At 71.6% G+C, this 56,367-nt stretch carries 56 protein-coding genes and 1 pseudogene (1 of these 57 cut by a window edge); 23 read left to right on the forward strand and 34 right to left on the reverse strand.

Features of this window, described 5'->3' with window-relative positions; translation table 11 throughout:
- The 4 genes from L2C96_RS09215 to L2C96_RS09230 form a co-directional block, all read right to left on the reverse strand.
- On the reverse strand, window positions 1-1,452 hold a 1,452-nt coding region (locus L2C96_RS09215), incomplete at its 3' end, for a WXG100-like domain-containing protein (RefSeq protein WP_443631309.1).
- A 2-nt stretch (window positions 1,453-1,454) separates the two neighbouring features.
- Entirely contained in the window at window positions 1,455-1,784 is a 330-nt protein-coding gene (locus L2C96_RS09220) for a WXG100 family type VII secretion target (RefSeq protein WP_237335849.1), read from the reverse strand.
- Window positions 1,781-2,371 (reverse strand): YbaB/EbfC family nucleoid-associated protein, encoded by a 591-nt coding sequence (locus tag L2C96_RS09225; protein ID WP_020416205.1) that lies wholly within the window; start codon window positions 2,369-2,371, stop codon window positions 1,781-1,783. Before L2C96_RS09225 ends, L2C96_RS09220 begins: the two co-directional genes overlap by 4 nt.
- Window positions 2,372-2,426: 55 nt before the next feature.
- A complete protein-coding gene (locus tag L2C96_RS09230) occupies window positions 2,427-3,665 on the reverse strand; it encodes an MFS transporter (RefSeq protein ID WP_039791177.1) in 1,239 nt (412 codons plus the stop codon).
- 232 nt (window positions 3,666-3,897) lie between these two features.
- Here L2C96_RS09230 and L2C96_RS09235 point away from each other — a divergent pair, with 232 nt between their 5' ends.
- The gene (locus tag L2C96_RS09235) at window positions 3,898-4,533 is read left to right on the forward strand and encodes a YqgE/AlgH family protein (protein ID WP_255346830.1); all 636 of its coding nucleotides are present in this window, start codon (window positions 3,898-3,900) and stop codon (window positions 4,531-4,533) included.
- Here L2C96_RS09235 and L2C96_RS09240 read toward each other — a convergent pair.
- The gene (locus L2C96_RS09240) at window positions 4,530-4,934 is read right to left on the reverse strand and encodes an SdpI family protein (protein WP_027935573.1); all 405 of its coding nucleotides are present in this window, start codon (window positions 4,932-4,934) and stop codon (window positions 4,530-4,532) included. The two genes, L2C96_RS09235 and L2C96_RS09240, sit on opposite strands and share 4 nt — an antisense overlap.
- Before the next feature lie 66 nt (window positions 4,935-5,000).
- Here L2C96_RS09240 and L2C96_RS09245 point away from each other — a divergent pair, with 66 nt between their 5' ends.
- Entirely contained in the window at window positions 5,001-6,092 is a 1,092-nt protein-coding gene (locus L2C96_RS09245; RefSeq protein WP_027935572.1) for an esterase-like activity of phytase family protein, read from the forward strand.
- Window positions 6,093-6,126: 34 nt separating this feature from the next.
- Window positions 6,127-8,961 carry a leucine--tRNA ligase gene (gene leuS / locus L2C96_RS09250; protein ID WP_020416201.1) on the forward strand — a complete coding sequence of 945 codons (2,835 nt, stop codon included), beginning with the start codon at window positions 6,127-6,129 and terminating at the stop codon, window positions 8,959-8,961.
- Here leuS and L2C96_RS09255 read toward each other — a convergent pair.
- Window positions 8,958-9,701, reverse strand: coding sequence for a TetR/AcrR family transcriptional regulator (locus L2C96_RS09255; RefSeq protein ID WP_020416200.1), 744 nt, complete (start codon window positions 9,699-9,701; stop codon window positions 8,958-8,960). The two genes, leuS and L2C96_RS09255, sit on opposite strands and share 4 nt — an antisense overlap.
- A 391-nt stretch (window positions 9,702-10,092) precedes the next feature.
- Here L2C96_RS09255 and ptsP point away from each other — a divergent pair, with 391 nt between their 5' ends.
- On the forward strand, window positions 10,093-11,724 hold the full coding sequence (ptsP, locus tag L2C96_RS09260; RefSeq protein WP_237335850.1) for a phosphoenolpyruvate--protein phosphotransferase: 1,632 nt from the start codon (window positions 10,093-10,095) through the stop codon (window positions 11,722-11,724).
- Between the two features lie 492 nt (window positions 11,725-12,216).
- Here the strand turns inward: ptsP and L2C96_RS09265 are convergent, their stop codons facing one another.
- Genes L2C96_RS09265 through L2C96_RS09280 form a run of 4 tightly spaced genes read right to left on the reverse strand, consistent with a single transcriptional unit; the run spans window position 12,217 to window position 15,835 of the window.
- Window positions 12,217-12,834: a DUF1707 SHOCT-like domain-containing protein gene (locus L2C96_RS09265; protein WP_237335851.1), complete on the reverse strand. Its 618-nt coding sequence runs from the start codon at window positions 12,832-12,834 to the stop codon at window positions 12,217-12,219.
- A 48-nt stretch (window positions 12,835-12,882) separates the two neighbouring features.
- Complete coding sequence (locus L2C96_RS09270; RefSeq protein ID WP_037322754.1) at window positions 12,883-13,527, reverse strand: response regulator; 645 nt, start codon at window positions 13,525-13,527, stop codon at window positions 12,883-12,885.
- Window positions 13,524-14,660, reverse strand: a complete 1,137-nt coding sequence (gene macS, locus L2C96_RS09275; protein WP_237335852.1) for a MacS family sensor histidine kinase — start codon at window positions 14,658-14,660, stop codon at window positions 13,524-13,526. The genes L2C96_RS09270 and macS overlap by 4 nt, the downstream gene beginning before the upstream one ends.
- A complete protein-coding gene (locus L2C96_RS09280; protein ID WP_020416195.1) occupies window positions 14,657-15,835 on the reverse strand; it encodes an AI-2E family transporter in 1,179 nt (392 codons plus the stop codon). The genes macS and L2C96_RS09280 overlap by 4 nt, the downstream gene beginning before the upstream one ends.
- Window positions 15,836-16,030: 195 nt before the next feature.
- On the opposite strand from L2C96_RS09280, the gene L2C96_RS09285 reads away from it, so the two are divergent.
- The 5 genes from L2C96_RS09285 (at window position 16,031) to L2C96_RS09305 (ending at window position 21,999) form a co-directional block, all read left to right on the forward strand.
- Window positions 16,031-16,732, forward strand: a complete 702-nt coding sequence (locus L2C96_RS09285; protein ID WP_237335853.1) for a hypothetical protein — start codon at window positions 16,031-16,033, stop codon at window positions 16,730-16,732.
- A 217-nt stretch (window positions 16,733-16,949) separates the two neighbouring features.
- The gene (locus L2C96_RS09290; protein ID WP_237335854.1) at window positions 16,950-17,408 is read left to right on the forward strand and encodes a hypothetical protein; all 459 of its coding nucleotides are present in this window, start codon (window positions 16,950-16,952) and stop codon (window positions 17,406-17,408) included.
- Window positions 17,409-17,448: 40 nt separating this feature from the next.
- On the forward strand, window positions 17,449-17,694 hold the full coding sequence (locus L2C96_RS09295) for a hypothetical protein (protein WP_020416192.1): 246 nt from the start codon (window positions 17,449-17,451) through the stop codon (window positions 17,692-17,694).
- A 286-nt stretch (window positions 17,695-17,980) separates the two neighbouring features.
- Window positions 17,981-18,892, forward strand: coding sequence for a hypothetical protein (locus tag L2C96_RS09300; protein WP_237335855.1), 912 nt, complete (start codon window positions 17,981-17,983; stop codon window positions 18,890-18,892).
- Window positions 18,893-19,089: 197 nt separating this feature from the next.
- Window positions 19,090-21,999: a hypothetical protein gene (locus L2C96_RS09305; RefSeq protein ID WP_237335856.1), complete on the forward strand. Its 2,910-nt coding sequence runs from the start codon at window positions 19,090-19,092 to the stop codon at window positions 21,997-21,999.
- A 56-nt stretch (window positions 22,000-22,055) separates the two neighbouring features.
- Here the strand turns inward: L2C96_RS09305 and L2C96_RS09310 are convergent, their stop codons facing one another.
- Window positions 22,056-22,826: a dioxygenase family protein gene (locus L2C96_RS09310; RefSeq protein WP_027935570.1), complete on the reverse strand. Its 771-nt coding sequence runs from the start codon at window positions 22,824-22,826 to the stop codon at window positions 22,056-22,058.
- A 124-nt stretch (window positions 22,827-22,950) separates the two neighbouring features.
- Between L2C96_RS09310 and L2C96_RS09315 the strand changes: the two genes are divergently transcribed.
- Window positions 22,951-23,322 carry a hypothetical protein gene (locus L2C96_RS09315; RefSeq protein WP_237335857.1) on the forward strand — a complete coding sequence of 124 codons (372 nt, stop codon included), beginning with the start codon at window positions 22,951-22,953 and terminating at the stop codon, window positions 23,320-23,322.
- Here L2C96_RS09315 and L2C96_RS09320 read toward each other — a convergent pair.
- A complete protein-coding gene (locus L2C96_RS09320) occupies window positions 23,308-25,506 on the reverse strand; it encodes an excinuclease ABC subunit UvrA (RefSeq protein ID WP_237335858.1) in 2,199 nt (732 codons plus the stop codon). The two genes, L2C96_RS09315 and L2C96_RS09320, sit on opposite strands and share 15 nt — an antisense overlap.
- Window positions 25,507-25,589: 83 nt before the next feature.
- On the opposite strand from L2C96_RS09320, the pseudogene L2C96_RS09325 reads away from it, so the two are divergent.
- The 4 genes and pseudogenes from L2C96_RS09325 to L2C96_RS09340 all read left to right on the forward strand — a co-directional run.
- Window positions 25,590-25,676, forward strand: a pseudogene (locus tag L2C96_RS09325) (hypothetical protein); the annotation flags it as partial.
- 50 nt (window positions 25,677-25,726) lie between these two features.
- Window positions 25,727-26,521, forward strand: a complete 795-nt coding sequence (locus L2C96_RS09330; RefSeq protein WP_237335859.1) for a helix-turn-helix transcriptional regulator — start codon at window positions 25,727-25,729, stop codon at window positions 26,519-26,521.
- Window positions 26,522-26,525: 4 nt separating this feature from the next.
- Window positions 26,526-27,332: a helix-turn-helix domain-containing protein gene (locus L2C96_RS09335; RefSeq protein ID WP_237335860.1), complete on the forward strand. Its 807-nt coding sequence runs from the start codon at window positions 26,526-26,528 to the stop codon at window positions 27,330-27,332.
- Window positions 27,298-27,714 (forward strand): acyl-CoA thioesterase, encoded by a 417-nt coding sequence (locus L2C96_RS09340; RefSeq protein ID WP_237335861.1) that lies wholly within the window; start codon window positions 27,298-27,300, stop codon window positions 27,712-27,714. Before L2C96_RS09335 ends, L2C96_RS09340 begins: the two co-directional genes overlap by 35 nt.
- Here the strand turns inward: L2C96_RS09340 and L2C96_RS09345 are convergent.
- The 13 genes from L2C96_RS09345 to L2C96_RS09405 form a co-directional block, all read right to left on the reverse strand.
- Window positions 27,709-28,479, reverse strand: coding sequence for an alpha/beta fold hydrolase (locus L2C96_RS09345; RefSeq protein ID WP_237335862.1), 771 nt, complete (start codon window positions 28,477-28,479; stop codon window positions 27,709-27,711). The two genes, L2C96_RS09340 and L2C96_RS09345, sit on opposite strands and share 6 nt — an antisense overlap.
- Complete coding sequence (gene dnaB, locus L2C96_RS09350; protein WP_017985894.1) at window positions 28,476-29,879, reverse strand: replicative DNA helicase; 1,404 nt, start codon at window positions 29,877-29,879, stop codon at window positions 28,476-28,478. Before dnaB ends, L2C96_RS09345 begins: the two co-directional genes overlap by 4 nt.
- Before the next feature lie 443 nt (window positions 29,880-30,322).
- Window positions 30,323-31,111 carry an ESX secretion-associated protein EspG gene (locus tag L2C96_RS09355; protein WP_020416182.1) on the reverse strand — a complete coding sequence of 263 codons (789 nt, stop codon included), beginning with the start codon at window positions 31,109-31,111 and terminating at the stop codon, window positions 30,323-30,325.
- Between the two features lie 11 nt (window positions 31,112-31,122).
- Window positions 31,123-32,409, reverse strand: coding sequence for a glycine zipper domain-containing protein (locus tag L2C96_RS09360; RefSeq protein WP_237335863.1), 1,287 nt, complete (start codon window positions 32,407-32,409; stop codon window positions 31,123-31,125).
- A gap of 30 nt (window positions 32,410-32,439) precedes the next feature.
- Window positions 32,440-33,015 carry a DUF3558 domain-containing protein gene (locus tag L2C96_RS09365; RefSeq protein WP_237335864.1) on the reverse strand — a complete coding sequence of 192 codons (576 nt, stop codon included), beginning with the start codon at window positions 33,013-33,015 and terminating at the stop codon, window positions 32,440-32,442.
- Window positions 33,016-33,017: 2 nt separating this feature from the next.
- Entirely contained in the window at window positions 33,018-33,410 is a 393-nt protein-coding gene (locus L2C96_RS09370; protein ID WP_020423409.1) for a hypothetical protein, read from the reverse strand.
- A 147-nt stretch (window positions 33,411-33,557) separates the two neighbouring features.
- Complete coding sequence (gene rplI / locus L2C96_RS09375) at window positions 33,558-34,016, reverse strand: 50S ribosomal protein L9 (RefSeq protein WP_020423408.1); 459 nt, start codon at window positions 34,014-34,016, stop codon at window positions 33,558-33,560.
- Between the two features lie 14 nt (window positions 34,017-34,030).
- Window positions 34,031-34,279, reverse strand: a complete 249-nt coding sequence (gene rpsR / locus L2C96_RS09380) for a 30S ribosomal protein S18 (RefSeq protein ID WP_020423407.1) — start codon at window positions 34,277-34,279, stop codon at window positions 34,031-34,033.
- Between the two features lie 35 nt (window positions 34,280-34,314).
- Window positions 34,315-34,806 (reverse strand): single-stranded DNA-binding protein, encoded by a 492-nt coding sequence (locus L2C96_RS09385; RefSeq protein WP_017985887.1) that lies wholly within the window; start codon window positions 34,804-34,806, stop codon window positions 34,315-34,317.
- 12 nt (window positions 34,807-34,818) lie between these two features.
- Window positions 34,819-35,142, reverse strand: a complete 324-nt coding sequence (rpsF, locus tag L2C96_RS09390) for a 30S ribosomal protein S6 (RefSeq protein WP_020423406.1) — start codon at window positions 35,140-35,142, stop codon at window positions 34,819-34,821.
- Between the two features lie 81 nt (window positions 35,143-35,223).
- On the reverse strand, window positions 35,224-36,162 hold the full coding sequence (locus L2C96_RS09395; protein WP_237335865.1) for a hypothetical protein: 939 nt from the start codon (window positions 36,160-36,162) through the stop codon (window positions 35,224-35,226).
- Between the two features lie 71 nt (window positions 36,163-36,233).
- Window positions 36,234-37,061: a hypothetical protein gene (locus L2C96_RS09400; protein ID WP_237335866.1), complete on the reverse strand. Its 828-nt coding sequence runs from the start codon at window positions 37,059-37,061 to the stop codon at window positions 36,234-36,236.
- Between the two features lie 109 nt (window positions 37,062-37,170).
- Complete coding sequence (locus tag L2C96_RS09405; RefSeq protein WP_237335867.1) at window positions 37,171-37,989, reverse strand: hypothetical protein; 819 nt, start codon at window positions 37,987-37,989, stop codon at window positions 37,171-37,173.
- A gap of 96 nt (window positions 37,990-38,085) precedes the next feature.
- On the opposite strand from L2C96_RS09405, the gene L2C96_RS09410 reads away from it, so the two are divergent.
- Entirely contained in the window at window positions 38,086-38,859 is a 774-nt protein-coding gene (locus L2C96_RS09410) for a deoxyribonuclease IV (RefSeq protein WP_237335868.1), read from the forward strand.
- A 44-nt stretch (window positions 38,860-38,903) separates the two neighbouring features.
- Window positions 38,904-39,521, forward strand: coding sequence for a hypothetical protein (locus L2C96_RS09415; protein ID WP_084506232.1), 618 nt, complete (start codon window positions 38,904-38,906; stop codon window positions 39,519-39,521).
- A gap of 2 nt (window positions 39,522-39,523) precedes the next feature.
- Here the strand turns inward: L2C96_RS09415 and L2C96_RS09420 are convergent, their stop codons facing one another.
- From L2C96_RS09420 to L2C96_RS09430, 3 genes are all read right to left on the reverse strand, one after another.
- Window positions 39,524-41,071, reverse strand: a complete 1,548-nt coding sequence (locus tag L2C96_RS09420) for a glycosyltransferase family 87 protein (protein WP_237335869.1) — start codon at window positions 41,069-41,071, stop codon at window positions 39,524-39,526.
- A gap of 36 nt (window positions 41,072-41,107) precedes the next feature.
- The gene (locus L2C96_RS09425; protein ID WP_237335870.1) at window positions 41,108-43,732 is read right to left on the reverse strand and encodes a transglycosylase domain-containing protein; all 2,625 of its coding nucleotides are present in this window, start codon (window positions 43,730-43,732) and stop codon (window positions 41,108-41,110) included.
- Between the two features lie 196 nt (window positions 43,733-43,928).
- Window positions 43,929-44,327: a DUF5318 family protein gene (locus L2C96_RS09430; protein WP_020423024.1), complete on the reverse strand. Its 399-nt coding sequence runs from the start codon at window positions 44,325-44,327 to the stop codon at window positions 43,929-43,931.
- Window positions 44,328-44,560: 233 nt separating this feature from the next.
- Here L2C96_RS09430 and L2C96_RS09435 point away from each other — a divergent pair, with 233 nt between their 5' ends.
- Complete coding sequence (locus tag L2C96_RS09435) at window positions 44,561-45,124, forward strand: PadR family transcriptional regulator (RefSeq protein WP_017985876.1); 564 nt, start codon at window positions 44,561-44,563, stop codon at window positions 45,122-45,124.
- Window positions 45,125-45,173: 49 nt separating this feature from the next.
- The gene (locus L2C96_RS09440) at window positions 45,174-46,265 is read left to right on the forward strand and encodes an inositol-3-phosphate synthase (protein ID WP_237335871.1); all 1,092 of its coding nucleotides are present in this window, start codon (window positions 45,174-45,176) and stop codon (window positions 46,263-46,265) included.
- A 37-nt stretch (window positions 46,266-46,302) separates the two neighbouring features.
- Here the strand turns inward: L2C96_RS09440 and L2C96_RS09445 are convergent, their stop codons facing one another.
- Together L2C96_RS09445 and L2C96_RS09450 are read right to left on the reverse strand one after the other, a co-directional pair.
- A complete protein-coding gene (locus L2C96_RS09445; RefSeq protein ID WP_237335872.1) occupies window positions 46,303-46,944 on the reverse strand; it encodes an HAD family hydrolase in 642 nt (213 codons plus the stop codon).
- Window positions 46,945-46,958: 14 nt separating this feature from the next.
- The gene (locus tag L2C96_RS09450) at window positions 46,959-47,273 is read right to left on the reverse strand and encodes an ArsR/SmtB family transcription factor (RefSeq protein WP_237335873.1); all 315 of its coding nucleotides are present in this window, start codon (window positions 47,271-47,273) and stop codon (window positions 46,959-46,961) included.
- A gap of 58 nt (window positions 47,274-47,331) precedes the next feature.
- On the opposite strand from L2C96_RS09450, the gene L2C96_RS09455 reads away from it, so the two are divergent.
- The 4 genes from L2C96_RS09455 (at window position 47,332) to L2C96_RS09470 (ending at window position 52,507) form a co-directional block, all read left to right on the forward strand.
- Window positions 47,332-48,675: a DHA2 family efflux MFS transporter permease subunit gene (locus L2C96_RS09455; RefSeq protein ID WP_237335874.1), complete on the forward strand. Its 1,344-nt coding sequence runs from the start codon at window positions 47,332-47,334 to the stop codon at window positions 48,673-48,675.
- A gap of 33 nt (window positions 48,676-48,708) precedes the next feature.
- On the forward strand, window positions 48,709-49,158 hold the full coding sequence (locus L2C96_RS09460; RefSeq protein WP_237335875.1) for a MarR family winged helix-turn-helix transcriptional regulator: 450 nt from the start codon (window positions 48,709-48,711) through the stop codon (window positions 49,156-49,158).
- Window positions 49,155-50,372 (forward strand): MFS transporter, encoded by a 1,218-nt coding sequence (locus tag L2C96_RS09465; protein WP_237335876.1) that lies wholly within the window; start codon window positions 49,155-49,157, stop codon window positions 50,370-50,372. The genes L2C96_RS09460 and L2C96_RS09465 overlap by 4 nt, the downstream gene beginning before the upstream one ends.
- An 86-nt stretch (window positions 50,373-50,458) precedes the next feature.
- The gene (locus L2C96_RS09470) at window positions 50,459-52,507 is read left to right on the forward strand and encodes a PhoX family protein (protein WP_237335920.1); all 2,049 of its coding nucleotides are present in this window, start codon (window positions 50,459-50,461) and stop codon (window positions 52,505-52,507) included.
- Between the two features lie 52 nt (window positions 52,508-52,559).
- On the opposite strand, the gene L2C96_RS09475 is transcribed toward L2C96_RS09470, so the two are convergent.
- Window positions 52,560-53,894 (reverse strand): MFS transporter, encoded by a 1,335-nt coding sequence (locus L2C96_RS09475; RefSeq protein WP_237335877.1) that lies wholly within the window; start codon window positions 53,892-53,894, stop codon window positions 52,560-52,562.
- A gap of 32 nt (window positions 53,895-53,926) precedes the next feature.
- On the reverse strand, window positions 53,927-54,964 hold the full coding sequence (locus L2C96_RS09480) for a BUD32 family EKC/KEOPS complex subunit (RefSeq protein WP_237335878.1): 1,038 nt from the start codon (window positions 54,962-54,964) through the stop codon (window positions 53,927-53,929).
- 13 nt (window positions 54,965-54,977) lie between these two features.
- Here L2C96_RS09480 and L2C96_RS09485 point away from each other — a divergent pair, with 13 nt between their 5' ends.
- On the forward strand, window positions 54,978-55,661 hold the full coding sequence (locus L2C96_RS09485; protein WP_020423013.1) for an SDR family oxidoreductase: 684 nt from the start codon (window positions 54,978-54,980) through the stop codon (window positions 55,659-55,661).
- Here L2C96_RS09485 and L2C96_RS09490 read toward each other — a convergent pair.
- Together L2C96_RS09490 and L2C96_RS09495 are read right to left on the reverse strand one after the other, a co-directional pair.
- Window positions 55,658-56,080 (reverse strand): hypothetical protein, encoded by a 423-nt coding sequence (locus tag L2C96_RS09490; protein ID WP_020423012.1) that lies wholly within the window; start codon window positions 56,078-56,080, stop codon window positions 55,658-55,660. The two genes, L2C96_RS09485 and L2C96_RS09490, sit on opposite strands and share 4 nt — an antisense overlap.
- Window positions 56,077-56,367 carry the 3' end of a putative T7SS-secreted protein gene (locus L2C96_RS09495; RefSeq protein WP_237335879.1) on the reverse strand. Its footprint extends 966 nt past the window's final position, so 291 of the gene's 1,257 nt are visible here — the last part of the coding sequence; its start codon lies beyond the right edge, outside the window; its stop codon occupies window positions 56,077-56,079. The genes L2C96_RS09490 and L2C96_RS09495 overlap by 4 nt, the downstream gene beginning before the upstream one ends.

Raw genomic sequence — 56,367 nt, forward strand, 5'->3', positions numbered from 1 at the left:
CGAACCGCCGGACGAACCGCCGGACGAACCGCCGGACGAACCGCCGGACGAACCGCCGGACGAACCGCCCGAAGTACCTGCCGTCGAACCCCCGCCGGCCTGGCTGGGGGCGCCGCCCACTGGTGCGCCGCCGACCGGGGCTGCCGGTGCGGCGGTCGACGCCGCCGGGGCCTGGCCGCCCTGGTGGGCGGCACCGCCGTCCGAAGTGGACCGTGGGGGTTCAGCCGTCGTGGCGGGGCGATCCGCCACCACCGCCGACTGGCCGCTCACCCGGTCGTTCGCGATCGCGTTCGACACCGACCCGGACGAGCTGCCCGACGAGGCCATCGCCGGCTCACGCGCGGCCGGCGCAGACGACGAACCGCTCGAATCGGAGCGCGACGAACCACCGGAATCCGAACGGGACGAGCCACCCGAGTCCGAAGACGACGACGAACCACCCGAGTCCGACGAGCCGGAATCCACCGGCGAACCGTCGACCTTGATGTTGCCCGCCCGCACGTCGGCGTTGAAGCTCTTGATCTCGTTGATCTGGTCCTTGGCGCCACCGGTCGCGCGGTCCACGGCCCCCGCGGACGCGCCCATCGCCAGGTCCTGCATCTTCAGGTTGCCGAGGTCGCCGGTCAGCGCGGCCTGCCCGACCGTCGTGGCCACGCCTTCGACGGCCCCGCGCACGCCCTCCCGCACGGCGCGGTCCGCGATCTGCCCGGCGACGCTGTCCTGCAGCCCCTTGGTCGCGCCCTTCGGGATCGCGTGCCCGGCCGCCCCGGCGACACCGCCGGCCACACCGCTGGCCAGCGCACCGGCGGTCTTGTCGAAGTCCCAGCTCTTGCGGTCGCCCTTGGCCATCTGCAGCGCCTGGATGCCGCCGTCCAGCGCCAGGTTCATCGCGACGTTCATCGCGATCTCCTTGGCCAGCCGCTTCAGCAACTGCATCGCGACCTTGCGAAAGCCCTCCTGCAGCATCTTCTGCACGAGCTGCCGGAAGACCATCTGCACGGTCATCCGCGTGGCCATCTGCGCGGGCACGATGCCCGCCGTCGACCCGCCGAACGTCACCACGGCGGCCGCGATCATCGCCGCGATCTGGATCGCCAGGATGATCAGCGACGCGATGATCATGTACTTCGTGTACTCGACGTCGAGCGCCGTCGCGTCCGCCGACTGCGCCAGCGCCTCGCACGCCTTGGTCAGGTTCGTGAAGTAGGCCTCGTCACCGGTGACGAACTTGTCCCACATCTTCTGGAACTCGACCGCGGGCTGACCGGTCCAGGTGCTCAGCACCTCCGACGCGGCCCCGTTCGCCTTGTCGACGATCGGCCCCAGCGCGTCCCGTGCGGCCAGCCACGCGTCCCGGACCTCGCGCAGCTTGTCCTCGTCGCCCTCCGGCCAGTGCTCGCCGACGACGATGGGCAGCAGCCACTTGACGTCCTCGGGGAACTCCATCCCCATGGTCAGACCTGACCTGTGTTCTTGATGACCTTCTCGGCGTCCTTGTGCGTGCCCTCGGTCGCGTCCGCGGCGTCCTTCACGGCCTTCGCCACGTCCTTCAGCGCCTGGTCGAGGCTCCCGAAGGCCTCGGTGCAGTTCTTCGCGGCCGGTTCGTAGTCCTTGGCGAACGCCTGGCCGGACTCGTCGTTGCCCCAGCAGGCGCCCTGCGCCTCGAGCGCGGCCTTGAGCGCCGCGCCGGCGGCCTTCAGGTCGTCACCCGCCGGCCGGAACTTCCCCGCGCCGGACCGGACCGTGTCCGGGTCCATGTCATGGCCGGTACCGGGTCCGGTCATCGGTCACCCCGCGTCATCCAGGTGTCGGGCATTTCGTCGTCGTCGTTGCTCGGACGCGGGCGGCGCGCCGCCGGTTTCGGTGCCGGCGCAGAAATCGGCGCGTCCCGGCGCATGATCGTCTGCGACTCCGGGTCCTCGGCGGGGCGCGGCTCCGGTTCCGGCTCGGGTTCGAGGAAGTCCGGGATGTCCGGCATCAGGCCGGCCAGCGACGGCGCGCCCTCGATGAACTCGGACAGGTCGGGCAGGTCCGCGGTCAGCGGCCGGAACAACTCGGCCTGCTGCTGCTTGACCTGCAGCATCCCGCGGCGCACCAGGTCGCTGATCGTGCGCGCCAGCGCCTCCGGGCGGGTGCGGTCGAACGTCGTCGGAGCGAGCTTGAGGTCGGCCAGCGTGCCCTGCGCGTCGATGGTGACCTTGACCAGGCCGTCCGGCGAGGACAGTTCCGCGGTGAGGGCGGACGCGGCCTCCTGCGCCTCCCTCAGCTGCGCCGTCTGCTGGTGGAACTTGTCCATCAACTGGTCGACGGTCTCACGCATCGCCGCGTTGCGGGCTTCCTTCTGCGCGCGGTCGTCCCCCGGGGTGCTCACGCGGGCCACTCTAGTGGGCCGCGTTCCGCCGGTCGGCGTAATCGGGAAAATTCCGTCACTCGGTGCGGGCGCGCCGCGCGATCACCAGGTACCCGGCCGCGCCGAGCAGGTACAGCGCGGTGGCGACGAGCAGCAGCGACACGGACCGCCCGGTCAACGGCACGACCGTCGCGGCGAGGGAGACCGCGATCACCTGCGTGATGTTGAACAGCGTGTCGTACAGGGAGAACACCCGGCCGCGGGCCTCGTCGCGCACGTCGTGCTGGATCGAGGAGTCCACGCACAGCTTGACGACCTGGCCTGCGGCGGTGATGACGAACGACGCGACCAGCACGGTCGGCAGCTGCATCGGCAGGCCGAGCCCGGCCTGCGCGACCGCGGCGACCACCAGCGCGCCGGGGATCGCGCGGCGGCGGCCGAGCCTGCGCACCAGCCGCGGCGTGAGGAAGCCGGCGAACAGGATCCCGGCGCCCGCCATCGCGGCGAGCTGCCCCAGTCCGGGCAGCCCGGCCTTGAGCAGCCCCTGGTCGGTGAAGCTGAACCGCAGCAGCAGCACCGTGATCAGCAGCGAAATGCCGTAGGACGCCCGGTGCGCGAGCAGCGCGACGAACCCGGCGACGACGCTGGGCGCGCCCAGCGCGGCCTTGGCCCCGTCGACCAAGCCGCGGGCCACGGCAAGGAACGCATCACTGGGCTCGTCGACCGAATCCGGTCCCAGCGCGCCACGGGCGAACCGGCGGGCGATCGCGGCCGAGACCACAGTGCCGAGCATCGCGACGGCCGTCGTCCAGCCGGAACCGGTGTTCCCGGCGCCGATCAACGACCGCAACCCGATGGCGACCCCGCCGCCGAGCACCGCGACCAGCGAGCCGAGCGTGGTCGCCACCGCGTTGGCCGTGACCAGGGTGCCCGCTGGCACGACGTGCGGCAGCGACGCGGACAGACCGGACCCGACGAACCGCGAGATGCCCTCCACGATCAGCGCGAGCACGAACAGTTCCAGCCCGGCGAACCCGAGCCCGACCGAGACCGCGGTCGCGACGATCGCCGTGCCGCGCAGCAGGTTGGCCACGATCAGCACGCGCCGCCGGTCCCAGCGGTCCAGCAGAGCGCCCGCGAACGGCCCGATGAACGAGTACGGCAGCAGCAGGACGGCGAACCCGCCCGCGATGGTCAGCGGGTCGGCGCCGCGCTCGGGGTTGAACAGCACCGCCCCGGCCAGCCCGGCCCGGAACATGCCGTCGGAGAACTGGGCGGCGAAGCGGGTGAACAGAAGCGTGCGGAAGCCCGCCATCGCGAAGAACGCGCGCGGTGACACCTTCTCGACGGGATGTGCACTCGCTGTCACGGCTCACCAGCTTACGGTGCCGGGCGCGCCGGAAGGAGGGGAAGATTTCGAGGGCCGGCGCACTTGGTCGCCTCTCGGCGGCATTGCGCAGTGTGGCTCCTGCCGAACGGTATTCCACAAAGGCTTTTCTTCAGTGAGCCCGGGGGACACGGAGTGCGCCGGCCACCCAGTCCAACGGGTGGGGGCCGCGCCTTGTTCCCGGCCGTGCGGCCCTGTTTTCCGGGAGTGGGATCATGGGTGCGTGCCAGCGGACGCCGAGGTTGAACCGGGATCGCTCCTGGTCGCCGCTCCTACGATGTTCGATCCCAACTTCCGCCGCACGGTGGTGTTCATCATCGACCACCGGGAGGAGGGAACGCTCGGGGTCGTCCTGAACCGCCCGAGCGACGTGCCGGTCGACGACGTGCTGCCCAGCTGGGGACGGCACGTGGTGGAGCCGCAGTCGGTGTTCGTCGGCGGCCCGGTGGAGAAGAAGACCGCGTTGTGCCTGGCCGCGCTGCGTGCCGGGGAGACCGCGTCGGGCGTGCCGGGGCTGATCGGCGTGCGTGGTCCGGTGGCGCTGGTCGACCTGGACGCCGATCCGGACGCGCTGGTGCCGAAGGTGCGTGGCCTGCGCGTGTTCGCGGGTTACGCGGGCTGGGACTCCGGTCAGCTGGACGGCGAGATCGACCGCGGTGACTGGCTCATCGTCCCGGCGCTGCCCAGCGACGTGCTGGCCACGCCGGAGCGGGACCTGTGGGGCCAGGTCCTGCGCCGCCAGGGTGTGCCGACGGCGTTGCTGGCCACCCACCCGGGCGACTTGCAGCGAAACTAGGCGCGCTGCACGGCACACCCGCCGCAAGCGCAACCGGAGCACCCGGCCGGCGCGGCGGGAGCCGGCGGCGGCACGGCGGCCGCGGCCCGGTTGCCCAGCACGCCACCACCGGCGACGAGCGCGAACATGCCGACCAGGCCGATCGCGGTCGCGGTCAGGACACCCGCGGTGCCCGGCATGAGCAGGCCGGCGATCCCGGCCACGATCCCGATCACCCCGGCGACCATGGTGGGCAGCCCGGCGACGCGGTTCGCGACGCGGAACGCCTCGTCGGAGCGCAGGGTGGCGGCCGTGCGCACACCGGCGCCGCGGTCGCGCGGGAGTTTCTCCCGCCAGCCGAGCAGGCCTCCCCAGCCCACGACGACACCCAGCACGAGCGGAACCAGCGCGACTACGAACACGTCAACGAGCATAAGCGTGATGTTGGCGCTACCCGCTGGACACCCACGTGCGCTGTGCTGCACGCCATGCTGAAGCGACTCTCGGCCGGCGTGCTCGCCGGCTCTCTGCTCTTGACCGTCGCTCCCGCCGCACAGGCCGCTCCCGCGCCCGTGCGTTTCCTGGGGGAACAAATTATCTCGCACGCGCTGCCCGTCGGCGACTACACGATCGGGGAGTTGTCGAGCATCGACTACGACCCGCGCACCGGCGAGTACGTCTTCATCGCCGACGACACCTCCGAGGCGCCGGCCCGGTTCTTCACGGCGAAGGTCCCGGTGTCCGCCAAGGGGCTCGGACCGGTCACCTTCACCAGCGCGCAGCTGTTCCGGCAGCCGGACGGCGGCACCTACCCGGAGGACTCGGTCGACCCCGAGGAGATGCGGGTCGACCCGTGGACCGGCTCCTACTACTGGAGCCAGGAGGGCATCCGGTCGGACACCGCGCTGATCGACCCGTCGGTCCAGGTGGCCCGGCGCGACGGCGGCTACGTGCGCACCCTGCCGATTCCGGACAACGAGCGGATGCGCCCGGACTCCGGCCCGCGCCGCAACCTCGTGCTGGAAGGCCTCACCTTCGCCGCCGCGGGCACGCTCGTCGTCAGCTCGGTGGAGGGCCCGCTGCTGCAGGACGGCCCGGTCGCGACGCCCGAGCGGGGCGCGCTGTCCCGGATCACCGTGCAGGCCCGCACCGGTCCGGTCCTCGCGCAGTACGCCTACCCGCAGGAACCGGTCTTCGCCGACTCGAACCCGCCCGGCGGCACCACCGACACCGGCGTCTCGTCGATCCTCGCCGCCGATCCGCTGGACCCGTCGCGCTACCTCGTGATGGAGCGCTCCTACGTGTCCGGCGTCGGCAACAAGGTGCGGATCTACGAGATCGACACGACCGGCGCGACGAACGTCCTGCACACCGCTTCCCTGGACGGCGCGAAGGTGCGGCCGGTGCGGAAGAAGCTGCTGCTCGACCTGGCCGACTACCCGCTGTCCAAGGTCGACAACCTGGAGGGCATGACCTGGGGACCGCGCCTGCCGAGCGGCGAGCGGACCCTGCTGCTGGTCAGCGACGACAACCTGTCGACCCGCCAGATCACGCAGGTCATCGCATTCGCGGTGCGCTGAGAGCCGGGCAGGCCGGGCCGCTTACCATGGTTGGGTGAGTGAAGCAATCGAGGAAACGCCCGGCCACCGGTACAACGCCGAGCTGGCCGGTCGGGTCGAGCTGCGCTGGCAGAACTACTGGGCCGATCACGGCACCTTCCACGCACCGAACCCGGCCGGCTCGCTGGCGACCGACTCCAGCGTTCCCTCGGACAAGCTCTTCGTGCAGGACATGTTCCCCTACCCGTCGGGGGCCGGTCTGCACGTCGGGCACCCGCTGGGCTTCATCGCGACGGACGTCTACGCCCGCTACCACCGGATGATCGGGCGCAACGTCCTGCACACCATGGGCTTCGACGCGTTCGGCCTGCCCGCCGAGCAGTACGCGGTGCAGACGGGGCAGCACCCGCGCACGACGACCGAGCAGAACATGGAGACCTACCTGCGGCAGATCCGCAGGCTGGGGCTTGGCCACGACGAGCGCCGCCGGATCGCGACGATCGATCCGGAGTACTACAAGTGGACCCAGTGGATCTTCCTGAAGATCTACAACTCCTGGTACGACGAGAAGCTGGGCAAGGCCCGCCCCATCGTCGAGCTGGAGGCCGAGTACGCGCAGGACAAGCGCCGCACGCCCGACGGGCGCGGCTGGTGCGAGCTGACCCGCGCCGAGCAGCTGAAGATCCTGGACGAGCACCGGCTGGCCTACATCTCCGAGGCGCCGGTGAACTGGTGCCCCGGCCTGGGCACGGTGCTGTCCAACGAGGAGGTCACGCCGGACGGCCGCAGCGAGCGCGGCAACTTCCCGGTGTTCCGCCGCAACCTTCGCCAGTGGATGATGCGCATCACCGCCTACGCCGACCGCTTGGTCGACGACCTGGACCGGCTGGAGTGGCCGGAGAAGGTCAAGTCGATGCAGCGCAACTGGATCGGCCGATCGCACGGCGCGCGCGTCACCTTCGCCGCCGGTGAGCACAAGATCGAGGTCTTCACCACCCGTCCGGACACGCTGTTCGGCGCCACCTACATGGTGCTGGCGCCCGAGCACCCGCTGGTCGACGAGCTGACCACCGCGCAGTGGCCGTCCGATGTGGACGAGCGGTGGACCGGCGGGGCCGCCACCCCGGCCGAGGCCGTCGCCGCCTACCGCCGCGCCGCGTCCCGGAAGTCCGAACTGGACCGCCAGGAGAGCAAGGACAAGACGGGCGTCTTCGTCGGCTCGTACGCGGTGAACCCGGTCAACGGCAAGGAGATCCCGGTCTTCATCGCCGACTACGTGCTGATGGGCTACGGCACCGGCGCGATCATGGCGGTGCCCGCGCAGGACCAGCGCGACTGGGACTTCGCGGAGAAGTTCGGCCTGGAGATCGTCCGCACGGTCCAGCCGAGCGAGGGCTTCGACGGCAAGGCGTTCACCGGCGACGGGGTCGCGATCAACAGTGGCTTCCTGGACGGGATGAACGTCGACGACGCCAAGAAGACGATCATCCAGTGGCTGGAGGAGAACGGCCACGGCGCCGGCACGGTGCAGTACAAGCTGCGCGACTGGCTGTTCTCGCGGCAGCGGTACTGGGGCGAGCCGTTCCCCATCGTGTACGACGAGGACGGCCAGGCGCACGCGATCCCGGAGCACATGCTGCCGGTCGAGCTGCCCGAGGTGGACGACTACTCGCCGCGCACCTTCGACCCGGAGGACGCCGACAGCGAGCCGTCGCCGCCGCTGTCCCGCGCGAGCGACTGGGTCGAGGTCGAGCTGGACCTCGGCGACGGCAAGAAGACCTACCGCCGCGACACCAACACGATGCCGAACTGGGCCGGTTCCTGCTGGTACCAGCTGCGCTACATCGACCCGGACAACGCCGAGCGGTTCGTCGACGCGGGCAACGAGCAGTACTGGATGGGCCCGCGCCCGGCCGAGCACGGCGTGAACGACCCGGGCGGTGTCGACCTGTACGTCGGCGGCGTCGAGCACGCGGTGCTGCACCTGCTGTACTCGCGGTTCTGGCAGAAGGTGCTGTTCGACCTGGGGTACGTCAGCGCCGAGGAGCCGTACCGGCGGCTGTTCAACCAGGGCTACATCCAGGCCTACGCCTACACCGACGAGCGCGGCTTCTACGTCCCGGCCGAGGAGGTCGAGGAGAAGGACGGCAAGTTCTTCCACCAGGGCAAGGAAGTCAAGCAAGAGTACGGGAAGATGGGCAAGAGCCTGAAGAACGTGGTCACGCCCGACCAGATGGCGGCGGACTACGGGGCCGACACCTTCCGGTTCTACGAGATGTCGATGGGCCCGCTGGCCGACTCCCGGCCGTGGGCGACCAAGGACGTCGTCGGCGCCCACCGGTTCCTGCAGCGGGTGTGGCGGCTGGTGGTCTCCGAGCAGACCGGTGAGCTGCGCGTGTCCGGCGCGGAGGCGACGGACGAGGACCGCCGGATCCTGCACAAGACCATCGCCGGGGTCCGCGACGACTACTCGGGCCTGCGGTTCAACACCGCCGGCGCGAAGCTGATCGAGTACAACAACCACCTCACCAAGGTCTACGGCGCCGCCGAGGCGACGCCGCGCGAGCTGGTCGAGCCGCTGGTGCTGATGCTGGCGCCGCTGTGCCCGCACATCGCCGAGGAGCTGTGGCACCGGCTGGGCCACGAGGACTCGCTGGTGCACGGCCCGTTCCCGGTCGCGGACGAGAAGTTCCTGGTCGAGGACACGGTGGAGTACCCGATCCAGGTCAACGGCAAGGTCCGCGCGCGGATCCAGGTGCCCGCCGACGCGGCGAAGGACGCCGTCGAGGCGGCGGCGCTGGCCGACGAGAAGATCGCGGCGCTGTTGAACGGCGGCACGCCGCGCAAGGTCATCGTCGTGCCGGGCCGCCTGGTGAACGTGGTCCTCTAGGGGGTGTCGAGGCCGATCTCGCGCGCGAGGTCGGCCAGCAGCGCGTCGAACACGGCGTCCGGCTTGGACATCGGGATCGGGTAGTTGCCGAACACCTCCAGCGTCACGTGCCCGTAGAGGCGCGCCCAGAACTGGATCATCACGTACGTGGTGCCCAGGTCGAGCTTGTCCGGCGGGAAGTCGACGCCGGACTCGCGCAGCACCGCCAGCAGGTCGTCCTGGAACGCGGTGAGGTCGTCGTGCAGCTCGACGGGCACCGCTTCGGCCGGCGGGATCTCCAGCTGGAAGTTGGCCAGCAGGTGCCCGGCCGCGGTGAGGAAGATCCGGCCGAACGGCTCGTTGGCCCGGTTCAGGGTCGCCACGCTGCCCGCGGCCGAGCCGACCTCGCCGGTCGGCGACGCGAACACGAGCGTGAACTCCTTGGTGTGGGTGAGCGCCCAGCGGCGGAAGCCGCGGCAGATCGCGAAGAGCTGGACCGCGCCGTCGTCGGGCAGCCCGGAGAGTTCTTCGGTGAGTTCGGCGGCCAGGTCGGCGACGACGTCGAGGCGGAGGTGCTCGACGAGGTCGTCGCGTGAGCCGTAGTACCGGTAGAGGGCGGGTGCGGTGATGCCGAGCTCGCGGGCGATGGCCCGCAGGGTGACGGCTTCCGGTCCGCGCTCGACGAGGAGCTTGCGCGCGGTGCGGCGGATGTCCTGATCGGTCGCCGCGCGCTCGCGACCCCGTCGGGTCGGCTTGTCCATCCCGGCATTCTAGAAGGTGAGCGCGGCATTTCCGACGTAATCGGGCGCCGCCGGTACCGATCGCTCGGGGGGCTACGCGATCGGTACCAGCGACCCGATGCCCGGCTTCCGGTGGCGCAACCGGTGCCGGACGCCAAGTGAGAGCCCGCGTGAACCCTGGCGGGACGGCCCGATGTCGAGATTGCCCCGATCGGGTGACGTCGCGGACGCTCACCCTAGTGTCGCACCATCAGCCGCAGAAGTTACAAGAATCTTCACGTTTGCATAGGGAAGAGTGCCCGGACGGGCTCACCGCGCTCTGGTCGCGTGCGTTCCAGTCCGACGGCTGCGGAAGCCGCGGGTTCGTGGAACGCTGGTCGGGAACGCATCCGGAGAGGGTATGGTCTAGACCATGTCGGAAACGAGGCTGTCCGGGGTGCCGGTGAGCCCGGGGCGCGCGAGCGGTCCGGTCGTCGCCGTGGCCGAACCCGCAGGCGCACCCGAGAGCGGGCCCGCGCCGTCCGATCCGCAGGCCGAGGCTGCGCGGATCGCCCCCGCCGCGCGCGTGGTCGCCGAGCGGCTGGAAGCGCTTGCGGGCCGGGCGTCCGGCGACGCCGCGACGATCCTGCTGACCAGCGCGGCGATGGCGGGTGACCCGGCGCTGATCAGCGAGGCGGAACGGTTGGTGGCCGCGGAAGGCAGGCCCGCCGAGCGGGCGGTGTACGAGGCGGCGAACGGCTTCGCGAAAGCGCTTGCAGCGGCCGGCGGGTACATGGCCGAGCGGGTCCGCGACATCGAGGACATCCGGGACCGCGTGATCGCGGAGTTGCGGGGTGTCGCACCGCCGGGCGTGCCCGACCTGGCCGGCCCGAGCGTGCTCGTCGCGCGGGACCTGGCGCCTGCCGACACGGCGGGCCTCGACCCGGCGCAGGTGCTCGCGCTGGTGACCGAGGAGGGCGGACCGACCAGCCACACCGCGATCCTGGCCCGCTCGCTGGGCATCCCGGCGGTGGTGGCGGTGCGCGGGGTCCTCGCGCTGGAGGCGGACGCGCTGCTGGTGGACGGCGACACCGGCGTGGTGGAGGTCGTCGCGGCGGACGCCCCGGTGGTCGCCGCGGCACGCGAGGGCGCGGCGGAGTGGAACGGCGTCGGCGCGACGGCGGACGACCACCGCGTCAAGGTGCTCGGCAACGTCGGCTCACCCGCGGACGCACGCGCCGCCGCGGACGCGGGCGCGGAGGGCGTCGGCCTGTTCCGCACGGAGTTCTGCTACCTGGACGCACCGGCCGAGCCGCCGGTCGGCGAGCAGCGTGCCGCGTACGCCGCGGTGCTGACGCCGTTCGCGGGGAAACCGGTGGTCGTGCGGACGCTGGACGCGGGCGCCGACAAGCCGCTGGCGTTCCTGTCCCCCGCGGCGGAACCGAACCCGGCGCTCGGCGTGCGGGGCCTGCGCGTGGCGTTCGACCGGCCGGACGTGCTGGACCGGCAACTGGAAGCGATCGCGGGCGCCGCCGCGGATTCGGGCGCCGAGGTGTCGGTGATGGCGCCGATGGTGGCGACGGCCGAGGAGGCGGCGTGGTTCGCCGAGCGCGTGCGGGCGGCGGGGATCGCGCGGGCCGGGGTGATGATCGAGGTGCCGTCGGCCGCGCTGGCGGCGGAGGAGATCCTGGCCGCGGTCGACTTCGTCTCGGTGGGCACGAACGACCTGGCGCAGTACACCTTCGCCGCGGACCGGCAGCTGGGCGCGGTGGCGGGCCTGAACGACCCGTGGCAGCCCGCGCTGCTGCGGCTGATCGCGATGATCGGCGCAGCCGCGAAGGCGAGCGGCAAACCGGCGGGCGTGTGCGGTGAGGCGGCCGCGGATCCCCTGCTGGCCCGCGTGCTCACCGGCCTGGGCATGACGAGCTTGTCGATGAACGCGAGCGCGATCCGCGCCGTGGGCGCCGGCCTGGCCACGGCCACGCTGGCCGACTGCGAAGCGGCTGCACAGGCCGCGCTCAAGGCCACGACGCCGGCCGAGGCCCGCGCCGCCGCAAGGGGCTGACTGCGGGGGAACTGACGACGCGGCGCTGGCCGGGCGGGGCTGGCTGCGCGGGGCTAACCGTGCGGGGGGGTGAGCCTCGGTGGCTGACCGTCTGAGGGTTAGCCCGGTGGGCTGACCGTGCGGGGGTTAGCCCCGGTGGGGCTGATTTGCGCTGGGTGTGGGGGTGGCCGCGCGCGGGGTTGGAGGCGCAGGCGCTTGCGGCGGGCGGCACCGCGAGAGCTCGCGCCCCGCCGCCGGTGGCGCCCCCTTCGGCGCGGTGGCGCCACGGTCTCCGCCGTAGTCGCTGCCCGCCTGCGGCGCGAACGCCCGCGCGCAGGCGGCGCGAACTCCCGCGCGCAACCGGTGCGAACGCCACGACCACTGGCGCCTACCGGGTGCCATCAACCCGCCAAAGCGACCCCGCGCCACTGGTGCCCAGCTTCCCCTCCAGGGCGCCGCGCGCCAGGGGTGCCCGTCGCCCGCCGCGCGAACGCCCCCGGCGCCACCCCGCCGCTACAGGCCGAAAATCCCTCGCCGCGGGTGGCGGATCACCAGCGAGCCCCCGTGCAACCGCCCGGCGAACACCAGCCGCGGGTTGCCCGGCCGGCCGTCCGAACCGGTCTTGTCCTGCAGGGAGCCGTACTTGATCTCGGTGATCGCGTTCAGGTCGACCGCCGCGTGCTCGGGGATGATCACCTCGACCGAACCCCACTTGCAGTCCAGCTCGACGCGCACCACCGGGCTGCTCACCTGCGCGTCGCTGAAGTCGAGCTTCGTCGAGCCGTACCGGTTGCGAACCACGACCTCCGGCGGCACCAGCCAGCGGCCGTTGCGCACCAGCGCCGAGTACTTCGCGTTCAGCTCGAGCCGCTGGTCGGACGAGTACGACGCGGCGGGCGCGGCCGGGTACACGTCGGGGTGCACCAGCCCGGGCAGGTCCGCGAGCACGGCGTTCAGCTCACCCCGCGTCCGCGCCGCCAGCGCCGTGTCGGTGCGCTCGGTGAACTCGTCCAGGTCGATCATGCCGCGGCCGATCGCCTTCTGCAGCACCTCGACGACGTGCTCGCGCTCCGCGTCCGACACCCGCAGGTCGCGCGGGCTCATCGGCTTGGTCCCGGTCTCCTCGCCCATGCCACCACGCTACGGCCGCGGACCCCGGGCCGAGATCCGGGAAAATCCCTAGTCTTTGTCGAGCCCGTGCTCGATCGCGTAGCGCGCGAGCTCCACGCGGTTGTGCAGCTGCAGCTTCCGCAGCGTCGACTGCACGTGGTTCTCCACCGTCCGGTGCGACAACACGAGCCGCTCGGCGATCTGCCGCGCCGTGAGGCCCTTCGCGACCAGCCGCAGGACGTCGGTCTCCCGTTCGGTCAGCCGCGGCGGCGCCACTCCGCCGGCCGGCGCGTCCGCCATCCGCCGGTACTCGCCCAGCACCAGGCCGGCCAGCCCGGGCGTGAACACCGGGTCGCCCTCCGCGGTCCGGCGCACGGCCTCGACCAGTTCCCGCACCGACGCCGACTTCACCAGGTACCCGGACGCCCCGGCCTTGACCGCCTCCAGCACGTCGCTGTGCTCGCCGCTGGCCGACAGCACCAGCACCCGGGTGTCCGGCAGCGACGTGGTGATCTCGCGGGTCGCGTCGACCCCGGACGTGCTGCCCAGGTTCATGTCCATCAGCACCACGTCGGGCCGGACCGCGGCCGCGATGCGCACCGCGGCGGTGGCGTCCGGCGCGGTCGCCCGCACGTCGAAGCCGTTCTCGGTCAGGTCGCGCGCCACGCCGTCCCGCCAGATCGGGTGGTCGTCGACGACCATCACGCTGATCATTTCCTCGGCACCCGGATCTCCCATTCGGTCCCCTGCCCTGGCGCGGTCTCCAGGGAGATCGTGCCACCGAGTTCGGCCACGCGTCCCCGCATCGAGCGAACAACGCCCAACCGGCCCTCACCCTCCGCATCCGCGAGCCGTCCCTCGGGGATGCCCGGACCGTCGTCCCGGACGGTCACCACGACCTCGCCACCGACGTCCTCCAGCAGCACCCACGCCTTGGCCGCCGGGCCGGCGTGCTTGTCGACGTTGGACAGGGCCTCGCGGACGACGGCGACCAGCTCCGCGGTCGTGCGCGACGGCAGGTTCACCTCGCCAGCCGGCGCGGCGACCTGCACCTTCGACGACCCCAGCAGTTGCAGCGCGGCCCGCAGGTCGGTCTCGCCGGTGCTGTGCCCCCTCGGCCCGGTGGTGACCAGCGCCCGCAGCGCGATCTCCTGCTCACCGGCCAGTTCGGCGAGCTCGGCCGCCTCCCCGCCCAGCTCGGCGCCGCGCCGCCGGACGCGCGCCAGCACCTGCAGCACGCTGTCGTGGATGTCCCGCGCCAGCCGTTCCCGCTCGGCGTTCGCGACCTCGGTGCGCAGCGCCTCGGCGAGCACGGCCGCCGACTTGCGGGCGGTGGTCGCGCTCATCCCGATCAGCAGCCCGCTCGCGACCAGCAGCACCCCGTCGCGCGCCACGTCGAGGGTGAACCCCTGCCGCGCGATCCCCGTCGCGGCCGCGATCACCAGCCCGGCGGCGACACCGCCCACCCCGCCGAAGCGCGTGCCCGCGGCGACCGGCGCCCCGGCCACCCACACGGTCGTGATCAGCGGCGCCACGGCCGCGTTCTGCGCGTCGGTCAGGATCCACGGCGAGGTCAGCATCAGGGCGCAGGTGACCAGGACGTCGGCGAGGACGAACCAGCGCCACCGCCACCGCAGCGCCTCCCGCGCGTAGACCAGCGCGGTCGCGACCGTCCACAACGCCATCGCGCCGAGCACGGTCCAGGCGAGCCACGGTCGCTGGTAGCCGTCGCTGTGCACGATCACCGCACCCAGCGCGAACAGCAGAGTCAGCACGCGCAGGCCGATCGTGCCCCACCACAGCGGGGTCGCCGGTTCGCGCGCAGTCGGGCCGAACCGGCGGCTCACGACTTGTCCGGTTCGCCGGGCTCCTTGTCCGCCTCCGCGGGGTCGGCGTTGGGCACGGCTTCGATGTCGTGCAGGACGTCGACCTCGGCCGGGTCCGGGTCGACCTCGTGCAGCAGCGAGCGCACGCCGGCGTTGACGATCGACATCAGCGGCACCGCGAGCAGCGCGCCCGGGATGCCGTAGATGACCAGACCCGCGGCGATGCCGAGCACCACGGCCAGCGGGTGCAGCTTGACCGCCCGGCCGAGCAGCAGCGGCTGCAGGATGTGGCTCTCCAGCTGCATGACCGCGATCAGGATCGCCAGCACGATCAGCGCGGTGACGAAACCCTTGGTGACCAGCGCGACGAGCACGGCGACCGCGCCGGTGATCACCGCGCCGAAGATCGGGATGAACGCGCCGAGGAACACCAGCGTGGACAGCGGGATCGCGAGCGGGACACCGAGGATCGCCAGCCCGATCCCGACGCCGACCGCGTCCACCACGGCGACCGCGGCGGTGGCACGGACGAACGCGACCAGCGAGGCGAACCCGCGCCGGCCCGCGACGTCCACCCGGCGCCGGACCCGCTGCGGGATGCCCAGCGTCACCCAGCTCCAGATCTTGTCGCCGCCGGCGAGGAAGAAGATCAGGACGAACAGCGTCAGCACGAACCCGGTGAGGATCTCGCCGACGGTGGTCGCCGTGGTGAGCGCGCTGTTGGTGAACGCGGCCTGGTTGTCCTGCAGGAACGCGATCGAGTTGTCCAGGAACTGCTGGATCTGCTCCTGCTTGAGGTGCAGGTCGTTGATCAGCCAGTCGCGGATCTGGTCGAGACTGCTGTTGACCTGGCTGGTCAGCGCGGGCAGGCCGTCGGTGACGTTGATGACCACGAACGCGAGCAGCCCGCCGAGCACCGCGAGCCCGCCGATCAGCACGATCGCCGTCGCCAGACCACGGGGCACCCGGATCTGCACCAGCCGCGCCACCGCCGGGGCGAGCAGCGCGGCGAGCAGCAGCGCGATCGCCACCGGGATCACCACGACCGACAGGAAGGCGAGCAGCCGCAGGATGAGGTAGGCGGCCGCGGCCACCACGAGGAACCGCCAGCTGAACGCGGCGCTGACGCGGAGCCCACGCGGGACGACCGAGTCGTCGCTGAGGAATCCGTATTTCGGGGGCTGCGGCTCACTCACGGATCCACCCTATCGAGCCGGACGAATACGGCAGCGCAACTCGCGCAAGCAGCGCCCGGGCCGGCCATCACACGATCAGGCGCAGTGCCGGCAGCGGGCCAGCGCAGGTTCCGGCGGTATGTCAATCTCGATCAAGATCGACACTGCGTGATCGCGTTGAGCACCCAGCGCGATGAGGGGAGTGGAAACTTCTCCATGGCGCGACGGACCACGGCCGGGACCACCCCGGTGCGCGTGCTGCTCGGCATCGCCGGGGCGTTCGCGATCACGCTGGTGTCCTGGCTCCTCGCCTCGTCGGCGTCGGCTGCCGAGGAGCGGCCGGAGCCGCTGGCCCCGTTGATCGACCTCGTCGGCACGACGACCGAGCCGGTGCACGAGGTCGTGCGGCAGGTGACCGAGGTGATCGTGCCACCGCTGCGGACCGACCGGATCGTCGCCGACCTGACCGGCACCGCGCCGGTGTTCCGGGAACCGGCGCGCGCGACCGGCACCGCGAGCACGACCCGGGCGAGCGTCCCGCCACCGGCCGCGCCGGAACGCCGAGCCACGGCGAAGCCGCGGCAACCGGAGCCGCGACCGGTCCCGGCGCGCATCACGCCACCCGCGCCACGCGCGGTCGAGCGCGTCGTCACGCCGGTCCGGCTCCCGGAACCGGCACCAGACGCGGTGCCGGACGGTCCGCGGCCGTCGGAGCCGAGGGAGGAAGCGCCGGAACCGGCGGCTCCGGCACCGCCCGCGAACGGCGTCTGCACGGCTCCGGTGCACCCGACGGACACGGCCGGGGCGTGCCCGCCACGTCCGGCGCCACCGCCGGTGCCCGCCGGAATGGCCGACCGGTTCCGTCCCGTTCTCCCTGAATTCATCCGGGCGGACTGCCCGCAGGTCTCCCCCGACTGATTTCCGGCGGAATTCGCCGAGACGTTTCCAACTGTTCTCCGTTGTGTCCATTTTCAGCCACTCTGACCAGCAGTGGAGCGGCTTTTTGTGCTGCCCAGAAACGCTTTCTTCACACTTCTGGGTAGTCGATCTGGTGAATTCTTCCATTCGACGTTTAACGTCATTTGCGACGGGAGTGCGTGGAACTTCCGGCCGAATGAAGAGGAGTGCACTGACGATGTTCAGCAAATTCCGCAAGACGACGGCGGCGGCGGTGCTGGTGGGGGCCGGCCTGCTCGCGATGGGTGCCGCCGGGGGAACGGCGTCGGCGGCGACCGGTTCGGAACCGTCCGGCGTGACCTGCCCAGCGCAGGTGCCGTCGCAACCGACCGGCGCCGACTACGTCAACGCGTGGAACCAGTCCGGGGCCTGCTTCGGCGCGGGCGCCGCGGGGCTGGTCAGCTCGGCGTGGGCCGGCGCGATCCCGTCGATCGTGCAGGGGGCGGCCGGGGCCGTCGGCGTCCGTGACGACAGCGGGTTGACCGCTCCGGTGGTCGTGCCGTCGCACCCGACGGGTGCGGATTACGTCAACGCTTGGAACGAGTCCGGCGCGCTCGCCGGTGCCGGTGCCGCCGGCCTCGTCAGCTCGGCGTGGGCGGGCGCGATCCCGTCCATCGTCCAGGGCGCCCTCGGATAGCGCTTTCACCCACGAACTCACAAACAAAGGAGTGCACGTCATGCGCAAGACCCTGATCCGCGGCGCCGCCGCTTTCGCCATCGCCCTCGGCGCGTTCGCCTTCGCCGGCACGGCGTCGGCCGACGAGCTGACCGCTCCGGTGGTCGTGCCGTCGCACCCGACGGGTGCGGATTACGTCAACGCTTGGAACGAGTCCGGCGCGCTCGCCGGTGCCGGTGCCGCCGGCCTCGTCAGCTCTGCCTGGGCGGGCGCGATCCCGTCCATCGTGCAGGGCGCGCTGGGCTGATTTCCCTTGGTGCGCCCAGGATCTCTGGCATCCTGGGCGCACCGGCGCCCGGTCACCTCGCGTAAGGCCCGACCACACCCAGTGTTCTTCACACGATCGTGCGATCAAGTCGTGTCGAAGGTGCGAGGGTCGCCCGGGGTTTGGTTATCTCGACAGCGCAAGCGGTTACCGCATCGATGCGAATACGTTTCGGACACGGTCCGGCGGGGAAACCGCGATCAACTTTTTCGACAGGAGAACGGTGTTGCAGGCGAACGCGGCCATGGGACGGGGTACGGCACCCGCCGTGCGCTGGCTCGTCCGCGCCCTGCTCGTGATCGCCGGTGCCGCACTCGGCACAGCGGCCGCCTGGCTGCTCGGCGACGCCACCGCCTCCGCCACCCAGATCGCCCCCGCTCCCGCCGACACGCGCACGAGCGGTGACGAGCCGACCCCGGTCACCGACCGCGTGGTCACCGCGACCGACGACCTCACCTGGGGCGCCTCCGACCTGGTCGGCAACGCCACGGCGACCGTGCTGAAGTACGGCATGGCCGGCGCTCCGGCGGACCCCGCCCGCGGCGAGGAGGCCGCGGCGGACCTGCGCCAGACGGTCCACTCGTTCACGCGCGACGCGGTGCTGCGCCCGGTCGAGCGCACCCTCGGCACGGCCGAGCACATCAGCCGCAAGCCGCAGGACGCGCCGCAGGTCATCGGCCAGGCGCTGACCCCACCGCCCGCGGTCAAGGACTTCGGCGACAAGGTGTGGAACATCCTGCGCCCCGCTGGCGGAAGCCTGATCAAGCTGCCGGGCCTGGACGGCTCCGGCGACGACGGACAGCCTGCCGCGCTCCCCGCGGCCGAGGTCCTGCCCGCTCCGGTCGCCGACGCCGTGATGGGTCCGGTCGCCAACGCGCTTCCGGACAGCACGCACGGCCAGGCGGCCAAGGCCGGTCGCCACGACCGCGCCGCCGACCGTTCCGAGGGCGAGCACCGGGACCAGTTCCCGTACTCGCCGCTGCGCGGGCCGCTCGCGCCCGCGGGTGTTCCGTTCGCCCCCGGTGGCGCTGTCACCGGTGGCCACATCGACGGCCTGCTGTTCGGCGTTCCCGCCGGCGGCCCGGCCGTGCGTGGTGTGGACGACCGCAGTGCCGTCCGCATCGTTTCCCGGCACACGCCGGTTCAGCCGGGCGAGCAGCCCGGTGTCACTCCTGACTGATTTCCGCGCGGGGTAGCTCGAAGCGCCGCCCTGTTCGCCGTGCCCCTTCTTCGGGCCGGTGTCGCGCGCGCAACCAGAGCACCCCGCTTTTTCAGCCCTCGCGGGCGCACTCACCCGTGCCCGCGAACCCCGGTGCTCCGTTAGCGCACCGACCCTCAAGCCCCGCAAGGGAACCCGAAGAAAAGGAGAAACCCTCGATGCAGACCTGGGCAAAGCGCGGAATCCAAACCGCGCTGGTCACGGGTGGCTTGCTGATGCTGGGTACCGGCATCGCATCTGCCGACGAGAACGTGAACCCGGACAGTCCGGCCGGTCCGCTGGACGTCAACCTGAGCGTGCCGGTCGACATCCAGGACAACGCCCTGGGCACCCTGGGCAAGCAGGTCAACCTGCCTGAGGTCCACAAGGAGATCAGCACCAAGCTGATCACCGACGCCGCCAACAAGGCCGCTGCCCCGGTCACCAAGACCGGCGCCCTCAAGCCCGCCGCCCCGGCGATGGGCGCCGCCAACGGCGTGATCGCCAAGGCCACCGACGCCGCCACCGGTGCGGCGCAGCGCGTGGGCCAGGCCACGAACCCGGGTGCCCAGCGCGCCACGGTCGCGCAGGACGCCGCTCCGTCCGTTCAGGACAACGGTGACCCGTTCCACGGCAACAAGGTCTCGCTGAACGCCGCGCTGCCGATCCTGATCAGCGGCAACGCGCTCGGTGTGCTGGGTGACGCGTCCGTCGAGTCGGACGCCACGCAGACCTACGAGCACAACTCGGACATCAACACCGACGGTTCGCACGGCGGTCTCGCCGGCAACGTCGTCGCGCTGGACTGGGCCCTGCCCGTCCAGATCTCGGGCAACGCGCTCGGCCTGGTCGGCAGCGGCCACACCTCGGGCAGCGCGACCCAGGAGGCGTCGACCACCGGTGACATCGTCACCGACGGCACCAACGGCGGCCTGTCCGGCAACGTCATCGCCCCGCAGGGCGCGACCCCGCTGCAGGTGTCGGGCAACGCGCTGGGCTGGTTCCTCGGCCACGCCGAGACCGACTTCGAAGGCTCCAGCGAGGCGGAGTCCGGCGGCTCGATCGAGACGCACGGCTCGAAGGGCGCCGGCACCGGCAACGTCGCGGGCGTCCCCGTGGCCCTGCCCGCCAAGGTGTCGGGCAACGCCATCTCCTGGGGTGGCGACGCCGACGTCCCGGCCGGCTCGTACGACGCCGAGGCCGAGGCCGGCGACACCGCCGACGGCCCGCGTGGCCCGAGCTACATCCAGACCGACGGTGACGACTCGTTCCTGGCGGGCAACGTCGCGCAGCCGCAGCCCGCGGTGCCGGCGACCGTCGCGGGCAACGCCGCGGCCTGGATCGGCAACTCGCTCGTCGGCGGCGGCGCGGACCGCCAGTCCGGTGGCGTGGACCTCGGCAGCGAGGCCACCTCGGGTGGCACCACCAGCACCAGCGGTGAGAACGCGGCCGGTTCCGGCAACATCGCGGACGCGCCCGTCGCCCTGCCCGTCGAGGCGTTCTGCGTCGGCGGCACCTGGATCGGCAACGCGCACGCCAACGGCTGCGACAACGAGACCGAGGCGCAGGCCGGTTCGGACACCTTCACCTCCGGCAACGGCAGCTTCCTCGGCGGCAACAGCGTGTCGGCCCCACCGGCGGGCACCGTCGAGGTCTTCGGTGTCGGCGGCTCGTGGATCGGCAACGCCTCGGGCAGCGCGACCGAGACGAAGGACGTCAAGGCCGGTGGCTACACCGGGACGCTGGGCAACGACTCGGCCGGCTCCGGCAACGCCGTGCAGGTCCCGGTTGCCGTGCCCGCCGAGGTGTTCGGCGTCGGCGGCTCGTGGATCGGTCAGGGGGCCGGGGAGGCTTCCGAGACCAAGACCGTGACCTCCGGTGGCGACGGCAACACCCAGGACGACAACGCCGCGGCCTCCGCGAACCTGGTCCAGGTTCCGGTGTCGGCCCCGGTCCAGGTGTTCGGCATCGGCGGCGCGTGGATCGGCCAGGGCGCCGGCGCGGCCACGACCGACACCACCTCGACCGCGGGTGGCGACGGCAAGGCGACGGGCAAGGGCGGCTTCGCGGCAGGCAACCTCGCCGCGGTGCCGGTTTCGCTCCCGGCGCAGGTGCACGGCCTCGGCGCCGCGTGGATCGGCAACGGCTTCGGCGAGTCGGAGAACGTGACCGACTCGACCGCGGGCGGCGACCTGAACACCACCGGCGAGGGCGGCTCCGTCGCGGGCAACATCGTCGAGGCGCCGGTCGGCGCCGTGGCCACCGTCTTCGGTGACGCCGCGGTGTGGGGCGGCGTGGTCAAGGGCGACGCGTCCAACGACGTCGTCTCGACCGCGGGTGGCGACGCCGAGACCAACGGCGAGGGTGGCTCGATCGCGGGCAACGTGCTCGCGGCGCAGGCGCTGCCGGTGGCCCAGGTGTTCGGCAACGCCGCGAGCCTGGTCGGTGTCGCGCACGCGACCGGCGTCAACGACACCGAGGCCAACTCGGGTGGCGACATCACCACTTCGGGCGAGGGTGGCGCGCTGTCCGGCGACATCTTCGACGTCCCGGCCGCGGCTGTGGCGCAGGTGTTCGGCAACGCCCTGTCCGTGGGCGGGGTCGCGCACGCGGTGGCCGACAACACCACCACCGGGACCGTGGGCGGTACGGACACCACGTCCGGCCCGGCCAAGGCGCTGTCCGGGATCAGCAAGCAGGTGCCGGTCGGCGTCGTCGCGCAGGTCTACGACATCCCGCTGGGCCTGATCGCGGTCACCAGCACGACGGTCAGCAACGCGACGGACATCTCGGTCGCCGGCAAGGAGCCGCAGATCGAGCTGCCGATCACGATGCCGGAGATGGGCGCCACCGCCCTGCCGAAGCTGCCGGCGCTGCCGGCCCGCTCGGAGCGCTCCGCGCTGCCGCAGGTCAACACGCTGCCGGTCGAGCTGCCGGGTGCGGACCTGGCGGACCTGCCCGCGAGCGTCGAGGGTGTCCTGCCCGCCGGTGACCTCCCGGCCATCGCGCAGCTGGACTCCCAGCCGACCGCCGTCTTCCAGCAGGTCAACGACCTGGTCGGCGGCAAGGGAATCAACATCAAGGGCTGACGCCCTGACGAAGTGAAAACGGGCCCGGTGGTGCTTCCGGGCCCGTTTTCCTTTTCTCAACCGATCTGCACGGACCGTTTCGCGAGGCCGTACCAGTAGCCGTCGATGACCGTTTCCGGCCTGGCGTCCTCGGAGCCGGCGCCGAGGCTGACGAACAACGGCGCGAAATGCTCGATGCGCGGGTGCGCGAGCGTCGCGGCAGGCGCCTTGTGGCGGAAGTCGAGCAGCGCGTCGATGTCGTTGGCGCGCAACGTTTCCGCGCCCCACTGGTCGAACTCGGTGGACCACTGCGGCGGGTTGCCGTCAACGCCGACGCCCATCGCGGAGAGGTTGTGCGTGAAGAACCCGCTGCCGATGATCAGCACGCCTTCGTCCCGCAGCGGCTTCAGCTTGCGGCCCAGCTCGAACAGCTTGTGCGGGTCCAGGGTCGGCATGGACATCTGCAGCACCGGCACGTCCGCGTCCGGGTACATCTCGACGAGCGGCACGTAGGCGCCGTGGTCGAGGCCGCGGTCGGGGGCCTCGTGCACCTCGGTGCCGGGGCCGGACAGCAGTTTCCGCACCTTCGCGGCCAGCTCGGGCGCGCCGGGAGCCGGGTATTTCACGGTGTAGTAGTGCTCGGGGAAGCCCCAGAAGTCGTAGACCAGCGGAACCGTCGTGGTCGCGCCGACGGTGACCGGCGCCTCCTCCCAGTGCGCCGAGACGACGAGGATCGCCTTGGGCTTGGGCAGGTTCGCCGACCAGTCGGCCAGCTGACGGGTCCACCGGGCGTCATCGGCGAGCGGCGGCGCGCCATGGCTCAGGTAGAGCACGGGAGTCGCACTCATCGCAGCCTCCATGTTTGAAAGTTCAACTACTAAGCTACCCGACGCGCTGGGGGCGCGCAGTATTCCCGGAGGCGGAACCGGTACAGAGTGGCCCTACCCGGACGGCGCGCGCCTATCCTGAGCCATGGCGGTGAACGTGGCGATCTACCTGGTCGTATGTGCCACGCCGCCGTTGCTGTTCTGGCTCGCGAGCAAGGCGCCCGCGGTGGCCGCCGCCCTCCGTCGCCGCCGCGAACCGGCGCCGACCGGCCTGCCCATCGAACGCCTCGCGGCGGACCTGCGCCGCGTGCACCGCTGCCTCGAAGACCTCGCCCCGGACGCGCCGATGCTGCGCCGCCGCGCGACGCACCAGGCCTACGACGCGCTGCTGGTCCAGGCCTGCACGGCACTCGGCCTGCAGCACTGGCTGGACTCGCTGCCCGAGGGCGTGGAGCGCGACATCGAGCGGCTGCGGGTGGAAGAGGCGCTGCGCCGCGCCGGGTTAGTCGTTCCCTGACAGCCGGGCCAGGTGCCGCCCGGTCTTCGACCCCGGCTGACGGGCCAGCTCCGCGGGTGGTCCCTGGAACAGCACCCGCCCGCCGTGCCTGCCCGCTCCGGGACCCAGGTCGACCACCCAGTCCGCCCTGGCGATCACGTCGAGGTTGTGCTCGATGACCACGACGGTCGAGCCGGCCGCCACCAGCCGCTCGAACAGCTCGACCAGGCCGGCGACGTCGGAGGGGTGCAGCCCGGTGGTGGGTTCGTCGAAAACGTAGGTCCGGCCGGGACGGGAAAGTTCGACGGCGAGCTTCAGGCGCTGGCGTTCCCCGCCGGACAGCGTGTTCAGGGGCTGCCCGAGCGACAGGTACCCGAGGCCGACGTCGACGAGCCGGTCCAGCACCGGCTCGTCGGGGAACACGCTCCGCGCGTCCCGCGCGGACAGGTCGAGCACCTCGCTGATCGTGTGACCGCGGTAGGTGTGGCGCAGGACGTCCTCGACGAACCGGCGTCCCTGGCATTCCTCGCACGTCGTGACCATCGGGTCGAGGAAGGCCAGGTCGGTGTAGATCACGCCGAGGCCGTTGCAGCGCGGGCAGGCCCCCTCCGAGTTGGCGCTGAACAGCGAGGCGCTGACCCCGTTCGCGGCGGCGAACCGCTGCCGGATGCCGTCGAGCATCCCGGTGAAGGTCGCCGGGCTCGACCGGCGCGATCCGCGGATCGGGCTCTGGTCGACCGACACCGCGTCCGGGACGAACCCGTGCACCAGCGTGCTCTTGCCGGACCCGGCCACGCCGGTGACGACCGTCAGCACACCCAGTGGGATGTCCGCGTCGACCCCACGCAGGTTGTGCCGCGTGGCGCCGCGGATCTCCAGGAACCGCTCAGCCGGTCGCGGGTTCTCCTTGATCCGCGGGCGGTGCCGCAGGTGGTGGCCGGTCGGCGTGTCCGCCAGCCCGGCGACCCCGCCCTGGTAGACCACCCGGCCACCGTCCTGCCCGGCGCCGGGTCCGAGGTCGATGACGTGGTCGGCCGCGGCGATCACGTCCGGGTCGTGCTCGACCACCAGGACGGTGTTCCCCTTGTCCCGCAGGCTCTTCAGCAGCGCGACCAGCTGGGTCACGTCGTCCGGGTGCAGCCCGACGCTCGGCTCGTCGAACACGTAGAGCATGCCGGTGAGGCTGCTGCCCAGGTGGCGCACCATCTTCACACGCTGCGACTCGCCGCCGGACAGGGTCGAGGTCGGGCGGTCCATCGTGAGGTAGCCGAGGCCGATCGACACGAGCCGCCGCAACTGCGCGACCAGCGCGGCGACCACCGGCTCCGGTTCGGTCAGCGTCCGCGCGAAGGCCAGCAGGTCCTCGGCCTCCATCGCGGCGCACTCGGCGATCGACCGTCCGTCCACTTTGGACGCCAGCGCCTCCGGCGACAGCCGCGCGCCGTGGCACTTCGGGCACGTCTCCTGGATGACGACCCGCTCGAAGGCCTCACGGGTGCGACCCTTCAGCGAGTCGGCGTCCTTCGGCAGCCAGATGCGTTCGAACCGCGGCAGCAGCCCTTCGTAGTTCGCGGACGGTGCGTCCGGCACGCCGTGCAGGAACGCGTCCCACTCCGCGGGCGTGTACTCGGCGAGCGGTTTGTCCAGGTCGAACAGGCCGGAGTCGGCGAAGGTGCGCCACATCCAACCGCCGGGCTGGAACGTGGGGAACCGGATCGCGCCCTCGTTGAGCGAGCGGCCGCGGTCGATGAGTTCGTCGACGACGATCGTCCGCGCGGTGCCCAGCCCGGTGCAGTGCGGGCACATCCCCTGGGGGTCGTTGAAGGAGAACGCGTTCGAGTACCCGGCGAACGGCCGGCCGGCGCGCGACCAGAGCAACCGCATCAGCGAATAGATGTCGGTGACCGTGCCGACCGTCGAACGTGGCCCGCCACCGAGGCGTTTCTGGTCCACCACGATCGCGGCGGGCAGGTTCTCGATCGCGTCCACGTCGGGCTGGCCGTAGCGGGGCAGCCGGTTGCGCACGAAGGTGGTGAACGTTTCGTTGAGCTGCCGCTGGGACTCGGCCGCGATCGTGTCGAAGACCAGCGACGACTTGCCCGACCCGGACACCCCGGTGACCACGGTGAACGCGTCCTTCGGCAGCGCGACGGTGAGGTCCCGGAGGTTGTGCTCGCGGGCGCCAACGACCCGGAGTTCAGTCATGCCGTCGACGCTAGGAACGATCGCGGCCACACCCTGGCCGCGATTCCTGCGACCATCGATCCGTGCACGGACCGAGCGCGCGGATGCTGGAGCTGCTGTCGTTGCTGCAGACCGGCCGCACCTGGAGTGGCGCTGATCTGACCGAGCGGCTGGGTGTCTCGCCGCGCACCCTGCGCCGGGACGTCGAACGGCTGCGCGAGCTGGGCTTCCCGGTGTCGTCGTGTCCGGGCCCGGCGGCCGCTACCAGCTCGCCGCCGGCCGCGCGATGCCCCCGCTGCTGCTCACCGACGAGGAGGCCGTGGCCACGGTCGTCGGGCTGCGGTTCGCGGCGCTGGCGCAGGTGGACGGCGCCACGGGCGCTGCCGACGGTGCGCTGCGGAAGCTGGAGCAGGTGCTGCCGTCGCGGTTGCGGTACCGGGTCGCGGCGGTGCTGGCTTCGACCGAGGCGGTCTCCCGGGCGGTGGGCCTGCTCGACCTGCGCGTGCTCCAGCTGCTGGCCACCGCCGCGCACGCCCACCAGGACGTGCGGTTCGGGTACACGACGCGCGCCGGGGAACGGAGCGAACGCCGGGCCGAGCCGTACCGCCAGGTGCTGCTGGGCAAGCGGTGGTACCTGCTGGCCTGGGACATCGACCGCCGCGACTGGCGGACCTTCCGGATCGACCGGATCACCGACGTGACCGTGTCCGGCACGACGTTCACCCCGCGCCCGCTGCCGCCGGACCCGGTGAGCTTCGTGCAGTCCAGCGCGAACTTCCCGCTCAGCAGGCACCGCGGGGTCGTCCGGTTCGACGCGCCGGTCTCCGTCGTGTCGGAGCGGCTGATGGCCGAAGCCGGCACGCTCGAGGCGCTCGACGAGCACAGCTGCCGGTTCGTCACACCCGTGGACTCGTGGGAGTGGCTGGCGGTGACCTTGCCGATGGTCGGCGTGCCGTACACCATCGAAGGTCCGCCGGAACTCGTCAAGCGGTCCCGCGAACTCGCCGACCGCATCCGTGCCGCGACGGGAGGGTGAGGCCGTGAGCGTTCCACTGCACCACCGCGCGGGTCCCTCGGTGTACCGCTCTCGCGCACCACACCCGGGCCTGCGGCCGGTGGTCGCCGCCGCTTGGGCGGGGAGGCCGGGCTGGGTCCGGGACATCCGCGTGTTGCCCGACGGGTGCGTCGATCTGGTGTGGGACGGGCGCGAGCTCTCGGCGGTCGTGACGCGGGACGTTGCCCTGCGTGTTCCGCTGCGCTCGTCGTGGTCGGCCGGTCTGCGGTTGCGCTGCGGTGTGGCCGGATCGCTGCTCGGGACCTCGATCGCGGACCTGCCCCCGGGCGCGACGCCGCTGCGGGAGCTGTGGCCGGAGGCCAGCGAGGACCGGTTCGCCGGCTGCACCACCCCGGCGCAAGCGCTTGCGGTGTTGGAAGACCTGGTCGGCGGGCGTGCGGCGGAGCCGGATCCGGTGGTGTCCGCGGCGGTCTCCCTGCTGTCCGGGGCCCGGGTGCCCGCGTTGGCGACCAGCACCGGGACGAGTGAGCGCGTGCTGCGCCGCCGGTTCACCCACGAGGTCGGCATGTCGCCGAAACGACTCCAGCGCGTGTTGCGGTTGCAGGCCTTCCTGGCCGGGTTGACGCCGGCGACCGCACTGGCCGCGGCCGCCGCCGAGCACGGTTACGCCGACCAGTCCCACCTCGGCCGGGAGACCCGACGGCTCACCGGCTCCTCGCCCGCCGAGCTGGTGCGCGGCCGGCGGCTGGCCGAAACGTTCCAGACTTCGGGGTCCGCCCGGCCGCAGGATCGTGGCCATGAGCTTCCGGCTGACGATCGCGGTGCGCACTGACGACCTCGACCTCAACGGGCACGTCCGCGGCCCGGCCTACCTCGCCTACGCCGACCACGCCCGGTGGGAGTGCCTGTGGGCGGCCGGGATCGACCCGGACCGGCTGCGGGAGAAGGACCTCGGGCCGGTCAACCTGGAGACCACGATCCGGTTCCGCCGCGAGCTGCGGGCCCGCGCGACGATCACGGTGACCACGGACTTCGCCTGGGGCCCCGGCAAGATCTCGCGGGTGGCGCAGGAGTTCCACGACCCGGACGGCGTGCTGGTGGCCGAGGTGACGAGCGTGTCCGGACTGCTCGACCTGACCCGGCGGCGACTGGTCGAGCAGCCCGGCGACTACTGGCGCGCGCTCGCGGCCCGGCCCGAGCTGCTCGGCCTATGAGGTGAGGAACTCGCCGATCGCGTGGCCGAGTTCGGGTTGCGCGACCGCGCTGAGGTGGTTGCCCGGCACGCTCACGTACCGCCCGTGCGGCAGGGCTGCCGCGAGGTCCGGCGCGGTCTTGTTGTGCGGGTCCTCGGTGCCGGCGACGACCAGCGTCGGCGTGTCGAGGCGTGCCAGGTCCGCGCGGGGCGTGTCGACCGAGGTGTCCAGGACGTGCAGCAGCGCGTCGCGGTCGCCGCCGATCTGCTTGAAGAACGCCTCCGCCCGCCACTCCGCAGTGCCGCGCTCGAAGGTGCCCAGGCCGGTGAGGACCTTGCGGAAGTGCGCGTTGCCGCCGCTGGTGTGCTCGATGCCGTGCAGCCCCATCCCGGCGACGACCGCCCGGCGCGGGCGGGCTCCGCGCACCAGCATGCGGATGGTCGTCCGGCCGCCCAGCGAGTAGCCGCCCAGGTCGTAGTCGGTCAGCCCGAGGTGCTCGACCAGGTCGAACGCGTCGTCGGCGAGCACGTCCGGCGGGTAGGCGCCCGGGTCGTGCGGCTTCGCGCTTTCGCCGTGGCCACGCAGGTCCGGGGTGATCACCCGGAACCCGAGCCCGGCGAGGTGCGCGGCGTGGCCGTAGCTGATCCAGTTGACCTGCGACGTGGAGAAGTAGCCGTGGATCAGCACCAACGGGCGCCCCGAACCGGTCTCCCGGTAGGCCAGCTCGGCTCCGTCGCGCGCGGTGAAGCGCCGGAGCGTGGTGCTGGCCGACTCCGGGCCGGTCAACTCTGGGCCAGGTCGGCGAACCGGCTGTAGTGCAGCTGGTGCGCGACGACGATCGTGCTGGTCGGGCCGGCGCGGTGCTTCGCCAGGATCAGGTCGGCCTCGCCCGCGCGCGGGTCGTCCCGCTCCCACGCGTCCGGCCGGTTGATCAGGATGACCATGTCGGCGTCCTGCTCCAGCGAGCCGGACTCACGCAGGTCGGACAGCATCGGGCGCTTGTCGGTGCGTTGTTCCGGACCGCGGTTCAGCTGGCTGATCGCGATCACCGGCACCTCGAGCTCCTTGGCCAGCAGCTTGAGCTGACGGGAGAACTCCGAGACCTCCTGCTGCCGCGACTCGACGCGCTTGCCCGACGTCATCAGCTGCATGTAGTCCAGGACCACGAGCTTGAGGTCGTTGCGCTGCTTGAGCCGCCGCGCCTTGGCGCGGATCTCCATCATCGTCATGTTCGGCGAGTCGTCGATGAACAGCGGCGCCTCGCTGATCTCGCTCATCCGCCGCGCCAGCCGGGTCCAGTCGTCGTCGGACATGCGGCCGCTGCGCATGTCGGCGAGCCGGATCCGGGCCTCCGCGGAGAGCATGCGCATGACGATCTCGATGCGGCTCATCTCCAGGGAGAAGATGACGCTGGTCATGCCGTGCTTGATGGAGCACGACCGCGCGAAGTCCAGGCCCAGTGTCGACTTGCCGACACCGGGACGCGCGGCGACGATGACCATCTGGCCGGGGTGCAGGCCGTTGGTCACCTCGTCGAGGTCGGCGAAGCCGGTCGGCACACCCTGCGACACCCCGCCGCGGGAGGCGATCGCGTCGATCTCGTCCATGGTCGGCTGGAGCAGTTCCTCCAGCGCCACGTAGTCCTCGCTGGTGCGCCGCTCGGTGACGTCGTAGATCGCGGCCTGCGCGCGGTCCACGACCTCGTCGATGTCGCCGCCGTCGTTCGCCGCGCCGTAGCCGTACTGCACGATCCGCGTGCCCGCCTCGACCAGGCGGCGCAGCACGGCCTTCTCCGCGACGATCTGCGCGTAGTAGCCGGCGTTGGCGGCGGTCGGCACGGTCGCGATCAGGGTGTGCAGGTAGGGCGCGCCGCCGACGCGGGCCAGTTCCCCACGGCGTTCCAGCTCGGCGGACACGGTGATCGGGTCGGCGGGCTCGCCGCGCGCGTAGAGGTCGAGGACGCAGTCGTAGACCGCCTGGTGCTTGGGCAGGTAGAAGTCGTTGGGCGAGAGCACCTCGACGACGTCGGCGATGGCGTCCTTGGACAGCAGCATGCCGCCGAGCACGGACTGCTCGGCCGGGATGTCCTGCGGCGGCTGACGGTCGAACTCGCCGTACCGCGGCCCAGGGTCCTCGGGCCCGGGATCGGACGGATAGGCCGGACCACGGTCGTCAGTCAGCGCCACCGCGCGGATACCTCCCAGACAGCGAACACCAGTTCGATTATGCCGGATCCCCGGCCGGAGTGTGGGACCGGCGCACCCGCGGGAACCGTGTCCCGCGGGCACCCAGTGCTACTACTCCGGCGGGCACCGTAGATCGCTCGGACGGACCAGTGCAAACCTGCTTGGGGACCGCTCTGTGGACAGCCTGTGGAGGAGCGGGGTCAACCAGTCACAGGCACGCCGCACCCTGTGGACAAGCTGGGGGCAACTCCGGGGACCGTCAGGAAAACCGCAGGTCAAACCCTGTGGGTAACCTGTGGAGAACTCTGGTGAAAAAACTTCGGCGTGTCGCCGGGAAGCCGATCTTCGGCGTGTCGCGGCCGAGTGCAGGCCTCGACCTGTGGATGAGCCTACGCACAGTAGAAGACCCCCCACTCGTCCGAGTGGGGGGTCCGGCGGGCCGATCAGCCCAGAGATCGAATCGCGTTGTGTAGTCGTTCACCGATCGCTTGCGGGGTGCCGGGAGTCAGCACGATCAACGACTCGCCGGTGCCCGGCCGCTCCTCCATCAGCCAGCGGCCCTCGGCCGTGTCGATGAAGTTCAGCGCGCGGTCGCACCGCTTGCGCGTGCCGGCCCGGGTGCGGGCGGCGGCGTACAGACTGCCGGCCGCGACCCGCGGCGCCTCGAGGATGCGCTTGATCTCCTTGCCAGGGTCGGCCACCGTCCGGCCGCCGCCGCGCATGATCGACACGTCCTCCCCGGACGAGCGGCGGCCACCGCCGTAGACCTCGCTCTTCGGCGCCACGATCGGGCTGCTGCCACCCGGCGGCACCCGGGGGATCTGGTCCAGGAACGCCGGGAGCAGCTGGTCCGGACGCTGCGGCCGCATCACCACGACGTCTTCCTTGATGTGCCGGGCGAGGACGAACCCGCCACCGGGGCCGCTGCCCGCGAGCACCGCGAAGTTCTGCGGCGCGTCGTCCGGGAACGAGCCCTCGAACCAGCCGTAGAACTCCACACCGGGTCGCGCGATCGACTCGATCATCGCGGCGAACTCGCGGTCCATGCCCCGCGGCCCCATCAGGCCGTGGTGTGTCAGCACAGCGTTGACCTGCTGATCGACGATCCGCTGGGCGGTCTCGTCGTACCAGGTCGGGGTGGGCGACAGCGTGTTGTGCGGTTCCGCACCCCGGCGCTGCAGCAGGTTGAGCAGCGTCGGGGTGGTGATCGTCAGCGGCCGGTTCACCGGCATGGTCCCGGGCCTCATTCGCCGATGACGGGCGGAGCCGTCAGCTCGTCGGTACCGAACAGCTCGTTCGGATCGTCACCCACCATGTACTTGTTCTCGTGCTCTTCGTCTTCCTCGCCGTTGCCGTGACCGCCGCGTCCGCCCATGCCCGGCGCCCCGGCCATGCCCGCGCGGCCCGCGCCACGGCCGGATCGCCCGCCCGCGCCACCGGCGCCCGCGCCGCCGGGCCCGGCACCCGTGCCCGCGGTCGCGCCCGTGCCGATCCCGGCTCCCGGCCCGAACCCGGCGCCGAACCCGGAGGCGCCGACGCCACCGCCACCCGCACCAGCGCCACCGCCGAGGCCGGCTCCGGCGCCGCCACCGGGACCGAACCCGCTGGTGGAGGACGGCGTGTAGCCCGCCGCCGTGGTCCCGTCGAAGGCCGGGTTGTACCCACCCGAACCGGTGCCCGGCGTGAAGCCGGCGGGGGTCGGGGTCTTCGGCACGGTGGCCGACGGGTTGGTCGAGTTGAACTGCGGAAGGTCACCGGTGCTGGCCGGCTTGAAGTCGCCGGGCATGCCCGACGCGCTGGGCATGTTGCCGGCGCCGCCGACCCCGCCGGGCACCCCGCCCGGGACGCCGCCGCCGGAGAAGACGTTGCCCTGCCACGCCGTGTACTGCGGCATCCCGCCCGCGTTGTTCATGCTGGCCTGGTAGTAGGCGTTGAACGCGTCGACGTTCGCCTTGCCGCGCTGGTTGTACTGCTCGATCTGCTCGTCGACGTCCGACATCGGGTTGATGCCGTCCAGGAAGTTGCCGTCCGGCGGCTGCGCCGGCACCTCCTGCACCTTGGACTTCACGGTGTCGAAGGCCGCGGCCTGGTCGTTGAGGTAGGTGTGGCTCTTGCCGAGGTTCGTGGCCGAGTCCTGCAGCCAGATGCCCAGCGGGTGCGCGCCGGCCTGCGCCTGACCGGAGGCCATGCCCTTCCAGGCGTTGTCCATCAGGTCGTTGATCTGCTGGATGAGCCGCCCGCGCTCCTCGTGCACGCTCTTCAGGCTGTTCGCCGCGTTGGCGCCCGTGACCAGCGAGGTCGCGTTGCCAGGGCTGATCTGCTCCCAGATCTGCCGCGCGTCGATGGTGCGGCCCGCGATGTTGGCCTCGTGGTGCTCCGCCTCGGGCGTGCTCATCAGGCCGACGAGACCGCCGACGACCGCGCCGACCCCGGCGCCGACCGCCGTGCCGACACCCGGGACGACCGATCCGACCGCCGCGCCGACGGCCGCGCCCGTGGCGACGCGCCCGACCGTGTAGTCGTCAACCATGGCTCCACCCCTCCTGCTGCCGAATCTGCATCACGCGTCCCCCTTCAGGTGCTGAACCATCGCGACGGCGACCTCTTCGACGATGGGACAAGGATTCGTGGCGTTGGGCCCGACGAGGATGCTCGACGTGACCCCGACCGCCAGCTGGTCGGTGACCCCGACCCACAGCGCGCACGAGCCGTTCGGCCGGAGGTCGGCGTTGTCCGCGTACACGGCCGGGTAGCCGGCGATGGTCGTCGGCTCGAAGTACTTCGACGCTCCCCTGGTGGCGTACACCCCGGTCAGGCCGTTCTCCTGCACCGCGAGCGGCGAAATGAAGATCTTGTTGGCGTCGTGCGCGGCCGACTGCCACTGGCACCGCGAACCGGTCTGGCCCGGGATGACCTCGCCCGGGGTGGCGAGCCCGATGGCGCTCGCCTGACCGTCCGACAGGCCCGCGCACGGGTTGCCGGTCAGCGCGTCGGCGGCCAGCGGGGCCGGCACCCGCAGCGACGGGTCGATCGACGGGGCCGTGCTCGGTGCGGCGGCGGTGCCACCGCTCGACGAGCAGGCGGTGAGGAGTGCGGCGGCAGCCACGGTGGCGCCCGCCAGGCACGTGCGGATCATGCTCAGACTTCCCGGTACCGGCCCACCGACTGGTGCGTCTCGGCCTCTTGCTCTTCGACGATGCCCGCGGCCTTCTCCAGCGCCGCGATGTAGTTCTGGACGTAGTCGACCATCCGCTGGTGCTGGAGCAGGAGGGTCTCGCCGGAGGCCTTGGCCGCCTTGTTGATGAAGTCGCCGCTGGCGAACTCCTTGCCGGGGGGCGCGACGCGCGCGACCGCCTGCGCGTTCGCCAGGTCCGTCTGGAGGTCGTCGCGCAGCTCTTTCCACTTGCTGATCACGCCGCGCACCTCGTCCGGGGAGAACTGGTACCCGCCAGGACTGCCGTTGCCGCCCACCTGGATCGGTGCCGGCGGCGGCACCTCCGTGAGCCGGTCGGTCGGCTTCTCACCGGTCATCGCCAGGAACCCCCTACGTTCTCGCCGGTCCGCGTTGATCGCCCGGATTGGATGCTAGCGCAGGCCACCCGGTTCCGGGCCCGAACAGGAAAAACCGGGCAGGTCCCGCGAGCTGCGGAAACCTGCCCGGTTCTCCGGTTCGACGACCTACTGGCCTGCCTTCACCTCGAGGCGGACCGAGGCCTGCACGTCGGGGTGCAGGCGCGCGTTCACCGAGTGCTTGCCGACGGTCTTGATGTGCCCGTCGGTCTCCAGGACGCGCTTGTCGAGCAGCGGGCCGCCCGCAGCCTTGATCGCGTTCGCGATGTCGGCGGTGGTGACCGAGCCGAACAGCTTCTTCGAGCCGGCGGCGGCCTTCGCGGTCAGCTCGACGGTGCCGAGACCCTCCAGCGCGGCCTTGACCTCACGAGCGTGGTCGAGGTCGCGGATGCGGCGGGACTCCTGCGCGCGGCGGATGGTCTGCACGTTCTTCTCGGCGCCCTTGGTGGCCTGGATGGCGTAGCCGCGGGGCAGCAGGAAGTTGCGCGCGTAGCCGTCCTTGACCTCGACGATGTCGCCGGGGCCGCCGAGGTTCGCCACGTCAGTGGTGAGGATGATCTTCGCCATGATGTGGTCCCTCCTCAGCGCGCGGTCGAGGTGTAGGGCAGCAGCGCCATCTCGCGGGAGTTCTTGACCGCGGTGGCGATGTCGCGCTGGTGCTGGCTGCAGTTGCCGGTCACCCGGCGGGCACGGATCTTGCCGCGGTCGGAGATGTACTTCCGCAGCAGGTTGGTGTCCTTGTAGTCGATGAGTTCCGGGTGGCCCTTCTGCTCGGCCTTGCAGAACACGCAGACCTTCTTCTTGGGCTTGCGGATGGGTGGCTTGGCCACGGTGATGCTCCTGGGAATTCAGTACGAGTGGTTGGTCAGAAGGGGGGCTCGTCGGCGAAACCGCCGCTGTCGCCCGCGGGCGGGGCGGAACCCCACGGGTCGTCGGCGGGGGCACCACCGCCGGTGTTCCCGCCGTAGCCGCCGCCACCGCCGCCGCTGCCGCGGCTGACCTTGTTCACCTTGGCGGTGGCGTAGCGCAGCGACGGACCGATCTCGTCGACCTCGAGCTCGACGACGGTCCGCTTCTCGCCTTCCTTGGTTTCGAACGACCGCTGCTTGAGGCGGCCCTGCACGACGACGCGGGCACCGCGCGTCAGGCTCTCCGCGACGTTCTCCGCCGCCTGCCGCCAGATGTTGCAGCGCAGGAACAGCGCCTCGCCGTCCTTCCACTCGCCGGACTGGCGGTCGAAGGTGCGCGGGGTGGACGCGACGGTGAAGTTCGCGACCGCGGCGCCGGACGGGGTGAACCGCAGCTCGGGGTCGGACGTCAGGTTGCCGACCACGGTGATGACGGTGTCTCCAGCCATGGGCTATCCGCCTCAGGCCTTCGCCGCGGCCTTGGCGGCCTTGCGCGGAACCGGCTTGCGGACGACCTTGGTGCGGAGCACGGTCTCCTGCAGCGACAGCTGCCGGTCGAGCTCCTTCACCGCGTCGGGCTCGCTGTTGAGGTCCAGCACGGCGTAGATGCCCTCGGCGTGCTTCTTGATCTCGTACGAGAGCCGGCGACGGCCCCACACGTCGACCTTCTCCACGCTTCCGCCGGACGTGCGGATCACGTTGAGGAACGTGTCCAGAGTCGGGGCGACCTTACGCTCGTCGAGCGTGGGGTCGAGGATGACCATCACCTCGTAATGGCGCGACACAACCACTCACCTCCTGTGGGCTTCACGGCCACGGGCTTTCCGTGGCAGGAGGGTTTGCCGGTTGTCGAGTGTACGTGGCGGCTACGACAGTTTGCGCAGCACCCAGGTCCGCACCAGCGCGGCGCTCACCCCGGCCAGCGCCACGACCGCCAGGAGCATCGGCAGCTGGACGTTGCCCGCGGCCGGCTCGCCGCCGATCGCGCTGGCGTTGCCCGCGTTGCGCACGTCCGCCTGGTCGCCGGCCGAGGTGGACTGGCCGCCCAGCACGCCGACCTGCGGCAGCGCCTGGTCGGGCAGCGTGGCCGAGGACGGGTAGAGCGCGCTCGGCGGCACCGCGACGCCGGCCACCCCGGGCACGGCGGCCGGGATGTTGCCGTAGTTGCGCGGCGGGGCGGTGGCCGATCCGGTGCCCGAGATGCCCGGGACGGTCGTGGCCGCCGGGGTGCCGGGCGCGGGTGCGGTCGTGCCGGGCTGCGAGGAGGGGAGGCCGGGCTGGGAGGAGGGGAGGCCGGGCTGGGAGTAGTTGTTCGCGTAGGTGGTCAGCCCGCAGTTGCCCGTGACCTTGTTCGTGATCGCGTCGAGGGTCTTCTTCTGCTGGTCGGCGCCGATGCCGAGGCCGACGGCGTACGGGTCGCCCGCGTTCTTCAGCGTGGTCGCGACGGCGGTGGCGATCGCGTCGCCCGCGATGGTGCCGGTGGCCGCGTTCGCCGGGATCTGGCCGACGGTGATCGCGCCCGCCTTGCTGACCGTGTCCGCGACCTTCTGCGGGTCCACGCCGTTGAGGTGCAGGAACCACTCCTGCTCCTGCGCGCCTGCCTTGACCACGCCCGCGAGGTCCTTGCCCTGCACGGCGACGCTGTCGCTGAGGGCGCCGATCACGGTGCCGGTGCACGCCTGCGACAGCACGGTGCTCGCCGACGCGGTGCCCGCGGACAGGAGCGAACCGCCGGCGATGGCCGCGGCGACGGCGGTGACGGTGAGCGCTCTACGGGTGGTCTTCATCAGGCCGGTGTTGCGCACGAGCGCGGACCTCCAGTGATCGCAGGCGTGTGCCCCCGGAAGGGATTAACGACGAGCGGACCCAAAGGATACTAAGCGGTAGCTCCGCGTAAGACCCACGAGCGTACGAGAGCGGCACTGACACCCGATAGAGCGACAACGGCGATGAGCATTGGTAGCGCGACGTTGCCGCCGCGGTCCGAACCGCCCGGCAACGCCTCGGCCTGGCCCGCGTTCTGCACCGCCTGGCCGGACTGCGCGGGCTGGCCGAGCGCGCCGTACTGCGGCGCGTAACCCGGGATCTGGCTGCCGTAGCGCAGGCCCGGCGAGGGCGCCCACAACGCGGACACCGCGAACGGCAGGCCCGCGTAGTTGCGCATCGGCGCGTACGCGCTGCCCGAGCCGAACGGCAGGAGGCTGAAGGCCGACGGATCGCCGGCCAGCACCGGGCTGGTCGACCCGGGGATCGCGGCCGGCGCGGCGCCCTCGGTGCGGCCGGGCGTGCCTCCCGGCGGGGTCTGCTGGTTGCCGCCGCCGCCCGGTGGGGTCTGCGGCTGCGGCTGGCTCGCACCGCCCCCGGTGAGGGCCTTGCCCGTCTGGTCCACCGTGCTGGTCAGACCGTTGGTGGTGCCCGCGACCGCGCCGTTGACCGCGCTCGCCGCCGGCGCGCCGACGACCGGCAGCGGTTCGACGACCGTGTCCACGACCTTGACGGTGATCTGGCAGAGCCCGCCGAGCAGGCCGCCGACGATCGAGGTCAGCCCGTCGGTGACGGTCTTCAGGCCGAGCGGGGTCTTGATGACGTCGCCGGGCTTGGCCGTCACGGTGTCGCCGCACTGTGCGCTGATCGTCTCCGCGCTCGCGGTCGCGGGCAGGGCGAGCGAGACCGATCCGGCCAGTGCGAAAGCGGCGGCGCCCACCGCGGCGGTCCTGCGTGTCCGACCCTGCATCTTCGTCCTCCAGCGCGTCGCTACTGGTTCCAACGAAGCTAGGGCAGGTGCGTGACGCCCGCACGCCGGAACGTGACCGTCAGGCGCGGCGCATCCAGGCGCGGGTCAGCGCGGCGGCCACGACCGCGAGCGCGAACACCGCGATGATCAGCGGCAACCGGGCCGGCGTCGTCGCCGACGGCATCGCCTCGGCGGTCCCGGAGTTCTGCGTGACCACCGGCGGCTCCGTCCCAGCCGGTGGGACGAGCCCGGGCGCGGCGGGCGCGACGACGCCGGGCCGGATCAGCGCCGACAGCGACGGCGTCAGCGGGACGATCCCGGACCCGGCCACCAGGCCGCCGGTGACGAACGACGCGGGCACGATCCCGCCGTCCGGGGTCGGGCCGCTGGGCGCGGGGGTCACGTCCTGGCCGGGCTGAGGCGCGCCGGGCGCGGGCTCGCCGGGTTCACCGGGCGCGGGTCGGCCGGGGGCGGGGTCGGACGGCGGGTCGAGCGGCTCGCCGGAGACGACGCTCTGCGTGGCCGCGGACAGGGTGTTCACCGTGCCCTGCACGCCGGGGCACAGCTGCTCGGCGGCCAGGTCGCCGACGACGGGCGCGTCCCCGACACCCAGCGCCTTCGTCAGGTCCGCGACCGGCAGCGCCAGCAGCGGGTCGCGCTGGTCCGGGCCGGTCGGGGCGGACTCGCTGCCGGTGCCGACGGTGAGCACACCGGGCTGGTCGAGCGGGGCGCCGACGTCGAGGGTGAGGGCATCGCCCGGCTCGTCCCGCAGCGTCGCCGCGCAGCTGCCGGCCAGCGCGGGATCGGCCTCCTCGGCGAACGCGCCCGGCGCGGCGAGCGTGGCCGACAGCGCCAGCACGAACCCGGCCACTCCGGCACGGCGCGCGGTCTTCCCCATGAGTCCCCCTCAGGTGTCACGGACCGCGCTCACGGTACTTCATAGCGTCCGCGAGGTTGGCGAGAACCGAGCCGATTCCGCCGGTAGCGTGGCCACATGCAGATCGGTGCGCACGTCCGTGACGACGACCCGCTGACCGCCGCGAAGGAACGCTCGGCCGACGTGGTGCAGTTCTTCCTGGCCGACCCGCAGGGCTGGAAGAAGCCCGTCGCGCAGCCGCCGCGGGCGGACATCGAGACGGCCGGGGTGGAGGTGTTCATCCACTCCCCCTACATCGTCAACGTGGCCTCCCTGAACAACCGGATCCGCATCCCGTCGCGCAAGCTGGCCGCCCAGCACGCGGCCGCCGCGGCGGAGATCGGCGCGAAGGGCCTGATCGTGCACGGCGGTCACGTCGGCCGCGGCGAGGACGTGGCCGAGGGCCTGGCGAACTGGCGCAAGCTGTTCGAACGGCAGGCGGCCGACGGCGGTTTCGCGGTGCCGATCCTGATCGAGAACACGGCGGGCGGCGACGGCGCGATGGCGCGGGAGATGGACGTGCTGGCGCGGCTGTGGGACGAGGTGGCCGAGTTCGGCGCCGGGTTCTGCCTGGACACCTGCCACGCGTTCGCCGCGGGCTGGGAGCTGGACGACGTGGTCGACAAGGTGCGGGCGATCACCGGCCGCATCGACCTGGTGCACCTGAACAACTCGCGCGACGAGTTCGCCTCCGGCCGGGACCGCCACGCGAACGTGGTGCACGGCGGCGGCACGATCGACCCGGAGGCGCTGGTGGCCGTCGCGGCGGCCGCGGGAGCGCCCGTGGTGGTCGAAACCCCGGCCGACGGCCAGGCCGACGACATCGCCTACCTGCGGGAGAAGCTCGGCTGACCCCTGCCATGATCGCGACCGCTGTCGTGATCGAGGGGGGAGAAGTGAAGAAGTTTCCGATCGTGCTGGCCGTCGGTGTGTGCCTGGTGGCTTCCGCGTGTTCGTCCAAGGGCCGGACGCCGCTGGACGACGCACCCAGCCCCGCGGCCGCCTTGCAGCAGCTGGACACGCTGGTCGTGGCGCCCGAGGACGTCGAGCTGCGGTACTACAGCTCCGACTGGGCGCAGTTCAAGGCCGCGCCGGACATGAAGCAGGGTTGCAGCGTCCGGGACCGGGTCCTGCGGCGGCAGGGCAGCGGGACGAAGGTCAAGGGGAGCTGCCGGATCACCGGCAAGTGGACCTCGCCCTACGACGGGCAGACCGTCAAGGTCGAATCGGGCATGGAGGTCGACCACGTGGTGGGCACCGCCGAGGCCAACCGGTCCGGCGTGCGCACCTGGTCGAAGGCCGACAAGGAGCGGTTCGGCAACGACGAGCGGTTCCTCGTCGCGGTGAGCAAGGGCAGCTACCAGCAGCGGAACGGCCAGGACCCGGCGCACTGGCTGCCCCGGGGCCACCGCTGCGAATACGCCGCGCTGTACGTGCAGGCCAAGGCCGCTTACCGGCTCACCGTCGACCAGGCCGAGAAGTCCGCATTGGCCGGCGTGCTGCGGGGCTGCTGATCTCAGACCGCGTGCCGGGCCCGGCGTCGCTGCAGCACCACCACGTCGCGGGCCCGGTCCAGCACCCCGCCCGCCGGGTCGTCGTCGCCCGCGGCGCGCACCAGGTCCTCGGCCGGGCGGTAGATCTCCCGCAGCACCAGCACGCACAGCCCGATCACGGCCAGGTCCCGCAGCGCGACGAACCCGAGGAACCAGTCCGGCGGCAGTCCCTTGTGGTTGGTGCCGAGGTAGTAGAACATCCGCGGCACCCACACCAGCGCGTCCAGCAGCATCCACCCGAGCAGCAGCCGCCACCGCGGGATCGCCAGCACCGCGAACGGCACGAGCCACAGCGAGTACTGCGGGCTCCACACCTTGTTGGTCAGCAGGAACGCGGCCACCACCAGGAAGCACAGCTGCGCCAGCCGCGGCCGCACCGGCGCGGACAGCCCGACGTAGGCGATCCCGGCGCAACAGGCCAGGAACAGCGTGCCGCTGACGATGTTCAGCCAGGTCGGCGTCTGCCCGGCCGCGAGCGGGCCGTCGAAGCCGGCCCAGCCGGTGAAGTAGGAGATCACGTTGTAGATCGAGTCCGGGTCCATCCCGCGTTGCGCGTTGAGCCGGAAGAACTCCTGCCAGCCCGCGTTCAGCGTGAGCGCGATCGGCAGGTTCACGGCCAGCCAGGTGCCGACGGCGGTGCCCGCGGTGACCGCCCACGGGCGCAGCTTCCCGGCGCGGATGCACAGGATGAGCAGCGGTCCGAGCAGGAACAACGGGTACAGCTTCGCGGCCGCGCCGAGCCCGATCAGCACCCCGGCGACCGCCGGTTTGCGCCGCGCCCACGCCAGCAGCCCGGTCGCGGCGAACGCGGTGGCCAGCGTGTCGAAGTTGGTGAACGCGTGCACCAGCACCAGCGGTGAGATCGCCGCCAGGCACGCGTCCCACGGTCTGCGGTTCGCGGTGCGGCCCACCGCCCACACCGTGACCAGCCAGGCCAGCGCGAGCCAGAACGCGGTGATGTTGAAGTAGATCGCCACCGGCAGCGCCCCGGGCAGCCACCCGGTGTCGGAGATCGCCTTCCAAGCCTGCGTGATCTTCGCGTTCGCCCACTGGAACAGCCCGGTCAGCACCGGGTACTCCATGTACCGCACGTGCGCGTTGGGCGTGCCGGCGTCGTCGATCCAGCTCGTCCGGTACGGGAACGTGCCGGGCTGGTCCAGCCGCTCGGCGCTGAACAGCGGCACGACGTCGCTGTAGCACATCGCGACGTACGGGCGGCCGGACCGCCAGTCCAGCTGGGTCTGCCCGTTGTCGTCGACGTACTGCTGGATGCAGCTGGCCTTGCCGAACCAGCACAGCATCAGCGCCAGCGTGGCCAGCGCCAGCCCGACCCGCTGCGGCGTCCAGAACCAGTGCCGCCCGACGGCCGCGTGCTCGCCGAGCGGTCCGCCGATCGGTCTGCTCGCGGCCGCGACCAGCGGATCGGTCCGGGACGGCGCGACCCGCTGACCGGCGTCGAGTGACGCCGGCGCGGGTTCGGCCGAGGTGGTCTCGTCGGTCGGGCTGGACACCCGCGCGATGTTACGGCCTCCGGCGTGAGCCGGGGATCAGCCGTTGTCGCGGGTGTTCGTCGGCCCGAAGTCGTCGCCGCCGGGGAACGTGAAGGTCGGCGTGTTCCGGCTCCGGCTCGTCGACGGCTCCGTGGACTCCGAGGTCGGCGGCGTCGACGGCGGGGGCGACGACGGCGTGCTGGAGTTCGTCGTGCTCGGCCTGCTGGACGACGGCTTCGTCGAGGACGACGCGTCGTCGCCGGCGGTCGCGCTCTTGCCGATCGGCGACACCGTCGGGAACTTCTCGCTGGGCTTGCCCCTGAGGTAGTCGTTCAGGAACTGCTGCCACATCTTGGCCGGCAGCCCGGTCGACGAAACCGCGTTGCCGTTCTTGTCCCGCAGCGGCGTGTTCTTGTCACTGCCGACCCAGGACGCGACCGAGACCGACGGCGTGTAGCCGACCATCCACACCTGCGAGTTGTCCTTTTCCGACCCGGAGCCGTTGCCGGCGCTGGCGTCGTACTGCTGGGTACCGGTCTTGCCGGCGCACTCGTGGCCGCTCGGGCAGCTCAGCTTCGAGAACTCGATGACCGGCTTGAGCGCGTTGGTCACGTTGCCCGCGATCTGCTTGCTCTTGTTGGCGTCACCCTCGGCGAACGCCGGCTTCGGGTTGCTCGACGGCTGGTACACGATGTCGCCGCCCGGCGTGGTCACCTTCTGCACGAAGTGCCGGTCCAGGTAGGTGCCGTTGTCGGCGATCGTCGCGTAGCCGGACGCCATGTCCAGCGGCGACGCGGCGGTCGAACCACCGCCGAGCGCGATGTTGTTGTCGACGGCCTTCAGCGAGGTGACCCCGGCCTCCTTCGCCGCTTCGGCGACGGCCTGCGGACCGGTCACGTTGGCGACCATGTCGAAGAACACGGTGTTGGTCGAGCGCATCGTCGCCTCGGCGACCGTGCACTCCTTCGAGCAGCTGTTGGACGCACCCGCGTTGTTGATGTAGCGCGGGTTGCCGTTGGGCAGCACGCCGAACTGGCGGTGGGTGGTGCCGTCGAACGTCTCGCCGAGGCCCTTCCCCATCTTCAGGAACGCGACCAGGTCGAACGTCTTGAACGACGACCCCGGGTTGCGTGCCGTGTTGGCCCAGTCGATGTAGTCGGTCTTGTCGTTCGGGCCGCCGTAGTAGGCGATGACGCCGCGGGTCTTCGGGTCGACCGCGACCAGCGCCTTCTTCAGCTCCGCGGGCTGCCCCTGCATCACGTCGTTGACGGCCTTCTCGGCCAGCCGCTGCGCGTTGGGGTCGATCGTCGTGTAGACGTTGTAGCCGTTGGCCTGGATCTTCTCCTTGGAGTAGCCCGCGGCCTCCAGTTCGGCCTCCACCTGCGCCTGGATGAAGGCGTTGTTGCCGGTGATGGCCTGCGGCTTGGTCTGGTCCTTCGGCAGCGGCGTCGGGTACTGGGCGGACTGGCGGTCGGCCTGCGTGATCCAGTTGTACTTGAGCATCTGGTCCATCACGTAGTTCCAGCGCCACGTGGTGTACTCGGCGTTCTCCGACTTGCCGGGGCCCTGGATCATGCCGGCCAGCAGCGCCGCCTCGGACTGGGTCAGCTCGGCCGAGGTCTTGTTGAAGTACGCGTGCGCCGCCGCCTCGATGCCGTACGCGCCACGTCCGAAGTAGACGATGTTCAAGTAGGCCGTGATGATGTCCTCTTTGGACTGCGTCTGGTTCATCTTGAACGACTTGACCAGCTCGGTCGCCTTGCGGGTGAGCGTGGGCGCCTCGTTCTCGGTGGCCTTCTTGATGTACTGCTGCGAGATGGTCGAACCACCGCCGGAGCCGCCGGTCAGGTTGTTGTAGACCGCGCCGAGGATGCCCATCACGTCGAAGCCGTTGTTGGTCTCGAACGTCGCGTCCTCGGCCGCGTACACGGCGTGCTTGACGGTGTCCGGGATCTGGCCTGGCTTGAGGATCTGGCGGTTGCCGCTGTCCGGGATCTCCTTGCCCATGACGGAGCCGTCGCTGTAGTAGTAGGTCACCACCTGGTCCTGCTGGGCCAGGACCTCCTCCGGCGTCGGCACGTCGACCAGGAAGTAGGCGATCGTGAACGCGATCGCGGGCAGCACCACGAACACGCCGAAGAAGGCGTACAGGGTGCGCCGGATGATCTTCCAGCGCCGCTTCTTGCGCTGCTTCGGCGTCAGGGCCGCCTTGCCCTTCTTCCCCTTCCCGGTCTCCTCGGGCGCGTCGTCCTCGGGACCGGAGTCGTTCAGGGGCTCGTCGACGTAGTCGTCGTAGTCGTCGTGGTACCCGCCGGCGTGCAGCTCGGCGTGGGTGAGCAGGCCGGGCTCGGAGTCGCCCATGCCGGGACGGCGGCCGGCCGCGCCCGCGGCGGCACCGGCGCCGGCAGCCGCGGCGGCCGGGCCCGCGGGCGGGCGGTAGCGGCCACGCATCGGCCGGTCGGCCGGGTTCTGGGGACCACCGTTCTGGGGTCCACCGTTCGGGGGCGGCGGACCGGGACGGCGCGGCGGCGGTGGCGGAGGCATCCGGTTGCCCGCGGGCGGGACGCGGCGGGCGCCACGCGGGACGTCCGGGTCCTGGCCGCCCGGCCAGCCGGGGCCACCGCCCTCGCCGGGCCACTGCGGGCCCTGCGGGCCACGGGCCTGCGGGCGCTGGGGAGGCACGGGCCGCCGCGGTGGTTCGTCACCGCTCGGCCAGGCCGGGCCGCCGCCCTCGCGCGGCCACTGGGCACGACGGGGTTCATCAGGCTCCTGACCAGGCCAGGAGCGATTGCGGTGGTCGTTCACGAGTGAGCCTCCCAGACCGGCGGTACACCGGGCGCCGTTCTGTGATCGAGTGCCAGCGCTGCGCTACGTCCCCTCACTGCCCGGCCGTCCTCCGGGACGGGCCGTGCGGGGTTCCGTTGCCCGAGACGTACGAACGCACCAGGTGGTTCCAGCGGCACGTCCGGCACACCTCCACCACATGGACGTTGAACTCCCCGACCAGGTTGGCCAGGCGGGCCAGTTCCGTCGGTGTCCTCGCCGAGCCGGAGACGTGCTTGAGCTGTTCCCCGAACACCCAGGACACGTTCGTCAGGCCGTCCTTCCCGCACAGCGGGCAGGGGGCGTCGCTCGGTTCGCCGTGGAACCGGGCAGCTCTGAGCAGGTACGGATCGGCGTCGCAGACGTCGCGCGTGCCGACACGACCGGAGCGGACGCCGGCCAGCAGCGCACGGCGCTGCAGGGCGTAGTCCACCACCTGTCGCTGGTTCTGCACGGTGACAGAGTACGTGGCCGTCGTGTGTCCGCCATGAGCTGTGCGGACTAACGGTCTGGACCGCGTGTGCGACACGCCGACCTTTCGATAACGCTCTGGTGAACATCACGGGTGTGGTTCAGGGCGCATTGGGTGATCGTTGGTGTTGGCTACACCACTTCGATGTATCGGCCCGATATAATTCGGCGTTAGGTTGCCGGAGTGTCGTGGAAGTCCTCGAAAGGGGGTGCACCGTGCTGGAGTTCGCCATCCTGGGGCTGCTGCACGAGGCACCGATGCACGGCTACGTGCTGCGCAAACGGCTGCACGACACGCTCGGCATGTTCCGCACCTTCTCGTACGGCTCGCTGTACCCGACCTTGCGCCGGTTGCAGCGGGCGGGGTTCATCGAAGAGGCCGACAGTGACGTCGGGGGAGCCGGAGAGCCCGTCAAGGGCTGGGGCCGGCGGGCTCGGACGGTGTACAAGCTCACAGCGGAGGGTAAGGAGCACTTCGCGAAGCTGCTCGTCGACGCCGGGCCGCAGACCTGGGAGGACGAAGGGTTCGGGGTCCACCTGGCCTTCTTCTCCCGGACACCGGCCGATGTCAGGATGCGGATCCTGGAGGGCAGGCGCCGCCGGGTCGAGGAACGCCGTGAAGGACTCCGGGCGGCGCTCGCCCGGGCCGAGGAGAAGATCGACCGGTACACGCGTGAGCTGCACCGCCTGGGGCTGGAGAGCAGCGAGCGCGAGGTGCGCTGGCTGAACGAACTGATCGCGCACGAGCAGGACGAGCAGAACCGCGGGCTTCAGAGCTGAGACCGCATCCGAAATCGGCAAGACATCACTGAACGAAGGAGAAACCGGCATGGGCGACAACAGCGGCCGCGTACGGGTGGCCATCGTTGGCGTCGGAAACTGTGCGGCGTCGCTGGTGCAGGGGGTGCACTACTACCGCGACGCCGACCCGGCCTCGCGGGTGCCCGGCCTGATGCACGTGCGGTTCGGCCAGTACCACGTCGGTGACGTGGAGTTCGTGGCCGCGTTCGACGTCGACGCCAAGAAGGTCGGCCAGGACCTGTCGTCCGCGATCCTCGCCAGCGAGAACAACACGATCAAGATCACCGACGTGCCGCCGCTCGGTGTGCCGGTCCTGCGCGGCCCCACGATGGACGGTCTCGGCCGCTTCTACCAGGAGACCATCGAGGAGTCCGACGAGGAGCCGGTCGACGTCGTCGCCGCGCTGCGCGAGGCCCAGGTCGACGTGATGGTTTCGTACCTGCCGGTCGGGTCCGAGCAGGCCCAGAAGTTCTACGCCCAGTGCGCCATCGACGCCGGTGTGGCCTTCGTCAACGCGATCCCGGTCTTCATCGCCTCGAACCCGGAGTGGGCGCAGAAGTTCACCGACGCGGGTGTCCCGATCGTCGGTGACGACATCAAGTCCCAGGTCGGCGCCACCATCACGCACCGCGTGCTGGCGAAGCTGTTCGAGGACCGCGGGGTCCAGCTCGACCGCACCATGCAGCTGAACGTGGGCGGCAACATGGACTTCAAGAACATGAAGGAACTGGAGCGCCTGGAGTCCAAGAAGGTCTCCAAGACCCAGGCCGTCACCTCGCAGATCGACCGCGACCTCGGCAAGGCCAACGTCCACGTCGGCCCGTCGGACTACGTGCAGTGGCTGGAAGACCGCAAGTGGGCCTACGTCCGGCTGGAGGGCCGCGCCTTCGGTGACGTGCCGCTGAACCTGGAGTACAAGCTCGAGGTGTGGGACTCGCCGAACTCGGCGGGCATCATCATCGACGCGGTGCGCGCCGCGAAGATCGCCCTCGACCGCGGCATCGGCGGCCCGCTGCTGTCCGCGTCGTCCTACTTCATGAAGTCGCCGCCGGAGCAGTACGACGACTCGACCGCGCGGGACGCGGTGGAGAAGTTCATCACCGGCGACATCGAGCGCTGAGTGCCGAGGGGCCCGGTCCTGGACCGGGCCCCTTTTTTCAGTCCCGGAGCGCGGCGGGCAGGTCCGCGACGGTGTCCAGCACGCGGTGGGCCTGCGCCAGCACGGCCGGATCCGGCGGGAAGTGCGGGTTCGGCACGGCGTAGACGGTCATGCCCGCGGCCAGCGCGGCCTTGAGCCCGTTGGTGGTGTCCTCGACGGCGGCGCACCGCGCGGGGTCCTTGCCCAGCCTGCGGGCGGCTTCGAGGTAGACGTCCGGCGCCGGCTTGCCCGCGGCGACCTGCTCGCTGGACAGCGCCACCTCGACGAGGCCGGTCAGGCCGGTGGCCTCGAGGAACGCCTGGATCAGCACCGGCGGTGACGAGCTGGCGATCGCCACCGGGTACCGCTCGCCGACCGCGCGCACGGCCGCCGCGGCGCCGGGCAGCACGGGCGGCCCGCCCGCGTAGCGCTTGGCCATCTGGTCGATCACGACCTTGGCGATCCGGTCCGGCGTGAGCCGCGCGCCCAGGTGCTCGACCAGGTAGCGCGCCCATTCCGGGGTGCTCATCCCCTGCATCGCCCTGGTCGCCGTGGCCGTCCAGCTGCCGCCGTGGTCGGCGACCACCGCCCGGCGGACCTCGTCCCAGGTCTGCTCGGAGTCCACGAGCACGCCGTCGAGGTCGAAAACCACCGCGTCCATGCCCGTGACCGTACCTACTCGCCCGCCGCCAGGCGCAGGATCGGGTCGAGCAGGCCGGGGAAGCGTTCGCCCAGGTCGTCGCCGCGGACCTGGATCCGCCGGTGCCTGCCGTCGACGGTCATGGTGATCACACCGGCCTCCCGCAGGATCCGCCAGTGGTTGGTCAGGGTCGACATCGGCACGTCCAGACCCTCGGCCAGCACGGCGCAGGTCGACCCGGGGTTGCCGGAGGCGCGCCGCACCAGTTCCAGCCGCACCGGATCGCCGAGCGCGTGCAGCACCGGCGCGAGTGCCAGCGACTCGCGAGCGGGGTGGGGTAGCGATCGCATTGGTCGAGCGTAGCAAACAGTTCGACAGTTCGGGATTATCGAACTATGGTCCGGTCCCATGACGGAGATCGGAACGCGCCCCGTGAGCCGGCCGGTGCTGCTCACGCTGACCTGCCTCGGCCAGTTCATGGTGCTGCTCGACAGCACCATCGTCGGCGCGGCGCTGCCCGACATGCAGGAGCGGCTGCACGTCGGGCTCAGCGGCCTGCAGTGGATCGTGGACGCCTATGTGCTGCTGGTCGCCATGCTGTTGCTGTCCGGCGGGGTGTTCGCCGACCGGTTCGGTCGCAAGCGCGTGTTCCTCGCCGGGGTCGCGGTGTTCACGGCGGCGTCCGTGGTGTGCGCCGTCGCGCCGTCGATCGGCTGGCTGATCGCCGGACGGGTGCTGCAGGGCATCGGGGCCGCGGCGCTCAGCCCCGCGTCGCTGGCCCTGCTCAGCGCCGCGCACCCGGTACCGGCCGAGCGCGTCCGGGCGATCGGGCTGTGGGCCGGGTTCAGCGGGATCGGCCTGGCCGCCGGACCGCTGGCAGGCGGCCTCCTGGTCGAGGCCTTCTCCTGGCCTGCCATCTTCCTGGTGAACGTGCCCGTCGGCGCGGTCCTGCTGGTGGCCGGCCTCCGCGTCCTGGGCGAGTCCCGCAACTCGGAGGCGCCGTCGATCGACGTGCCGGGCACGGTCCTGTCGGTCGTGGGCGTCGGGGCGCTGACCTACGGCCTGATCGAGGGCGGATCGCGCGGCTGGACTTCGCCGCTGATCCTGGGCAGCTTCGCGGTCGCGGTGGTGGTGCTCGCCGGGTTCGTCGCCGTGGAGGCCCGCCGGACGGCGCCGATGCTGCCGTTGCGGCTGTTCCGGGAGCGGCTGTTCACGGTGTCGAACACGGCGATGGTCGTGGTGGGTTTCGCGTTGATGGGCTCGTCGTTCTTCTTCTCGCAGTTCTTCGTGCACGTCCAGGGCAGTTCGGTCCTGGTTGCCGGGTTGCGGACGCTGCCCGCGTCGCTCGGCATGGTGGTGGTGAGCCCGTTCGCGGGCAGGTTCGCGGCGCGGCACGGCTTCCGGGTCGTGGTCACCAGCGGCCTGGTGCTGGCCGGGCTGGGCCTGCTGGTGCTGGGGTTCGTGGACGCGAGCACGGGCTACGGGAACGTGTGGTGGCGTCTTGCGCTCACCGGGATCGGGTTCGCGCTGGCCATGTCGCCGTTGACCGGAGCCGCGATCCAGGCGGTGAGCCCGCGGGAGGGCGGGCTGGCGTCCGGGATCAGCAGCACGACCAGGCAGATCGGGGCCGTGCTCGGCGTGGCGGTGCTGGGCGCGGTCGTGCAGACCGGTGCGGGCCTGGGCAGCGCCTTCGTCGTAGCCGGCGCCGTCACCCTCGGCGGCGCGGTGCTGGTTGTGAGCCGATTAACTTAGACAACCTAAGCAATAAAAGCTTAGTATAGCTAAGTGAATCCAGGAGTAGCAGAGCTCGCGCACGAGCTGCGCCCGCTGGTCTTCCGCCTCTACTACGTGGTCCGGCGGCTGACCCCGCAGCACCAGCTCACCCTGACCCAGGGATCGGTGCTCAGCGAGCTGGTCCACGGCGGCCCGCGACGCATGAGCGTCCTCGCCGAGCTGGAGGGCGTGCGGCAGCCGTCGATGACGGATCTGGTCCGCAGGCTGGAGCGGCTCGGCCTGGTGAGCAGGCGCCCCGATCCGGACGACCGGCGCGCGGTGCTCATCGAGGCCACCGAGTCGGGCACGCGGTACGTGACCGACCTGATCACGGCCCGCGAGGAGTTCCTGCGCGAGCGCCTTGCCGCCCTGGATCCGGCCGACCGCGACGCGATCGACGCCGCGCTGCCGGCCTTGCGGAGGCTCATCGATCCGGTCAAGAAGGAGGAGCTGCTCGCATGAGCAGTCACAGTCACGGGAGCCTGCTGGACGCGCTGAAGAACCAGCCCAAGCAGGTGTGGATCACGGCGTTCGCCGCGGTCATCGCGTTCATGGGGATCGGACTGGTGGACCCGATCCTGCTGTCCATCGCCGAGGGGCTGCACGCCACGCCGTCCCAGGTGACGCTGCTGTTCTCGTCCTACCTGGGCGTCCAGGTGATCGCGATGCTGGTCACCGGCGCGGCGAGCGCGAAGTTCGGTCCGAAGCGGACGGTCCTCACCGGGCTGGCGCTGATCGTGGTCGCGACCGCGCTGTGCGCCGCGGCCGGGTCGATCGAACAGCTCGTCGCCCTGCGCGCCGTGTGGGGCCTTGGCAACGCGTTCTTCATCGCCACCGCGCTGTCAGTGATCGTCGGCGCCGCGACCGGCGGGCAGGCCGGCGCGATCCTGCTCTACGAGGCCGCGCTTGGCGTCGGCCTGGCGGTCGGGCCGCTGCTCGGCGCCCTGCTCGGCAGCATCTCCTGGCGCGGCCCGTTCGTCGGCACCGCCGTGCTGATGGCAGCCGCCCTGGTGCTGTGCTCGATCTTCCTGGCCGGGGACAAGCACGAGAAGCGCGACCCGATCCGGCTGCTCGACCCGCTGCGCGCGCTGAAGCACGCCGGCCTGCTGCGCACCTCGATCGGCTCGGCGTTCTACACCGCCGCGTTCTTCACCGTCCTGGCGTGGACGCCGTTCGTGCTGGACTGGAGCGCCGTCGCGGTCGGGCTGATCTTCTGCGGCTGGGGCCTGTGCGTCGCGGTCGCCGGGGTGGTGCTCGCGCCGAAACTGGCCGCCCGGCTCGGCGAGCGGCACGCGACCGTGGTGTCCGTGCTCGGCTACGCGGTACTGATGGTGGTGCTCGTGGTGCCGAGCAAGCCGGTGATCGTGGTCGGCGTGATCGTGTCCGGGCTGGTCTCCGGTTTGCTGAACACGCTGTTCACCGGCACCGCGATGTCGATCAGCGGCGCGCCCCGTCCGGTGGCCAGCGCGGGCTACAACTTCTGCCGCTGGCTCGGCGGCGCCGTGGCCGCCACCCTCGTCGGGCACGTCGCCGAATGGCTCGGGTCGGAGCACGCCCCGTTCGTCATCGCCGCGGTCCTGTGCGTGCTGGCCGGGGGTCTCCTCGCGGTCCGGACGAACAGCGCGGATCCGCACCGCGTGCCGCGTGAGGCAGCTCTCGTCGGGGAAGAGCTTTGACTGCCGTTCACCTGTAGTTTGAGGACACCTGGCCTCTGTCGCTTAACGTCACCAGCGTTTCCCCTGACTGAGTGACTGGAGACCAGGTGTCCTTCACCCCCGGGCGGCTGCTGCCCCTCCTTACCCACACGAGCGGCCGGGCCGCCACCACGTGCATCTACCGCTGCGGCAACCAGTGCGCTCACGAAGCGCCCAACGAGTCTTCGAACGAGTACTTCGGTGACGTCGTCAAGGGCATGTCGCGCCGCGGCGCGTTCAAGGCCGGCGCGGTCATGGCCGCCGCGGCCGGCGGGTTCGCCGCGCTGAACGCCGGCGCCACCGCCTCCGCCGCGGTCCCGCCCGCGCTGGCAGGCAAGCGCCCCGGCCGCCCCGTGCCCGGCACGGACTTCACCCCGGTCGCGCCGAACAAGGCCGACGCGGTCGTCATCCCCGACGGCTGGGAGCAGAACGTCGTGATCCGCTGGGGCGACCCGGTCGTCACCGGCGCGCCGAAGTTCGACATCACCAAGCAGACCGCGGCCGCGCAGGCGAAGCAGTTCGGCTACAACAACGACTTCGTCGGGCTCATCCCGCAGGACCGCCAGGGCAAGCGCTTCCTGATGGTCGTGAACCACGAGTACACGACCGAGACGCAGATGTTCCCGGCGGGCCAGTACGACTCGGCGAACCCGACCGAGGAGCAGGTGAAGATCGGCTGGGCGGCGCACGGCCTGTCGGTCGTGCTCGTGGAGAAGCAGCGCGACGGCGGCCTCCAGGTCGTGCCGAGCCGCTACGGGCGCCGCATCACCCTGGACACCACCTTCGAGGTGCGCGGCCCGGCCGCGGGCTCGAAGTACCTGAAGACCTCCGCCGACCCGACCGGCACCAAGGTGCGCGGCACCCAGAACAACTGCGCCGGCGGCGTGACGCCGTGGGGCACGGTGCTGTCCGGCGAGGAGAACTTCCACCAGTACTTCGCCAACTCGGACAAGATCACCGACCCGGTCGAGCAGGCGCGGCTGACCCGCTACGGCATCGGCAAGGGCACCTCGACCCGCAAGTGGGAGCGCTTCGACAAGCGCTGGGACGTGCCGCAGGAGCCCAACGAGGTCAACCGGTTCGGCTGGGTCGTCGAGATCGACCCCAACGACCCGAACTCGACGCCGATCAAGCACACCGCGCTGGGCCGCTTCAAGCACGAGGCCGCCAACGTCAAGATCACCAAGGACGGCCGGGTCGCCGTCTACTCCGGCGACGACGAGCGCTTCGAGTACATCTACAAGTTCGTGTCGAAGGGCAAGTACAAGCCGGGCACCAGCGCCCACGCCCGCCGCCACAACTCGGCGCTGCTCGACGAGGGCACGCTGTACGTCGGCAAGTTCACCGGCGACAGCCCGGCGAGCCAGATCGACGGCACCGGCAAGCTCCCGTCCGACGGCGAGTTCGACGGCCGCGGCGAGTGGATCCCGCTGGCCAGCGGCGACAAGTCCTTCGTGGACGGATTCACCGCCGAGGAGGTCTACGTCTTCACGCGCCAGGCCGCGGACAAGGCGGGCGCGACCAAGATGGACCGTCCCGAGGACATCGAGCCGAACCCGGTCAACGGCCGCATCTACGCCGCGCTGACCAACAACAGCGACCGCGGCGCGGCGGGTAAGGCCGGCGTCGACGAGGCGAACCCGCGCATCGGCAACAAGAACGGCCACGTGCTGGAGTGGGAGGAGGACCGCGGCGACGCGGCCTCGACGAAGTTCTCCTGGCGCCTGCTGCTGGTCTGCGGTGACCCGGCCACGGCCGACACCTACTTCGGCGGTTTCCCGAAGGACCAGGTCAGCCCGATCTCCTGCCCGGACAACGTGGCGTTCGACCCGTACGGCAACCTGTGGATCTCCACCGACGGCAACGCGCTGGGCATGAACGACGGCCTGTTCGCGGTGCCGGTCGACGGCCCGAACCGCGGCCAGGTCAAGCAGTTCCTCACGGTGCCGATCGGCGCGGAGACCTGCGGCCCCAACGTGACGAGCGACTTCGTCACGGTCGCGGTGCAGCACCCCGGTGAGGGCGGCACCGTGCAGAACCCGCAGTCGCACTGGCCGGACGGCGGCGACAACCTGCCCCGCCCGGCGGTGGTTTCGGTGTGGCGCAAGCGCCGCTGACGGCACGACGGAGCCCGGGGACCAAGCTCCCCGGGCTCCGCGAGTTCCACGTTCAGGGCCGTGAGTCGACCGTTCGAGCGAAATCCGACCGCGGCCGCGCGCCCAGCACCAGCGCGACGAGCGCCCCGGCGAGCATGCAGGCGCCGACGACCCACAGGCCGGTCCGCTGCGACCCGGTCAGGTCCCGCAGCCAGCCCGTCACGTACGGCGCGGCGAAGCCGGAGATGTTGCCCAGCGAGTTGATCAGCGCGATGCCGCCCGCGGCCGCCGCGCCGGAGAGGAACGTCGAGGGCAGCGCCCAGAACGTCGGCAGCGCCGCGCACACCCCCACGGCGCAGATCGTCACCGCGACCATCGCCGCGTACGGGTTGCCCAGGTACAGCGCGACCGGGATGGCCACGCCGCCGACGATCATCGGCAGCGCGACGTGCCACTTCCGCTCCCGCGTGCGGTCGCCGTGCCGCGCCCAGAAGACCATCACCACCGCGGCGATGACGTACGGGATCGCGGTGACCAGCCCGGCCTGCACGGTGGACAGCTTCGTGCCGAACTCCTGGCCGAACCCGGCGATGATCGTCGGCAGGAAGAAGCCCAGCGCGTACAGGCCGTAGGCGATCGCGAAGTACACGAATGCCAGGCCGAGGATGCGCGGGTGGGTCAGCGCCTTGCGCAGCGGCCAGTGGTGCTCGGCCTCGGTCGCCTTGCGCTCGTTGTCCAGTTCGGTCGTCAGCCAGCGGCGCTCGTCCTCGGTGAGCCACTTCGCCTGCTCCGGGCGGTCGGTCAGGTAGAACCAGGTCGCGAACGCGAGCAGGATCGCCGGGATGCCCTCGACGAGGAACATGAACCGCCACCCGGACAGCCCGAACACGCCGTGCCCGTGCGCGATCAGCAGGCTGGACACGGTCGCCCCGATCGCCGACGACACCGGCACGGCGGCCATGAACAGGGCGACGGCCTTGGCCCGCTGAGCCGCCGGGAACCAGTACGTCAGGTACAGGATGATGCCGGGGAAGAAGCCCGCCTCGGCGACGCCGAGCAGGAACCGCATGATCACCAGCGTCGTGGGGTTGGGCACGAACGCCAGCGCCGTCGCGACGATCCCCCAGGTGATCATGATCCGGGCCAGCCACCGGCGCGCGCCGAACCGGTGCAGCGCCAGGTTGCTGGGCACCTCGAGCGTCAGGTAGCCGAGGAAGAAGATCCCGGAGGCGAACCCGAACGCGGTCGCGGTCAGGCCGAGCTCGGTGTTCATCCCGTTCGGCCCCGCGAAGCCGATGTTGACGCGGTCCAGGTAGTTCACGAAGTACAGCAGGGCAAGGAAGGGCATGATCCGCAGCGCGACCTTGCCCAGCACGCGGTCACCCTCGGCGATGGTCCTCGTCGACATCCCCGCATTGCATGCCACGTTCGAGTGGTTCGTCAAGATCTGCCCAGAACACGTTCGATCTCGTGGCGCGGGTACGGCGTCATCCGGCTCTCGGTGTGCAGGCGGAAGTAGAAGTCGTTGACGAGCGCGGCGACCGGCGCGTGCCGTCGCACGACGTCCGCCGCCGCGGGTGGCAGCGCGGGGAGGTCGCCGGTGCGGATGGCCGTGTTGCGCAGCGGGACGTCGGCGATGCCGCCGAGTGCGCGCACGATCCAGTTCACCAGGTGGGTGAGCACGTAGCTCCGGTCGTGGGTCGCGTGGTCGGCGAGGAACCGGCGCTCGGCGGTGGTGAGGTCGAACCGGGACGCGGCCGCCAGCCCGAAGTCGGTGAGGTAGAGCCGTTCGCCGTCGGTGAGGGTGTTGCCGAAGTGCGCGTCGAAGTGCCACAACCCGAGCCGGCTCAGCGACCGCGTGATGCCGGTCAGGTCCCGTTCGGCCATCCCGCACGCGCCCTCGTGCATCCAGCCGTGCAGGTCGTGCGGCACGTGTTCGAGGAACAGCACCAGGTCGGCCGGCGCCGCGGCGAGCGCCTCCAGCCGCCGCCGCACGCCCGGGTGGCCGTGCCAGAACGCGACCCGCTCCGCCCGCTCGGCCGCGGTCGGCACCGGCCGCGGCCCGGCGTCGAGGACGCGCCAGTGGTGCAGCAGCAGGAAGTTCTCGCTGCCGCCGGCGAGCACGTCGTCGCTGGTCAGCACGTGCGCGGCCAGTTCGCGCCAGGCCCCGCCGCCTGCCGAGCCGACCCCGTAGTGCGACCACACCGGCAGCCCGTAGTGGTCGGCGGTCGAACCCGGGCGCGCCAGCTCGACCTCGGTGACCGGCACCCGCTTCACGAAGACCGGCACCCCGCCGACGTCGGCGAGCCAGGTGGTGCCGCCGATGCCCGCGCCGAGCGGCCGGGCGGACTCCAGCGACGCGGTCAGCCGCGGGTCGCTGAGCTGCGCCAACGCGGCGGAGACCCGGGCGTGGCGCGCCCGCCGGGCGCGGAGGGACTGCGACAACGGGATCTCCTCCAGCGGTCCGGGATCAACCACCTAACGTAGGGGCATGCCGGAAAGTCCCCTCGCCATCGTGACCGGTGCCTCCCGCGGGATCGGCGCCGCCGTCGCCCGCGCCCTCGCGCCTGCGTACCGCGTGCTGCTCGGCGGCCGCGACGTCGACGCGCTCGCCGAACAGGCCGCCGAGTCGGCGAACGCCGAGCCGTGGCCGGTGGACCTGAGCGACCTCGACGGCGTGCGCGCGGCGGTCGCCGGCATCGACCGCCTGGACGTGCTCGTCCACTCGGCGGGCACGGCTGAGCTGGGCACCGTCGAGCAGGCCGCGCCCTCGGCGTGGCGGAAGAACTTCGAGGTCAACGTCGTCGCCGTGGCGGAGCTGACCCGGCTGCTGCTGCCCGCGCTGCGGGCCGCGCACGGGCACGTGGTGATCATCAACTCCGGCCAGGGCCTGTCCGCCCGCGCCGGCTGGGGCCCGTACGCGGCGAGCAAGCACGCGGTCCGCGCGTTCGCCGACGCGTTGCGCGCCGAGGAGCCCGGCATCCGCGTCACCTCGGTCTACCCCGGCCGGACCGACACCGAGATGCAGCAGGCGATCATCGCGGGCGAGGGCAAGGAGTACGCCCCGGACCAGTACCTCCGGCCGGATTCGGTCGCCGCGGCGGTGCTGTCCGCGGTCACCGCCGGCCCGGACGCGCACATCTCCGACGTGACCATCCGGCCCCGCCCGCACTAGACGTCGGGGCCGAGTGAGCCGACGAACTCGCGGAAGTCGCCGGCCAGCGCGTCGAACTCCGCGCGCGTGCAGGTCAGCACGGCGCGGACGACGGCGCGCTGTCCCGCCCCCTCGCCCATCGCGAGGTGGACCTCGCTGCGCACGAACGTTTCGTCGCCGACCGTGAACCGCAGTTCCTGCACGAAACCGCCGTCGCCGATCTCCTCACCGCTGAGCACGGTCACCTCGTCGGCCGTTTCGCGCAGTTCCTCCGCGGATTCGGCGGCGACCTCGCGCAACGGCGTGGCGACCGGCCACATCCCGCCGGTCAACATGATCCCGGCGGTGGCCGACCGCACCGCGGCGAAGGCGGCGTCCCGCGACGGCACCGGTTCCCAGCCGTCGGGCAGTCCGAAGTGGACCGGAACGGGCAGTGTCATCCGAACAACCCCTTGAGGGACTTGCCGACGTCGGCGACGTCCTCGCCGAAGTCCTTGATGCCTTCGCCTGCGGCCTCGATGCCGTCGCCGACCGCGTTCGCGGCCGACTTCGCGGTCTCCGCGACCTTGTGCCCGTCGACCTGCAGGTCGAACCCGACCTCGCCGCCGATCCCGAGCGCCGCCCCGGCGTTGCCCTTGATGTGGAACTTGCCGTCCTCGCCCTTGCCGACGGTGAACCCGGCCTCGGCGCCGAGACCGGCCCAGCCCTCCGCTGTCGCGCCCGCCCC

The organism is Amycolatopsis tucumanensis (assembly GCF_021654135.1).
GTDB classification, from domain to species: domain Bacteria; phylum Actinomycetota; class Actinomycetes; order Mycobacteriales; family Pseudonocardiaceae; genus Amycolatopsis_E; species Amycolatopsis_E tucumanensis.

Coding starts and splice junctions, on each gene's coding strand:
- L2C96_RS09220 (WP_237335849.1), bottom strand. CDS start 1,784: ATGACCGGACCCGGTACCGGCCATGACATGGACCCGGACACGGTCCGG.
- L2C96_RS09230 (WP_039791177.1), bottom strand. CDS start 3,665: ATGGCGGGCTTCCGCACGCTTCTGTTCACCCGCTTCGCCGCCCAGTTC.
- L2C96_RS09245 (WP_027935572.1), top strand. CDS start 5,001: ATGCTGAAGCGACTCTCGGCCGGCGTGCTCGCCGGCTCTCTGCTCTTG.
- L2C96_RS09255 (WP_020416200.1), bottom strand. CDS start 9,701: ATGGACAAGCCGACCCGACGGGGTCGCGAGCGCGCGGCGACCGATCAG.
- ptsP (WP_237335850.1), top strand. CDS start 10,093: ATGTCGGAAACGAGGCTGTCCGGGGTGCCGGTGAGCCCGGGGCGCGCG.
- L2C96_RS09265 (WP_237335851.1), bottom strand. CDS start 12,834: ATGGGCGAGGAGACCGGGACCAAGCCGATGAGCCCGCGCGACCTGCGG.
- L2C96_RS09270 (WP_037322754.1), bottom strand. CDS start 13,527: ATGATCAGCGTGATGGTCGTCGACGACCACCCGATCTGGCGGGACGGC.
- L2C96_RS09285 (WP_237335853.1), top strand. CDS start 16,031: ATGGCGCGACGGACCACGGCCGGGACCACCCCGGTGCGCGTGCTGCTC.
- L2C96_RS09290 (WP_237335854.1), top strand. CDS start 16,950: ATGTTCAGCAAATTCCGCAAGACGACGGCGGCGGCGGTGCTGGTGGGG.
- L2C96_RS09295 (WP_020416192.1), top strand. CDS start 17,449: ATGCGCAAGACCCTGATCCGCGGCGCCGCCGCTTTCGCCATCGCCCTC.
- L2C96_RS09305 (WP_237335856.1), top strand. CDS start 19,090: ATGCAGACCTGGGCAAAGCGCGGAATCCAAACCGCGCTGGTCACGGGT.
- L2C96_RS09310 (WP_027935570.1), bottom strand. CDS start 22,826: ATGAGTGCGACTCCCGTGCTCTACCTGAGCCATGGCGCGCCGCCGCTC.
- L2C96_RS09315 (WP_237335857.1), top strand. CDS start 22,951: ATGGCGGTGAACGTGGCGATCTACCTGGTCGTATGTGCCACGCCGCCG.
- L2C96_RS09320 (WP_237335858.1), bottom strand. CDS start 25,506: ATGACTGAACTCCGGGTCGTTGGCGCCCGCGAGCACAACCTCCGGGAC.
- L2C96_RS09340 (WP_237335861.1), top strand. CDS start 27,298: ATGAGCTTCCGGCTGACGATCGCGGTGCGCACTGACGACCTCGACCTC.
- L2C96_RS09355 (WP_020416182.1), bottom strand. CDS start 31,111: ATGCCGGTGAACCGGCCGCTGACGATCACCACCCCGACGCTGCTCAAC.
- L2C96_RS09360 (WP_237335863.1), bottom strand. CDS start 32,409: ATGGTTGACGACTACACGGTCGGGCGCGTCGCCACGGGCGCGGCCGTC.
- L2C96_RS09365 (WP_237335864.1), bottom strand. CDS start 33,015: ATGATCCGCACGTGCCTGGCGGGCGCCACCGTGGCTGCCGCCGCACTC.
- L2C96_RS09370 (WP_020423409.1), bottom strand. CDS start 33,410: ATGACCGGTGAGAAGCCGACCGACCGGCTCACGGAGGTGCCGCCGCCG.
- rplI (WP_020423408.1), bottom strand. CDS start 34,016: ATGGCGAAGATCATCCTCACCACTGACGTGGCGAACCTCGGCGGCCCC.
- L2C96_RS09385 (WP_017985887.1), bottom strand. CDS start 34,806: ATGGCTGGAGACACCGTCATCACCGTGGTCGGCAACCTGACGTCCGAC.
- L2C96_RS09405 (WP_237335867.1), bottom strand. CDS start 37,989: ATGGGGAAGACCGCGCGCCGTGCCGGAGTGGCCGGGTTCGTGCTGGCG.
- L2C96_RS09410 (WP_237335868.1), top strand. CDS start 38,086: ATGCAGATCGGTGCGCACGTCCGTGACGACGACCCGCTGACCGCCGCG.
- L2C96_RS09440 (WP_237335871.1), top strand. CDS start 45,174: ATGGGCGACAACAGCGGCCGCGTACGGGTGGCCATCGTTGGCGTCGGA.
- L2C96_RS09445 (WP_237335872.1), bottom strand. CDS start 46,944: ATGGACGCGGTGGTTTTCGACCTCGACGGCGTGCTCGTGGACTCCGAG.
- L2C96_RS09450 (WP_237335873.1), bottom strand. CDS start 47,273: ATGCGATCGCTACCCCACCCCGCTCGCGAGTCGCTGGCACTCGCGCCG.
- L2C96_RS09455 (WP_237335874.1), top strand. CDS start 47,332: ATGACGGAGATCGGAACGCGCCCCGTGAGCCGGCCGGTGCTGCTCACG.
- L2C96_RS09465 (WP_237335876.1), top strand. CDS start 49,155: ATGAGCAGTCACAGTCACGGGAGCCTGCTGGACGCGCTGAAGAACCAG.
- L2C96_RS09475 (WP_237335877.1), bottom strand. CDS start 53,894: ATGTCGACGAGGACCATCGCCGAGGGTGACCGCGTGCTGGGCAAGGTC.
- L2C96_RS09485 (WP_020423013.1), top strand. CDS start 54,978: ATGCCGGAAAGTCCCCTCGCCATCGTGACCGGTGCCTCCCGCGGGATC.
- L2C96_RS09490 (WP_020423012.1), bottom strand. CDS start 56,080: ATGACACTGCCCGTTCCGGTCCACTTCGGACTGCCCGACGGCTGGGAA.